The following is a 57671-nucleotide window of genomic DNA, read 5'->3' on the forward strand; positions in this document are numbered from 1 at the left end:
GGACATGACCATGGATTTGCGCTCGGCACCCATCATGATCTTGTCTTTGGCCAGTTCGAACTCTTTCATCTCGACGATGCGCTTGCCGGCACGGGCTGCGAACAACGACGCCTCGTTCACCAGGTTGGCCAGGTCGGCACCGGAAAAACCAGGAGTGCCACGTGCGATCACGGCCGGAGCGACGTCGTCACCCATTGGCACTTTGCGCATGTGGACTTTGAGAATCTGCTCGCGACCACGGATATCCGGCAGACCGACCACGACCTGACGGTCGAAACGGCCCGGACGCAGCAATGCAGGGTCCAATACGTCGGGACGGTTGGTCGCCGCGATGACGATGATGCCGTCATTCATTTCGAAACCGTCCATCTCTACCAGCAACTGGTTGAGAGTCTGTTCGCGCTCGTCGTGGCCACCGCCCATGCCGGCGCCACGGTGGCGACCGACTGCGTCGATTTCATCGATGAAGATGATGCATGGCGCGTGCTTCTTCGCCTGCTCGAACATGTCACGAACACGACTGGCACCGACACCGACGAACATTTCGACGAAATCGGAACCGGAAATGGTAAAGAACGGCACTTTGGCTTCGCCGGCAATCGCCTTGGCGATCAAGGTTTTACCCGTACCAGGAGGACCGACCATCAGCACGCCACGAGGAATGCGACCGCCCAAACGCTGGAACTTGCCCGGATCGCGCAGGAACTCGACCAGTTCGCCAACTTCTTCCTTGGCTTCGTCGCAACCGGCAACGTCAGCCAAAGTGGTTTTCACCTGATCTTCGGAGAGCAGGCGCGCCTTGCTCTTCCCGAAGCTCATCGGCCCGCCCTTGCCACCGGCACCGCCCTGCATCTGCCGCATGAAGAACATGAAGACAGCGATGATCACCAGGATCGGGAAGCTTGCGACCAGGAGTTGAGTCCAGATGCTTTGTTGCTCAGGCTGTTTGCCTTCAACTACCACGTGGTTATCCACGAGGTCGCCGATCAGGCCATTGTCCTGGATTGCCGGACGAATGGTCTTGAAGCTGTCGCCATCGTTGCGCTTGCCGGTAATCACGTAGCCATCAACCGCTACGCGCTCGACCTTGCCATCCTTGACCTGCTGGATGAAGTCGGAATAGTTGAGGGTCTGCGGCTCGTTAGGGCTGGAGAAGTTGTTCATCACCGTCACCAGGACAGCCGCGATGATCAACCACAGGATCAGATTCTTTGCCATATCGTTCAATTAACTACCCTCTGAAGCAAGCTCCGCTAATGGCGCGTGCTTCGCATGATATTCACCGGCCTAACTTACTACATTACCTACGGCTCTGGCAGGCGCCGTCTGTAACCCTTTGTGAAACACTTTCTACACAATATTCGCTAATGCTCACGGGACGAAATACGAAAAACCTATCGACCCGCAAAAAAACCTCGATTTACTCACTACGGCCGCGGTAGCCCCAAGCCAGCATGTATTGCTCGCGGGAACTGCCACGGGAAGAGTCCGGCTTGATCATCTGGACCTTGTCGAATTTCTGACGAGCGTCCTTCACGTAAGCATCAAACCCTTCGCCCTGAAACACCTTGATCACGAAATTACCACCCGGCTTGAGTATCCGAGCCGCCAGATCAAGAGCCAGCTCACATAGAAACATGGCTTTTGGCATGTCCACCTCAGGCGTACCACTCATATTGGGGGCCATATCGGAAATCACAAGGTCCACCTGCGAATTACCCACGGCTTCAAGGATCTGAGCGAGCACTTCGTCCTGGGTGAAGTCACCCTGGATGAAAGTCACGTCCGGAATGCTGTCCATTTCCAGAATGTCCGAGGCGATCAGACGCCCCTGACCACCGATCAGCCGACTAGTGACCTGCGACCAGCCGCCGGGCGCCGCACCCAGGTCGACAACGCTCATACCCGGACGGATCAGCTTGTATTTCTCCTGGACCTCCAGAAGCTTGTAACTCGCACGCGAGCGGTAACCATCCTTCTGCGCCTGCTTCACATATGGATCATTGACATGTCTTTTCAGCCAACCAAGGCTTGTCTTGGAACGCGCCATTGGGCACCTCGATGATAAGGGTCGTGATTAATTGGGCGGATCCACGAACCCTCGGGTAAAATGGCCGCCATTTTACAGAATCCAGACTAAAGGGTCAGATTATGCCGCTCACTCAAGAGCAGAAGAAACAGTACAAATCCATTGGCCACCATCTGAAACCAGTTTTGATTGTGGCTGACAACGGTTTGACTGAAGGTGTGCTAGCCGAACTTGAACGCGCGTTGGCGGATCACGAGCTGATCAAAATCAAGCTCAACATCCTCGATCGCGAATCGCGCCTGGCAGCCATTGCAGAACTCTGCAAGGCCGGCAAAGCCGATCTGGTTCAGGTCATCGGCAAGATGGCACTGATTTACCGCAAGAACTTCAGCGTCAACAAACAGCTGTCGAACGTCCATCGCTTCAAGTGATGGCAAGGGTCAAGGGTGTGCTTCGCGCACCCTCACACTCCATCCCGGCACCGGTTGCATCACCAGCACCAGCCCGGAAAATCCCAGAACAAGATAGCTGAACAGCTGCCAATGCGCCGCCTGTGGCCAGCCGACATAGACTGCGAAATACATCGCGCCCCCATACAGCGCCATCATCAGCAGTTGCCCACGAATATCGCGCCATAGACTGCCAAGGCCCTTGGCCTGAATCAGCACCAAAGCCTGAAAAATCACACACGCTGTGGCAAACCCCACCATCAGCGTATTCAGCATGCCTGCAATTTCGTCGATCAGCAGCTGTGCCAGGCCAATCCGCCCCAGCACCGGCAGCAGACCGATATGCAACAGCCACAGGCCGCCAACCCACAACATTTGGGTCATCTGCCAAAGCATGGCGCCCGCGCGTAGCGGGCGCCTTCTTTCAGAGGTGGCGAACTTCGACAATCTCGTACTCGATAACGCCACCGGGCGTTTTCACAGCGACCACATCACCCTCTTCCTTGGCAATCAAGGCGCGGGCCAGTGGCGAACCCACCGAAATCTTGCCGAGTTTGAAGTCAGCCTCATCCTCACCCACGATGTGGTAAGTGACGCGCTCATCCGTCTCGACGTTGGCGATTTCAACGGTGGTGCCGAAAATCACTTTGCCGGTATGAGGAATGGTCGTGACATCGATGATGACCTGATTCTGAATCCGGCCTTCGATGTCACGAATCCGCGCCTCGACCATACCCTGCTGCTCGCGAGCAGCGTGGTATTCGGCGTTTTCTTTCAAGTCACCCAACTCGCGGGCCGTACCGATGTCCTGGCTGAGCTTCGGGCGGACGACCTTGGTCAGGTGAGCGTGTTCTTCTTCCAGGGCTTTCGCGCCCTGGACGGTCATTGGGTATTTGATCATGCCTTCAATCCTGCGTGTAAATCCTGCAAGCGGCGCACGGTCTTCTCGGGACCGAACTTCAGCGCTTCGCAGATAGCTTCGCCAGCAGCAATGGTAGTAGTGCAGTAGATCTTGTGCTGCAGGGCGTTGCGACGAATGGAGTAGGAATCGGCGATCGACTGGCGACCTTCGGTGGTGTTGATGATCAGAGTGACTTCGTCATTCTTGATCATGTCGACCACGTGCGGACGACCCTCGGTCACCTTGTTCACACGACGTACTTTCAGGCCTGCGGCTTCGATCAGCTTGGCAGTACCGGCAGTGGCGACCACTTCAAAGCCCAAGTTGATCAGATCACGGGCCACGCCTGCAACCAGTGGTTTGTCATCGTCACGCACACTGATGAACGCGGTACCGCCAGTCGGCAGCACTTCGCTGGCACCCATCTGGGCTTTGGCAAAGGCTTCGCCGAAGGTGTCGCCCACGCCCATCACTTCACCGGTGGACTTCATCTCTGGGCCCAGGATCGGGTCCACGCCAGGGAACTTGGCGAATGGGAAAACCGCCTCTTTCACGCTGTAGAAGTTCGGAATGATTTCTTTGGTGAAGCCGATTTCTTTCAGGGTTTTACCGGCCATCACGCGAGCCGCGATCATTGCCAGGGAAACACCGATGCACTTGGACACGAACGGCACGGTACGGGAAGCGCGCGGGTTGACTTCGATGACGTAGATGTCTTCGCCTTGCAGCGCCAACTGAACGTTCATCAGACCAACAACGCCCAACTCCAGGGCCATTTTCTTGACCTGTTCGCGCATCTCGTCCTGGATGTGAGCAGGCAGCGAGTACGGCGGCAGGGAGCACGCGGAGTCACCGGAGTGAACGCCGGCCTGCTCGATGTGCTGCATGATCGCGCCGATCACTACGTCGGTGCCGTCGCAGACTGCATCCACGTCCATTTCGATGGCGCAATTGAGGAAGTGATCGAGCAGCACCGGGCTGTCGTTGGACACTTTCACCGCATCACGCAGGTAGCGCTTGAGTTCTTCTTCTTCGTAGACGATTTCCATCGCGCGACCGCCCAGTACGTAGGACGGACGAACCACCAGCGGGTAACCGATCTTGGCCGCGGCACGAATCGCTTCGTCTTCGCTGCGCACGGTGGCGTTTGGCGGCTGACGCAGGTTCAGACGCTCAACCATTTGCTGGAAGCGCTCACGGTCTTCGGCACGGTCGATGGCGTCAGGGCTGGTGCCGATGATTGGCACGCCGGCTTCTTCCAGGGCACGTGCCAGTTTCAACGGAGTCTGGCCGCCGTACTGAACGATCACGCCTTTAGGCTTCTCGACGCGGACGATTTCCAGTACGTCTTCCAGGGTCACTGGTTCGAAGTACAGACGATCGGAGGTGTCGTAGTCGGTGGAAACGGTTTCCGGGTTGCAGTTGACCATGATGGTCTCGTAACCGTCTTCGCGCAGGGCCAGTGCCGCGTGTACGCAGCAATAGTCGAACTCGATGCCCTGGCCGATACGGTTTGGACCGCCGCCGAGGATCATGATCTTGTCGCGGCCCGACGGCGCGGCTTCGCACTCTTCCTCGTACGTCGAGTAGAGGTAAGCGGTGTCGGTGGCGAACTCGGCGGCGCAAGTGTCAACGCGCTTGTAGACCGGGAAGATTTCCAGCTTGTGACGGTGACGACGCAGAGCCTTCTCGGTCACGCCCAGCAGCTTGGCCAGACGCATGTCGGAGAAGCCTTTGCGCTTGAGGCGGAACATCAAGTCGCGGTCGATGCTGGCCAGACCCAAGGTCTTGACCTTCTCTTCTTCCTTGATCAGATCTTCGATCTGCACCAGGAACCACGGATCGATCATGTTCATGCCGAAAATATCTTCGACCGACAGACCGGCGCGGAACGCTTCAGCGACGTACCAGATACGCTCGGCGCCCGGCACGGTCAGTTCGCGCTTGAGGATGCTCATGCTTTCCGGGTTGCTCAGGTCGAGCTTCTCGTCCAGGCCGCAAACACCCACTTCCAGACCGCGCAGGGCTTTCTGCAGGGATTCCTGGAAGGTCCGGCCGATGGCCATGACTTCACCGACCGACTTCATTTGAGTGGTCAGGCGTGCGTCGGCTTTCGGGAATTTCTCGAAGGCGAAGCGTGGCAGCTTGGTCACGACGTAGTCGATGGACGGCTCGAAGGACGCAGGAGTAGCGCCGCCGGTGATTTCGTTCTGCAGCTCGTCCAGGGTGTAGCCGATCGCCAGTTTGGCAGCGATACGCGCAATCGGGAAACCAGTGGCTTTCGAGGCCAGTGCCGAAGAGCGGGATACCCGCGGGTTCATCTCGATCACGACCATGCGGCCAGTGTCCGGGCAAATGCCAAACTGAACGTTGGAGCCGCCGGTTTCCACGCCGATCTCACGCAGTACCGCCAACGAGGCGTTACGCATGATCTGGTATTCCTTGTCCGTCAGGGTTTGTGCCGGAGCAACGGTGATCGAGTCACCGGTGTGCACGCCCATCGGGTCAAAGTTTTCGATCGAGCAAACGATGATGCAGTTGTCCTTCTTATCGCGGACAACCTCCATCTCGTACTCTTTCCAGCCGATCAGCGATTCGTCGATCAGCAGCTCTTTGGTCGGCGACAGGTCCAGACCACGGGCGCAGATCTCTTCGAACTCTTCACGGTTGTAAGCGATACCGCCACCGGTGCCGCCCATGGTGAAGGACGGACGAATGATGCACGGGAAGCCGAGCTTTTCGAGGACTGCGTTGGCCTCTTCCATGCTGTGGGCGATACCCGAACGCGGGCAGTCCAGACCGATGGATTTCATCGCCTTGTCGAAGCGCGAACGGTCTTCGGCCTTGTCGATGGTGTCAGCGTTGGCGCCGATCATTTCTACGCCGAACTTCTCCAGAACACCTTCGCGCTCCAGGTCCAGGGCGCAGTTCAGTGCAGTCTGGCCACCCATGGTCGGCAGCACCGCGTCCGGACGCTCTTTTTCGATGATCTTGGCAACGGTCTGCCACTTGATCGGCTCGATGTAGGTGGCGTCGGCCATGTCCGGGTCGGTCATGATGGTCGCCGGGTTGGAGTTCACCAGGATGACGCGGTAACCCTCCTCGCGCAGGGCTTTACAGGCCTGGGCGCCGGAGTAGTCGAATTCGCAGGCCTGGCCGATCACGATCGGGCCAGCACCGAGAATCAGGATGCTTTTAATGTCTGTACGTTTTGGCATGGGTTGTCACTCAAATCCGCAGGTCAGTCGGCAAGCCGTCTTGTTCAATCTCTGAAGCCTTGAGGGGGCCACCGGTTTCGGGACCGCCCTCAGGCTTCGCTACATCAGGGCGAGCGATTAGCGTCGCTTGGCCATCTCGTTGATGAAGCGATCAAACAGTGGCGCTACGTCGTTCGGGCCAGGGCTGGCTTCAGGGTGACCCTGGAAGCTGAAGGCGCTCTTGTCGGTACGTTCGATGCCTTGCAGGGTGCCGTCGAACAGCGATTTGTGGATCGCCCGAACGTTGCCTGGCAGGGTCGCTTCGTCTACCGCAAAACCGTGGTTCTGGCTGGTGATCATCACCACGCCGCTGTCCAGATCCTGGACCGGGTGGTTGGCACCGTGGTGGCCGTGACCCATTTTCAGGGTCTTGGCGCCGGAGGCCAGCGCCAGCAGTTGGTGACCGAGGCAGATACCGAACACCGGAATCTCGGTTTCCAGCACGTCCTTGATTGCCTGGATCGCGTAGTCGCATGGCTCAGGGTCGCCCGGGCCGTTGGACAAGAACACGCCGTCCGGCTTCAGTGCCAGCGCTTCAGCGGCTGGAGTCTGCGCCGGTACAACAGTCACACGGCAACCGCGTTCGACCAGCATGCGCAGGATGTTCACTTTGACGCCGTAGTCGTAGGCAACCACGTGGTATGGCAACTCGGAGGCATCCAGAGTCGCGTGGCTGTCGGTTTTCAGATCCCAGACAGTCGAGCGCCACTCGTACTGTTCTTTGGTGCTGACGACTTTTGCCAGGTCCATGCCTTTGAGGCCCGGGAAACCCTGAGCGGCGGCGATGGCGGCTTCTTCGGAAATGTTGTCACCGGCCATGATGCAGCCGTTCTGCGCGCCTTTCTCACGCAGGAGGCGTGTCAGGCGGCGAGTGTCGATACCGGCGATTGCCACTACATTGTTGGCTTTCAGGTAGTCGGACAAGGACATCGTGTTGCGCCAGTTGCTCGCAACCAATGGCAGATCACGGATGACCAGGCCAGCGGACCAGACGCGGTCGGACTCGGCGTCTTCCGGCGTGGTGCCGGTGTTGCCGATGTGCGGGTAAGTCAGGGTAACGATCTGTTGGGCGTAGGAAGGATCGGTAAGGATTTCCTGATAGCCGGTCATGGCGGTGTTGAACACCACCTCACCAACGGTTTGACCGTCGGCTCCAATGGCTTCGCCGCGAAAAATGCTGCCATCAGCAAGGGCGAGTATGGCTGGCTTAGTCAAGAAGACCTCCCGTAAATAAAGCCTGAAAGGGCGATCGCAGGTTGTAAAAAAGCGGAGTGACGTATGGACACGTCACCCCGCTTCTTCACCGAATTATTCTGCGCGCTTTTAGTGGACACACTAAAGCTGTAGCTTACAGAAAAAGGCATTTTTGGTCTACCGCCAATGAGCCCTAAAGGCCGGAGAATGCGACAGGACGTCGCTTGGCAGTTTAAAACCGGGCCCAAACGCTATGTTTGAACCCGATTTCGGGCGCATCTTACCGCAGGTCGAGTACGTCTTGCATGTCGTAAAGGCCTGGCTCACGACCGTCCAGCCACAAAGCTGCACGTACCGCACCCTTGGCGAAGGTCATGCGACTCGATGCCTTGTGCGTGATTTCCAGTCGCTCGCCCTCACAGGCGAACAGCACCGTATGATCACCGACCACATCACCACCGCGAACAGTGGCGAAGCCGATCGTTTCACGCTCGCGCACACCGGTGTGACCCTCACGACCATAGACCGCAACCTTTTGCAGATCACGATCCAGCGCGCCAGCGATCACCTCGCCCATGCGCAGAGCCGTGCCTGAAGGCGCATCGATCTTGTGCCGATGATGGGCCTCGATGATTTCGATATCAGCCTCATCACCCAGCACACGAGCCGCCATATCGAGCAGCTTCAGCGACAGGTTTACACCGACACTGAAATTGGCCGCGAACACAATCGCAATATCCTTGCTCGCCTCGACCAGCAACTGCTTCTGCGCCGCGTCCAATCCCGTGGTGCCGATCACCATGGCCTTGCCCGCCTTACGACAGAACGCCAGGTTGTTCAGCATGACTTCCGGGAGCGTGAAGTCGATCAACACATCGAACTCATCAGCCACCGCATCCAGTTTACCGGACAACGGCACACCGATTCGCCCCAGCGATGCCAGCTCACCGGCATCCACGCCAATCAGCGTGCTGCCAGGACGCACAATGGCGGCCGTCAAGCCAGTCAGCGGCGCGCGCTGCTGCACTGCCTCGACCAGAATCTTACCCATGCGCCCGGCAGCGCCCATCACAGCTATACGTCGCATGCCGACTCCTTACAAATCGCCGAAGAAGCGCTTCACGCCTTCGAACCAACCGGTGGTTTTCGGCGAGTGACTGTTGTCGCCAGCCAGGGAGCTGCGGAACTCCTCCAGCAATTCGCGTTGACGACGACCCAGGTTGACCGGAGTTTCGACCGCCACGCGGCACATCAGGTCACCAGCACCGCCACCACGAACCGGCGCGACGCCTTTACCACGAACACGGAACTGCTTACCGGTTTGAGTCCCTTCAGGGATCTTCAGTTTGACCCGACCATCGAGGGTCGGAATCTCCAGCTCGCCGCCCAGCGCTGCATCGACGAAGCTGATCGGCACTTCGCAGAACAGGTGCTTGCCGTCACGCTGGAAGATCGCGTGCTCACGCACATTGATCACCACGTACAGGTCGCCGGTCGGGCCACCCTGCGCACCCGCCTCGCCTTCGCCAGACAGACGAATACGGTCACCGGTATCGACACCGGCTGGCACTTTCACCGACAGGGTTTTGTACTCTTCGACACGACCTTCGCCATGGCAGGAATCGCACGGATCGGAAATGATCTTGCCTTGGCCATGGCAGCGCGGGCAGGTCTGCTGCACCGAGAAGAAGCCCTGCTGCATGCGCACCTGACCAATACCGCCGCACGTCGGGCATGTGATCGGCGAGGAGCCTTTCTTGGCACCCGAGCCATCGCACGGCTTGCAGTTGACCAGTGTCGGAACGCGGATATTCACGGTCGTGCCGCGCACCGCTTCTTCCAGATTCAGCTCCAGGGTGTAACGCAGGTCGCTGCCGCGCTGAGCGCCGCCACGAGCACCGCCGCGACCGCCACCGAAGAAGTCACTGAAGACATCGCCAAAGATGTCGGAGAAGTTCTGGCCGCCAAACCCGGCACCGCCGCCACCCATGCTCGGGTCGACACCGGCATGACCGTATTGGTCATAGGCCGCGCGTTTGCTGGAATCGGACAGCACTTCGTAGGCCTCGTTGGCCTCCTTGAACATATCTTCCGACGCTTTGTCATCGGGATTACGGTCCGGGTGGTGCTTCATCGCCAGGCGACGGTAGGCCTTTTTCAGGTCCGCTTCGCTTGAACCACGCTCAACACCCAATACTTCGTAATAGTCACGCTTTGCCATAAGTCTTTGCACTCTTAAGGACGTTCGGCAAACCTCTCCTGAGCCTCGCCAAACTCGTTGAGCCCCAATACAGGCCCGGACCCAACTCACGTCAATTCAACGATCCTGGTCTTTGATTCAATGCGGTACTTTCGACTCGAAAAGCAGGAGCATTTTCGGTCATACCGCCAGCATTCGAGCGTTGTCGCATGCTGTAAAAATTCGCTTGCTCCAGACATGCCAACGCGGGAGCAAGCTCCCGCGCGGCGACATCCTACCAGTCACCGCCTGAAGGCAGTCAACCGGGCGACCAACAACTTACTTGTGGTCTTTGACTTCTTCGAACTCGGCATCGACAACGTCGTCAGCCTTTTCAGCCGATTCTTCTTTCGGCGCCGCGCCTTCAGCTGGCTGAGCCTGATCAGCGTACATTTTCTGAGCCACTGGCGCGGAGACCTTGGACAGCTCTTCAACCTTGGCTTCGATAGCGGCCTTGTCGTCGCCTTTGATGGCGGTTTCCAGGGCAACTACAGCTGCTTCGATTGCAGTCTTCTCTTCAGCGCTCACTTTGTCGCCAGCATCAGCGACCATTTTGCGCGTCGAGTGAACCAGGGCATCGCCTTGGTTACGGGCGCTGGCCAGCTCTTCGAACTTGCGGTCTTCTTCAGCATTGACTTCAGCATCGCGAACCATCTGCTGAATTTCTTCCTCGGACAGACCGGAGTTGGCCTTGATCACGATCGACTGAGTCTTGCCGGTAGCCTTGTCTTTCGCGCCGACGTGCAGGATGCCGTTGGCGTCGATGTCGAAGGTCACTTCGATTTGTGGCACGCCACGTGGTGCTGGTGGAATCTCGGCCAGATCGAACTTGCCCAAGGACTTGTTCTGTGCGGCTTGCTTACGCTCACCTTGCAGTACGTGAATGGTCACTGCGCCCTGGTTGTCGTCGGCAGTCGAGAACACTTGCGATTTCTTGGTAGGAATCGTGGTGTTTTTCTCGATCAGCGCGGTCATTACGCCGCCCATGGTTTCGATACCCAGGGTCAGCGGGCTGACGTCGAGCAGCAGAACGTCTTTCACGTCACCGGCCAATACCGCGCCCTGGATAGCAGCACCCATGGCAACAGCTTCGTCAGGGTTGACGTCTTTACGTGCTTCTTTACCGAAGAAATCGGTCACCAGTTTCTGAACCAATGGCATACGGGTCTGACCGCCGACCAGGATCACGTCGTTGATCGAACCCACGTCGATACCGGCGTCTTTCATGGCGATGCGGCAAGGTTCGATGGTGCGCTGAACCAGATCTTCAACCAGCGCTTCGAGCTTGGCGCGGGAGATTTTCACGTTCAAGTGCTTAGGCCCGGTAGCGTCTGCAGTGATGTACGGCAGGTTCACGTCGGTCGACTGGCTCGAGGACAGTTCGATCTTGGCTTTTTCAGCGGCTTCTTTCAGGCGCTGCATGGCCAGCGGGTCACCCTTGAGGTTCATGCCGCTTTCTTTCTTGAACTCGTCAACGAGGTAGTCGATCAGACGAATGTCAAAGTCTTCGCCGCCCAGGAAAGTGTCACCGTTGGTGGCCAACACTTCGAACTGATGCTCGCCATCGACTTCAGCGATTTCGATCACGGAAACGTCGAAAGTACCGCCGCCCAAGTCGTAAACGATCACGGTGTGATCGCCTTTCGCCTTGTCCATACCGTAGGCCAGTGCGGCTGCGGTTGGTTCGTTGATGATACGTTTAACGTCCAGACCCGCGATGCGGCCGGCGTCTTTGGTGGCTTGACGCTGGCTGTCGTTGAAGTAGGCCGGAACGGTGATCACCGCTTCGGTCACTGGCTCGCCGAGGTAGTCTTCGGCGGTCTTCTTCATTTTCTTCAGAATTTCAGCCGAAATTTGGGGCGGCGCCATTTTCTGGCCGTTCACTTCAACCCAGGCGTCGTTGTTGTCAGCCTTGACGATCTTGTAAGGGACCATCTGGATGTCTTTCTGCACAACTTCTTCGTCGAAACGACGACCGATCAGACGCTTCACCGCGTACAGGGTGTTATGCGGATTGGTCACTGCCTGACGCTTGGCTGACTGGCCAACCAGGATTTCACCGTCGTTGGCATAAGCGATGATCGACGGCGTGGTACGCGCGCCTTCAGCGTTTTCAATAACTTTGGCTTTGCCGTTTTCCAGCACGGAGACGCAGGAGTTGGTAGTCCCCAGGTCGATACCGATAATTTTGCCCATGTTCACTCTCCCGAAACTTTTGATTTGGATGCCGCAGTAGTGGTGGCTGACTGCGGTAGCACTTAAACGCTTGACTTCTAAATGGGGGCCTTGCGGCTAATTTCAAGCCTGCTCGTCAATCGAAGGCGAAACCGGTGCAGGTGCCTTGCTGACCACGACCATGGCCGGGCGCAGCAGGCGACCGTGAAGCTGGTAGCCCTTCTGAAACACCTTGAGCACGCTGTTTGGCTCGACGTCGGCGCTTTCCTGCATGGCCATCGCCTGATGGTGCGAGGCATTGAAGGGTTCGCCTTCAGGATCGATCGCTTCCAGGTGATAGCGCTTCAGGGTGTCCTGGAACATTTTCAGGGTCAGCTCGATCCCTTCGCGCATCGGACGAATGTTTTCGTCGTCAGGGTTGGATAGCTCCAGACCGCGCTCCAGGCTGTCGATGATCGGCAGCAGGTCGCCAGCGAACTTTTCCAGGGCGAACTTGTGAGCTTTTTCAACGTCCTGCTCGGCACGGCGGCGGACGTTCTGCAGATCGGCGGCTACACGCAAAGCCTGATCCTGCGCACCAGCCAATTGCTCTTCGAGCCCTTGTACACGAGCCGCCAGGTCTTCACCCGAAGCCTCGGGGCCCTGGTTGGCGTCTAGATTTTGCGTATCCACTGTCTGTTCGTCAGCCATAGATTTCTCCTTCCAATATCGTCCGCGAGCTCAACTCGCGCTTCTGCCCCGGTATATGGGGCCGCAAAATCCAGCTTCAAGGGCTATTTGATGATTAACCCTACAAAAAACAGCTGCATTGTCATTCCTCATTGCGCTAAGGATTCCCTTCAATCAAGCAAATCGACCTAAGAGGAAGCATTGTCAGCCAGAAACAAAACACTGTATAAATAACCAGACCTAAAGCCTGGGAGCGGCCTTTATGCTGGTGCACCTGTCCGTACATAACTACGCCATCGTTGAACATCTCGATCTCGAACTCGATCGCGGGATGAGCGTGATCACAGGGGAAACCGGCGCCGGCAAGTCGATCATGCTCGACGCCCTGGGCCTGACCCTGGGCGATCGCGCCGATAGCGGCGTGGTCCGCCCGGGTGCGGACAAGGCCGATATCCTGGCCACCTTCGATCTGGTCGACATCCCGGAAGCCAGTGCCTGGCTGGCGGAGCGCGACCTCGAGAACGACGGTCCGTGCATTCTGCGTCGAGTGATCACCGCTGAAGGGCGTTCGCGCGGTTATATCAACGGCACCCCCTGCCCCCTCGGCGACCTGAAAGCCTTGGGCGAATTGCTGATCGATATCCACAGCCAGCACGAACACCAATCCCTGCTCAAAACCGATACCCACCGCCGCCTGCTTGACGAATACGCCGGCGCCACGGACCTGGCTCGCCAAGTGCAACTGGCTGCCCAACGCTGGCGCCAGACCCGCCAGGAACTGGAACGCCTCTCCAACTCCGGCGACGAACAGCGCGCCCGTCATCAGTTGCTCAGCTACCAGCTCGAAGAACTGGAAAACCTCGGCCTCGGCGAAAACGAGCTGGTGCAGCTGGAACAGGAACACAAGAACCTGACCAACGCCGAAACCCTGCTGGGCATTTGCCGGCAAGTGGTCGAACAATGCAGCGAAAGTGATTCCGGCAATGTATTGAACGCGCTCACCGCCAGCCTTAATCGCCTATCGAGCGTGAACAATTCGATCGGAGCCCTAGGCGAAGCCAGCAGCCTGCTGACCAGCGCGCAGATTCAGGTTGAAGAAGCCGTGGGCGAGTTGAACCGTTTTCTCGACAATTTCGACGCCGATCCGGCCCGCCTTCAGTACCTGGAAGAGCGCCTCGATGCCATCTACACCCTGGCGCGCAAACACCGCATCCAGCCAACCGAAGTCGCCGAGATGCAGCAGAAGCTACTCGATGAAATCGAAACCCTGAATGCCAATGACGAATCCATCGAACGACTGAGCGATGAGCTGGCCTCCTATGCCCGCCATTATCAGGAGAAGGCTCGGGAGCTGAGCGATCTGCGATATCAAGCTTCGAGCAGCCTGGCCAGTGCCGTGGAACAGGAAATCCAGCGCCTGGGCATGCCCGGCGGCCGCTTCACCATCGAACTTCGCCCCAACAGCAGCGACGAACTGCTGCCCAATGGGCTCGAACAGGTAGAACTGCTGGTGAGCGCCAACCCCGGGCAACCGTTGAAAGCCCTGGCAAAAGTAGCGTCGGGAGGCGAGCTTTCGCGTATCAGCCTGGCGATTCAGGTGATCACTGCACAAACCTCGCGCGTACCGACCCTGGTGTTTGACGAAGTGGACGTGGGTATCGGCGGCCCGACCGCCGAGATTGTCGGCCAATTGCTGCGACGCCTCGGGGAGCGCGGGCAGGTTCTGACCGTGACTCACTTGCCGCAAGTGGCGGCACAGGGGCATCAACACCTATTTGTACACAAGGTCCGCGGTGAAGACGCCACGCATACAGCCGTCTCCAAACTGAGCAAGACCGATCGTGTCGAAGAAGTGGCACGGATGCTGGGCGGCATCGATCTCACCAAGGAGTCCTTGGCGCACGCGAAGAAAATGGTCGTTACCGCGAAAATTTAAAAGCGGCAGAAAGCACGAAGGCGACCCTGGGGTCGCCTTCGTTCGTTTCGCGAACCTGAAGTTCGCGCGACATGCTTACTTTTTCTTGCGCACGTACAGTACAAGATTGTGATCAACCATCTCGAAGCCATACTTGTCGACGATTGCTTTCTGCAGCCGCTCGATTTCTTCGTCGAAGAATTCGATCACTTCACTGGTTTCGACGTTGACCATATGGTCGTGATGCTTGCCGTCGTCCAGCTCGAAGACCGCATGGCCTCCGTCGAAGTTGTGCCGCACCACAAGGCCAGCTGCCTCGAACTGGGTCAGAACACGGTAAACCGTGGCCAGACCGACGTCCTCACCAGCCTCCATCAGCGCCTTGTAGACATCCTCGGCACTCATGTGGCGTTGCTCGGCGGAATCGAGCATTTGCAGAATTTTGACCCGTGGAAGGGTCACTTTGAGGCCGGCTTTGCGTAGTTCGCTATTTTCAACCATGGTCAGCTTTCTCGCGATGCTGCTTCGCAGCTTCTCTTAATGCGGGTATGATCGGCGTTTACGTTGTCCCAGCCAAGATAGTGGAAGTCGCCCACCGATGCAAAACACCAAGCTCTTGCTAACCAGTTTCACCTTTGTGGGACTGCTCGCACTCGCCGGTTGTTCATTCCCCGGGGTTTACAAAATCGACATCCAGCAGGGCAATGTCGTCACGCAGGACATGATAGACCAGTTACGCCCGGGAATGACCCGCCGGCAAGTACGGTTTATCATGGGTAACCCTCTGCTGACCGACACGTTCCATGCCGATCGCTGGGATTATCTGTACAGCCTGCAACCGGGTGGCGGTGAACGCCAACAGGAACGCATTAGCGTTATCTTCAACCCAAATGATCAACTTGTCAGCCTCTCTGGCGATTTCATGCCGGGCGTGAGCCGCGACGAAGCGATTCTCGGCAAGGACAGTGACACTACCGTGACCACGCCCGCCGAAAACGCCGAGAAGCCGAAGCCGGAAAAACCGGTCAAGCCAGGGTCGTTGCTGGACCAGATCCAGAAGGACGTGGACAACGTGGAAACCGTTCCAGTCCCGACGCCAGAACCGCTGGAAACCTCGCCGCAATAATTTGCGACGCAATAAAAAACCCGGCATGTCCGGGTTTTTTATCGTCTGGCGTTTAACCGAATCACTGATTCCGGGCTTTAGCCTCGGCCGCTTTGGCGGCGCGCAACCGGCGAACTTCTTTCGGATCGGCGAGCAACGGTCGGTAAATCTCGAGGCGGTCCCCTGCCTGAACCGGACGAATGGCCGGCTCCGCGATCACTTTGCCGAAGATGCCAACCGGACAACCGGCCAGATCCAACTCAGGAAATTCGCTGTTCAGGCCGGATTTGAGCAACGCATCCCGCACCGTTGCGCCCACCGGCACGGTTACGGTCAGCAGCACTTGACGATCAACGGCGGCATATACAACTTCGACTTTGATCACGACCTCAACCATGCATCTGTTTGGCGCGCTGGCAAAACGCGTCCATCAGCGTATTCGCCGCCTGATTGAACAAAGGCCCCAATGTGGCACGCACCAGCGGTCCCGAGTAGGCGAACGACAAGTCCAGACTGATCTTGCAGGCCTTCTCGCCCAACGGCTTGAACACCCAGACGCCGTGCAACTGACTGAACGGACCTTCCTCGAGGTTCATCTCGATCGAACGCCCGGGCACCAGGGTATTACGTGTCACGAAATGCTGACTCAGGCCACCCTTGGCCACGCCGACACTGGCACGCATAAGCTCAGGAGTGCTTTCCAGGACTTCCGCCGACGAGCACCACGGCAGGAATTCCGGATAGCGGGCCACGTCGTTGACCAAGTCATAAAGCGCTTGTGCCGGATACGGCAGCAGGGCCGAACGTTGAATGTGTGTCGTCATGTCAGCGTTACTTCCACAGCTGGGCGGCAAACACTACAAGAATGCCGATGGGCGCCACATAGCGCATCAAGAACAGGGACAGGGCGAACAGCACCGGACGGCGGATCGACAATTCGTCGCGCACCGCTTCACGCCCCATCACCCAGCCCGCAAACACCACGAAACACAAACCACCGAGTGGCAACATGATCCGCGAGGTGAAGAAATCGATCACACCGAAGAAGTCCAGACCACCGGCGGCTCCCCATTGATAGAGGTGGAACATCCCGCCTTCGTTCACGAAAAACCTGGCTTCCTTCCAGATATTGAAAGAAAACACAGTGCCCAAGCCGACGAACCAGCAGATGAAGGCCAGCCAGAAGGTGACCCAGGCGCGACTTATTTTCGTGCGTTCAACCAGGTAAGCCACCATCGGTTCGAGCAGGGAAATCGCTGAACTCCAGGCCGCAATCGCTACCAGTACGAAGAACACTACGCCCATCAACTGGCCGAACGCTACGTTGCCAAAGGCAAATGGCAGGCTGACGAACATCAGGCCTGGGCCTTCGCTTGGGTTCAGGCCCGCGGCGAACACAATCGGAAACAGTGCCAACCCGGCTACCAGCGAAACGAAGGTATCGAGCAGTGCCACGCCAACCACAGTCCCGGACATCGATGAACTCTTCGGCATATAAGCGCCGTAGATCATGATCGAACCGACGCCCACGCTCAGGGAAAAGAAAGCGTGCCCCATTGCTGGCAGCAAGCCATCGAGCACTTTTTCCGGATGGAAGTCGAACATGAAATGCACGCCTTCCATGAAATGGCCCGTGGTCATGCTGTAGCCCAGCAACACAAGGATCATCACGAACAGCAGTGGCATCATGATTCGCAGGCTGCGTTCCAGCCCGGCGACCACACCTTTGGCGATCACAATGGCGGAGAGGAGCATGAAAATCGTGTGCCAAAGTATCAGGCGCCACGGATCGGCGATCACATTGCCGAAATAGGCGCCGACCTGATCAGGCGTCGCCCCCTGGAAGTCGCCACGGCCCATATCAATGATGTAATCCAGCGACCAGCCACCGACCACACTATAGAAAGACAGAATCAGTAGCGCCGTGATCATCCCGGCAAATGCGCCCCAGGACCACTTCGCCGAATGCCCCGCTTCCAAAGCCAGGACCTTCAAGGCATTCGCCGGGCTCTGCCGCGCGCGTCGGCCGATCAGGGTTTCGGCCAGCATGACGGGTACACCGATCAGCGCGATACAGGCCAGGAACATCAGCACGAAGGCTCCGCCACCGTAGACGCCAACCATGTAAGGGAATTTCCAGATACTACCCAGGCCCACGGCCGAACCGGTCGCGGCGAGTATGAAGACCCAGCGGCTAGCCCAACTGCCGTGGACAGAAACCTTGTCTGTCGACATCGTTATCACGCCCAAGCGTTCAAAAAAGAGGCCGCATTGTCCGGGATTCAATCAACCTGCTCAAGCACGTAGCTTCACCGTAGCCGACAGCGGTGTAACTCCATATAATGCCGCCCCTATGGCTAAACAGAAGAAACACCCAACAGGGACCATCGCGCAGAACAAAAAGGCGCGACACGATTACTTCATCGAGCATAAGTTCGAGGCTGGTCTGGTCCTGGCCGGCTGGGAAGTAAAAAGTTTGCGGGCAAGCAAGCTACAACTGGTTGACAGTTACGTACTGCTCAAGGATGGCGAAGCCTGGTTGCTCGGCAGCCACATTACGCCGCTGATGACTGCCAGCACCCACGTCATCGCTGATCCGACCCGCACCCGGAAATTGCTGCTCAACCGCCGCGAACTAGAAAAGCTGGCCGCTGCCGTACAGCAAAAAGGTTACGCCTGCGTATGCCTGTCCTGGTACTGGAGCAAGCACATGGTCAAGTGCGAGATCGCTCTGGGCAAGGGCAAGAAGGAATACGACAAGCGTGATACCGAACGCGAGCGCGACGCCGGTCGTGAATTGCAGCGTGCGGTGCGAAACAAGGGTAAGGAAGATTAATTTTCCACCCTGATCGTTCCCACGCTCTGCGTGGGAATGCAGCAATGGACGCTCTGCGTCCCCTGTGACGCGGAGCGTCACGGGATGCGTTCCCACGCAGAGCGTGGGAACGATCATTCATCCAAACCTACATCCCCTTGCGCCGCTCCGCCCGAGCCACGCGCTGTACTTCCTGACGCACCTCTTCCAGCACTTCCTGCACATACAAAATGTGCCGACTGGAAACCTCCCGCGCCTCCTCTGCCCGTCCTTCGATAATCGCCAGATACAATTCCCTGTGCTGCGCAATCAACATGTCGCGGGTTTCGGAACGCTGTTTGTACATGCCGCCGATGTTGGTCACCACGTTGCGTTTGAGCAGGTCGAACAGCCCACGAATGGTGTGCAGCAATACTGCGTTATGACTGGCCTCGGCGATCGCCAAATGAAATTTCGCATCCGCCGCGCCTTCCTCTGCCCGACTCACTTCGTCATGGCGCGAATAGCAGTCTTGCAACTCATCGAACGCCGCCGTCAGCCGCTCGCGATCCACGTCTGTGGCGCGCAATGCCGCGTAGTAAGCACAGGATGCTTCCAGCGTATGACGAAACTCCAGTAAATCGCGCTGGGCCTCGGGGTTGCTTTCCAGCAGATGCAACAGTGGATCACTGAACGTCGAGCCCAAGGATTCCACCACATAGTTACCGCCGCCCTGACGACTGACCAGCAACCCTTTGGCCGCCAGTTTCTGAATCGCTTCGCGCAACGAAGGGCGCGACACGCCGAACTGCTCGGCCAACGCACGCTCGGCTGGCAGACGCTCGCCGGCCTTTAACGTGCCCTCGAGAATCATCCCTTCGAGCTGCTCGACAATATCGTCAGACAAACGGCGCTGCCGAATCTGATCAAACCCCATCACTCAATTCTCCACGATCCCGGCGGCTCGCCGGGCTCTCTATTCTGGCCTATCGGCGCTGCGCCAGCACCTACCAGACGACGTTTGATCGAACAGATCAGATGCGATCTGCACCGCTCATTCGACAAAAGTTTTAGGGCGGCAAATTGACACACCACATACAAGGCTTTTACCCTAGCCAACAGCGATTGTAAATTGGTATTACCAATTATCCAAGAACGCTGACCAGTGCCTGACCAACAACAATTAGGGGCCACCCCATATGCAAACCTGGCAACAGCTCTACAGCCCGCTCGGCAGTCTTGGCGTGTCCGCACTCGCGGCCGTCATCCCCATCGTATTTTTCTTCCTGGCTTTGGCCGTATTCCGCCTCAAAGGCCACGTGGCCGGCAGCATTACCCTCGCGCTGTCGATTGCCGTAGCAATCTTCGCGTTCCAGATGCCGGTCGATATGGCCTTCGCGGCAGCCGGATATGGCTTCGCCTACGGCTTGTGGCCGATTGCGTGGATCATCGTGGCAGCGGTGTTCCTCTATAAACTCACGGTCAAAAGCGGCCAGTTCGAAGTGATCCGCAGCTCGGTGCTGTCGATCACTGACGACCAACGCCTGCAAGTGCTGCTGATCGGCTTCTGCTTCGGCGCATTCCTGGAAGGTGCCGCCGGCTTCGGCGCACCGGTAGCGATTACCGCCGCGCTGCTGGTAGGTCTGGGTTTCAACCCGCTGTACGCCGCCGGCCTGTGCCTGATCGCCAATACCGCGCCGGTAGCCTTTGGCGCATTGGGGATTCCGATCATCGTCGCCGGGCAAGTCACCGGCATCGACGCGTTCAAGATCGGCGCCATGACCGGGCGCCAATTGCCATTGCTGTCGCTGTTCGTGCCGTTCTGGCTGGTGTTCATGATGGACGGCTTGCGCGGCGTTCGGGAAACCTGGCCGGCGGCACTGGTGGCCGGTTTGAGTTTCGCCATCACCCAGTACTTCACTTCGAACTTCATCGGCCCGGAACTGCCGGACATCACCTCGGCGCTGGCCAGCCTGATTTCCCTGACACTATTCCTGAAAATCTGGCAGCCAAAACGTGCCGCTGGCGCCCACATCGTCGGCGCCGTCTCGGCCTCCGTGGTGGCCAGCACCGGTGGTTTCGGCCAACCGCGCACTACCGTGGCATCGCCCTACAGCCTGGGGGAAATTATCAAAGCCTGGTCGCCGTTCCTGATTCTCACCGTATTGGTCACTCTCTGGACGCTGAAGCCATTCAAGGCGATGTTTGCCGCCGGCGGTTCGATGTATGGCTGGGTATTCAACTTCGCGATTCCGCATCTGGATCAAATGGTGATCAAGGTCGCCCCGATCGTGACCGCCCCGACAGCGATTCCGGCGGTGTTCAAACTCGATCCGATTTCCGCGACCGGCACGGCGATTTTCTTATCCGCGCTGATCTCGATGCTGGTACTGAAGATCAATATCAAAACTGGTCTTACCACTTTTAAAGAGACCTTCTACGAACTGCGTTGGCCGATTTTGTCCATCGGCATGGTGCTGGCCTTCGCCTTCGTCACCAATTACTCGGGCATGTCGTCGACCATGGCTCTGGTACTGGCAGGCACCGGCGCGGCATTCCCGTTCTTCTCGCCATTCCTCGGCTGGCTCGGCGTGTTCCTGACCGGTTCCGATACTTCGTCCAACGCACTGTTCAGTTCGCTACAAGCGACCACCGCGCACCAGATCGGCGTCAACGACACCTTGCTGGTGGCGGCGAATACCAGCGGCGGCGTGACCGGCAAGATGATTTCGCCGCAATCGATCGCCGTGGCCTGCGCCGCGACCGGACTGGTGGGCAAGGAATCGGATCTGTTCCGCTTCACCCTCAAGCACAGCCTATTCTTTGCAACGATCGTCGGCCTGATCACATTGGCTCAGGCTTACTGGTTCACCGGCATGCTGGTGCACTAAGAACTACACGCGACACGGAAAAAACCGACGCCGGATTACGCCCCCGGCGTCAGCTATTCACAACCGGGTCTGCAAGGCTGCTGAAAGCTTCTCTCTCTATATTCAGCAGCCTCAGCGGACGGATAACCGGGACCACCCGGAGACACGCCTGATGAGCGAGCTTTTTTACAACGCAGTGTCGAACGCGACCCGCGTCGCCCCGCCACTGCCCGAGCCTCGGCAATACCCCAGCGAAAAACCGTCACGGGTCTACCTGTTCGGGACTTGCGTGGTGGATCTGTTCTACCCGGAAGCCGGAATGGACGCGATTCACCTGCTGGAACGCGAAGGCATTCGTGTCGAATACCCGCAAGGGCAAAGTTGCTGCGGGCAACCGGCCTACACCTCGGGGTATACCGAACAGGCCCGGACCGTGGCGCGCTCGCAACTGGCGCTGTTTGCCGGGGATTATCCGGTGGTGGTGCCGTCGGGATCCTGCGCGGGCATGTTGCGCGAACACTATGCCGACTTGTTCAAGGACGAGCCGCAAACGCTGAAACAGGTTCAGGCCCTGGCTGCCCGGACTTATGAGCTGGCCGAGTTCCTGCTGTTTGTCTGCAAGGTGCAGCTCAAGGACAGCGGCGAACCGGTCAAAGTGGCGCTGCACACGTCGTGCTCGGCACGCCGTGAAATGAACACCCATCTGCACGGTCGTGAGTTGTTGGCGCAGCTAAGCAATGTGGAGCGAGTCGACCATAGCCACGAAAGTGAATGCTGTGGCTTTGGTGGGACTTTCAGCGTCCGTATGCCAGATATTTCCGGCGCGATGGTGGCTGACAAGACCCGGGCATTGAAGGAATCCGGCGCGCACAAGGTACTCAGTGCCGACTGCGGCTGCCTGATGAACATCAATGGCTCGTTGGAGAAACAGCAGGAAGCGTTGCGCGGTCAGCATCTGGCCAGTTTCCTGTGGCAGCGTACCGGAGGTGCCCGATGAGCACTTCCACGATTATTCCTACGGTTGCCGTAGAAGAAGATTTTCGCACCCGGGCTCACAAGGCTTTGGCTGACACGCAACTGCGAAACAACTTTCGTAGTGCGATGGATTCACTGATGAGCAAACGGGCAGCGTCCTTCAGCGATGCCTTTGAGCGAGAACATTTGCGAGCGCTGGGCAATGCTGTCCGCGCCCGTGCTTTATCCAAGTTGCCCGATTTGCTCGAGCAGCTTGAACAGAACCTGACCCGCAACGGTGTGACAGTGCACTGGGCGGAAACGGTGGACGAAGCCAATGGCATCGTCTTGTCGATCATCCGCGCTCACGAGGCGCGGCAAGTGATCAAGGGCAAATCGATGGTCAGCGAAGAGATGGAGATGAATCATGTCCTCGCGGCTCAAGGCATTGAATGCCTGGAGTCGGACATGGGCGAATTCATCGTCCAGCTCGACCACGAGAAGCCTTCACACATCATTATGCCGGCGATCCACAAGAATGCCGGTCAGGTCGCGTCCTTGTTCCACGACAAACTTGGCGTGGAGTACACCAAGGACGTAGACCAACTCATTCAGATCGGTCGCAAAGTCTTGCGACAGAAATTCTTCGAAGCAGACATCGGCGTCTCCGGCGTCAACTTCGCCGTGGCCGAAACCGGTACCCTGCTACTGGTGGAAAACGAAGGCAACGGGCGCATGTCGACCACCGTGCCGCCCGTACACATTGCCGTCACGGGCATCGAGAAAGTCGTCGAAAACCTGCGGGACGTTGTACCGCTGTTGTCGCTGCTGACCCGCTCGGCCCTCGGCCAGCCGATCACCACCTACGTCAATATGATCTCCGGGCCACGCAAGGAACATGAACTCGACGGCCCGCAGGAAGTGCACCTGGTATTGCTCGACAACGGTCGCAGCCAGGCGTTTGCCGACAGCGAATTGCGCCAGACCCTGAACTGCATCCGCTGCGGCGCCTGTATGAATCATTGCCCGGTCTACACTCGAATCGGAGGCCATGCCTATGGGGAGGTTTACCCTGGGCCTATCGGAAAAATCATCACCCCGCACATGGTCGGCCTGGCGAAAGTCCCCGATCACCCGAGTGCGTCTTCGTTATGTGGTGCTTGCGGTGAAGTCTGCCCGGTAAAAATTCCGATCCCTGCATTGCTGCGTCGCCTACGGGAAGAGAACGTCAAAGCCCCGGACAGCCCGCATCAAGTGATGCGCGGTCAGGGCAGCAAATACTCGCGCAAAGAACGGTTTATCTGGAACGCCTGGGCGAAGCTCAACAGCTCGCCAACGCTCTATCGCCTGTTCGGCTTCTTCGCCACCCGCCTGCGTGCACTGACGCCGAGCAATGTTGGCCCGTGGACCCAGAACCACAGCGCACCGAAACCCGCCGCGCGCTCACTGCATGACATGGCCCGCGAGCATTTGGCCAAACAGGGAGACCGCTGATGAGCGCCAAGCAAAATATCCTCGCCAAATTGCGCACCAGTCTGACAGGCACCACGCCGGTGCCTGACAACTTCGATGTCGAATTGGTGACCGAGCCCTACACCTACACGCCAGAGCAACGCATCCCGCAACTGCGCAAACTGATGGAAGCGGTGCACACCGAAATTCATCTGACGTCCGGAGAAGGCTGGCCCGAATTGCTGGCGCAACTGCTGCAGGATCGCCAGTTGCCAAGCCTGTTGATCGCGCCGGCAACACCCCACGGTCAACGTGTCACTCAGCATTGGGCGAAAAATCCTGGCTTGCCAGCACTCAAAGCCTACGACCGCCCGGTGGAGGAATGGAAAGCCGAGTTGTTCAACGACACCCCGGCCAGCCTGACCACCACCCTCGGAGCGATCGCCGCGACAGGTAGTCTGATTCTCTGGCCGACGCGGGAAGAACCGCGCCTGATGAGCCTGGTGCCGCCGGTGCATTTCGCGCTGCTCAAGGCCAGTGAAATCCGCGACAACTTCTATCAGGTGCAGCAGGAATTCGAATGGGCCCAAGGCATGCCGACCAATGCCTTACTGGTGTCTGGGCCATCGAAGACAGCCGACATCGAACAAATTCTGGCCTACGGCGCCCACGGGCCGAAAGACCTGGTCGTTCTGATCCTGGAGGACCAATGAGTCTACCGGCGGCGTTCCTGCGAGATGCGCAGCAACTGATTCCTGAAACACGACGTTTCGACGATCCGCTGTCGACCTTGGCCTTTGGCACCGACGCCAGTTTCTACCGGCTGATTCCGAAACTGGTGATTCGCGTCGAGTCCGAAGACGAAGTGGTGGCGCTGCTCAAACTGGCGCAACGGGACAAAGTCCCGGTGACCTTCCGCGCCGCCGGCACCAGCCTGTCTGGCCAGGCCATCAGCGATTCGGTGCTGATCGTGCTGGGCGATAACTGGAACGGTCGCGAAATCCGTGGCCAGGGTATGCAAATCCGTCTGCAACCAGGTGTGATCGGCGCCCAGGCCAACGCCTGGCTGGCACCGTTCGGACGCAAGATCGGTCCGGATCCGGCGTCGATCAACGCCTGCAAAATCGGCGGCATTGTCGCCAACAATGCGAGTGGCATGTGCTGTGGCACGGCGCAAAACACCTATCACACACTGGCCGGGATTCGTCTGGTGCTGGCCGATGGCAGCCGTCTCGATACCGAAGACGCCGCCAGTGTCGCAACCTTCCGTGAGAGCCAAGCCGAGCTGCTGGAACGTCTGGCGACGTTGGGCCGCGAGACCCGCGCCAATGCCGAACTGGCTGCGAGAATTCGCCACAAATACCGTCTGAAAAATACCACCGGACTGTCACTCAATGCGCTGGTGGATTTCGACGAGCCAGTGGATATCTTGAGCCACTTGCTGGTGGGCTCAGAAGGCACGCTCGGGTTCATCAGCGCGGTGACCTACGACACGGTGATTGACCACCCGAACAAGGCATCGGCGCTGATCGTGTTTCCGGATGTAGAAACCTGCTGCAACGCCGTCACCGTGCTGAAAAGCCAACCTGTATCGGCGGTGGAACTGCTGGACCGTCGCAGTCTTCGCTCGGTGCAGGACAGACCCGGCATGCCGGCTTTCGTACAACAACTGTCGACCAATGCCTGCGCCCTGCTGATCGAATCCCGCGCCGCCTCTTCTACTTTGCTGCAGGAACAACTGGCGCAAATCATGGCTTCGCTGACTGGGTTCCCGGTAGAGAAGCAAGTCGACTTCACCGAAGACCCGGTGGAAAACGCCCGGCTCTGGGCGATTCGCAAGGACACCTTCCCTGCCGTCGGCGCGGTACGCAAAACCGGCACCACGGTGATCATCGAAGACGTGACCTTCCCGGTGGAACAACTGGCCAGCGGCGTCAACCGCTTGATCGAGCTGTTCGACAAACATCACTACGACGAAGCAATACTTTTCGGACACGCCCTGGAAGGTAATCTGCACTTTGTCTTCACCCAAGGCTTCAACAGCGCGGAAGAAGTCGCACGCTACCAGGCATTCATGGACGACGTGGCGCAATTGGTGGCCGTTGAATTCGGCGGCTCGCTGAAGGCCGAACACGGCACCGGTCGCAACATGGCGCCCTTCGTCGAACTGGAATGGGGCAGCGATGCTTATCAGTTGATGTGGCAACTCAAACGCCTCCTCGACCCTAACGGCATTCTCAACCCGGACGTGGTGCTCAGCGACGACCCACAGATCCACCTCAAGCACCTGAAACCGCTGCCCGCCGCCGATGAGATTGTGGATAAGTGCATCGAATGCGGCTTCTGCGAACCAGTGTGTCCATCGAAAGACCTGACGCTGAGTCCACGCCAGCGCATCGTGATCTGGCGTGACATTCAAGCGAAGAAACGCGCCGGCACAGACACCGCCGAACTGGAACAGGCTTACGAATACCAGGGCATCGATACCTGCGCCGCCACCGGCCTGTGTGCACAACGTTGCCCTGTAGGAATCAACACCGGCGAGCTGGTGAAAAAGCTCCGCGGCCGTAAAGCGACGCATACGAAAACCGCTAACTGGATTGAAGGAAATTTCGCCACCGCGTTGCAAGGCGCGCGCTTCACCCTGCACGTCGCCAACGGTGCGCGGATGCTGCTGGGGGCGCCGCGCCTGGCGAAACTGTCGGCATCACTGACGCGGCTGTCCAAGGGGCAGGTTCCGCAATGGACCAACGCCATGCCGCAGCCGGAAAGGGCCATTCGCTTCAGCCCGACCGTGTCGGACGAGCGGCCTCGGGTGGTGTACCTGGCGGCCTGCGTGTCGCGGGTCATGGGCCCGGCAGCGGGTGATAAAGAGCAAATGTCGCTGTACGAAAAAACCCGTGGCCTGTTGGAAAAGGCCGGTTATCAGGTAGTTTTTCCAGACAATCAAGACAACCTCTGCTGCGGTCAGCCATTCGCCTCCAAAGGCTACGCCGAACAGGCCGAACACAAACGCCAGGAACTGATCGGCGCACTGCTACACGCCAGCCGCGGCGGGCTCGACCCGATCTATTGCGACACCAGCCCTTGTACCTTGCGGCTGGCTCAGGACTTGGGCGATGTGCGGCTGGACCTGTACGACCCGGTGCGTTTCATCCGCACTCACTTGATGGATCGTCTCGATTTCACCCCCCAGGAAGCGCCGATCGCGGTGCACGTCACGTGCAGCACTCAGCATCTCGGCGAAAGCCAGGCGTTGATCGATCTGGCGCGCAAATGCAGTAAAAACGTGGTCATTCCGGAAGGCATTCACTGCTGTGGCTTTGCTGGCGACAAGGGCTTTACTACCCCGCAATTGAATGCCCATTCGTTACGCACGCTCAAGGACGCGGTTCAGCAATGCAGTGAGGGGATTTCCACCAGCCGCACCTGTGAGATCGGTCTGACACAACATGGCGGCATTGACTACCACGGACTGGTCTATCTGGTGGATCGAGTGACGCAGGCCAGGGCAACCTGAAGAAAAATAGAACCCTGACGCACCGTCGCAGTCCACTGATCAAGTCCCGCGAACGTGGGACCTTTCCCAAAATTGGCAGCCCGTCCTGATGGCCAGCGATGCCTGGACCCTCAGTTCAAGGAGATATATATGAAACGCTCTGTACTGTTAGGTCTGTTCGTTACTGCCTCAATGCTGGCGTCCTCCTCGTTTGCCGCCGGCGGTTCGGACGATCTCTGTGCGACCAACCTGCAAGCCATTGCCAATGCCAAGACCCAGACTCTGACGCCGGAAATCAGAACTCGCGTCGAGGCCAGCGTCCAGCAGGCCAAGGCCTACCAGGCGCAAAACACCGAGGAAGGCACCAAAAAATGCATCTCCGAAACCACTCAAACCCTGCAGGAAATACAGAACCAGGACAAAGGCGATAAAACCTGATAACCACTGAGGGCCAACCTACGGGTTGGCCTTCTGAGCCGCGTTGGCGTACACTGTGCACGCTTGTTGCTCACTCAGATGTACAGAGCAATGAGTTCGGGGCCGTTTAGGATTCGACGCCGGTTGCGAAACTTTAGGTGCATGCCGAGTTGGTAACAGAACTCGTAAATCCACTGTTGCAACTTTCTATAGTTGCCAATGACGAAACCTACGGGGAATACGCTCTCGCTGCGTAAGCAGCCTTAGCCCTTCCCTCCTGGCACCTTCGGGTCCAGCAATCATCAGGGGATGTCTGTAAACCCAAAGTGATTGTCATATAGAACAGAATCGCCGTGCAGTACGTTGTGGACGAAGCGGCTAAAACTTACACAACTCGCCCAAAGCACCCTGCCCGTCGGGTCGCTGAGGGTTAACTTAATAGACACGGCTACGCATGTAGTACCGACAGCGGAGTACTGGCGGACGGGGGTTCAAATCCCCCCGGCTCCACCACTTCATCATCTAAAGACGTCCACGGACGTCTTTTTTGTGCCTGAAATCCAGTGAAATCAAGGGTTTGAGCGCTACTGGGCTCCATAGATCGTTTTTGAGTTCCAGCCGACTTGGTATTCCCAGTGGTATTCCCGGCTACCCAGCGCTAATCTTGGGAATACCAAAAGGTGACATGGAGTACTTCTCATGTGCGCTCAAACCGCCCTCTCGGACCGTCAGCTCAAGGCTGTCAAACCCAGAGACAAGGACTACGTCCTCACCGATGGTGATGGGCTTCAGCTCCGCGTCCGGGTCAATCGCTCGATGCAGTGGAACTTCAACTACCGGCATCCCGTTACCAAGAATCGAATCAACATGGCGCTCGGCTCCTATCCCGAGGTTTCTCTGGCGCAAGCCCGGAAGAAAGCGGTTGAGGCCAGAGAGCTGTTGGCGCAAGGCATCGACCCCAAAGCTCAACGCAACGAGCTGGTGCAAGCCAAACGAGCGGAGACAGAACACACGTTCGAGAATGTGGCCACCGCCTGGTTCGAGCTGAAGAAGGACTCGGTCACGCCGGCGTATGCTGAAGACATCTGGCGCTCACTCACACTGCACGTTTTTCCGAGCATGAAATCGACACCGATCTCGGAAGTCAACGCACCGATGGTGATCAAGCTCCTTCGCCCAATCGAAGCCAAAGGCAGCCTGGAAACAGTGAAGCGACTGAGCCAACGGCTCAACGAGATCATGACCTACGGGGTCAACTCAGGAATGATCTTCGCGAACCCCCTCAGCGGTATCCGGGCGGTATTCAAGAAGCCGAAGAAAGAGAACATGGCTGCGCTTGCACCTGATGAACTTCCGGAGCTCATGCTGGAAATCGCGAATGCCAGCATCAAGCGGATCACCCGCTGCCTGATCGAATGGCAACTGCACACCATGACCCGCCCTGCCGAAGCGGCCACCACCCGATGGGTAGACATCGACTTCGACAAACGTATCTGGACCATCCCGCCGGAGCGCATGAAAAAGCGTCGTTCGCACACCATCCCGCTGACCGAACAGGCACTCGCGTTACTGGAGGCGCTCAAGCCCCACAGTGGTCACAGGGAATACGTGTTCCCGGCAGATAGAAACCCGCGCACCCACGCCAATAGCCAGACCGCCAACATGGCGTTGAAACGCATGGGCTTCCAGGACCGCTTGGTCAGCCACGGCATGCGCTCCATGGCCAGCACCATCCTGAATGAGCATGGCTGGGATCCGGAGCTGATCGAAGTCGCGCTGGCGCATGTCGACAAGGACGAAGTCCGAAGTGCCTACAACCGAGCGGACTACATCGAACGCCGGAGACCGATGATGGCTTGGTGGAGTGAGCACATCCAGAAAGCGGCCACTGGCAACCTGTCGGCATCTGCGATCAATCAAACCAGGGACCACAACGTCGTGCCGATACGGTGAGCGCTCACCGGACGCTGCTGGTAACCGAGGATGACTCCCCAGATGGAGTGATGGTTGATTTGGCGACAGCGGCGACACCGGCGACAACCCACGTAATACCTGGCCTGCAGCATGGCGACAAAAGTGGCGACTGTCGCCGTTGCAAGCCTTGCTCTTGGGGCCTTTTGACTAAGTCCATGCGGGCGGGAAGGCTCCGCATTCCCACTCGCATGGGCTCTGCGTTATGGCATCTCACTTGACCACCTAGTTGCATTGCCACTGACCAGTTGTTTGCATCCGACTTGACCAGTCATTTGCATTCGCGCTGACCAGCCGTTTGCAGTTGATGGGTGTCAGCGGGTGCCACTCCGCGGGAGTGCGTCAGCCAAGCACTGAAGGACTGCAACCGGCCGATTCTGTTGAAAAAGTCGGTCGTGTTTTCTAAAGCAGAAAAGTCCGCGTCGGAGATTGAAATCCTGAATGTCCGCAGAGCCTTTCAGGCTGAAATTTCACGTAGAAGCGTGCTGAAGAGCGCTTTCACCGATCCATCCTACGGCATTCTGAAAAAACCTACTTTTTCAACAAAATCGGCCAAAAGCGACCATACAAGGCGGCCGGTTAAACAGTCACTTCGGAACAGACTCCGAACAGGGATACCCTGTGAGTGGCGCACTCATGGGCCCAGCCTTCTTCCCTCGTCTGTATAGATCACGTCAGGCTGACGCGGCGAGGCACACGCCGCGGAAGGACTCGCTCTGTTGTAAAGCCGCGCTGCGACGGTCGCCAAGATCGACCAGCGCATCAAGCACCTGCAGCAGTTTGCGGGCCAGAGGAGCCGGTAGCGGATGCAATCGGTCAGCGTGCGCCTGCACCAGAGCCGCAATAGCGGATGGTACCGAGGAGCCTTTCCAGCTTGCAGGCAGGCGTCCATCGACGATTTGGGCCAGCACCTGATCGGCGAACGTTTCGACAGGGTAGGCAGCGCCGGAACGCTCGCACAGTGAGATAAACTGGCGTGCGACATAAGGGTTCCAACCAGCGACGCGCACCATGCGATCTACAAGCGGCATCACTTGGCCGAGATCGTCCCAGCGGTTGTTGGCAAAGCGCGCGGCGCCAGGGGCGTGTTCGACATCCACGAAGAGCAGTGACTTCACTAGCCCTGGTAGATCGAAGCCGCCAATGCGTCCGTCGTTGTATTTTGAGCGGCGCAGGTCGCGGTTCTCCAGAGTCCGTTCAAGCACGGTGTGCAGCAGTTGTAAGGTGTCATTCCGAAGCTCAGGCGCATCGAGGACATCGCGGCAGACTACCGAACAAGTAAATGGCGCGAGCAGCCGCATTGCAATCTCGTCGGACTGCGCGAGGATTGGCATCAGCAACCGATCTTGGATCTCGTCAGCAGGAAAATAAGGCGCAACGCTTGCCATCATCAGGCTCAGCTGATTCTGCCACTCGTACAAGTTACTATTGCTGCGCTCGCGCGACCGTCGCTGCGGAGTTCGCCACACTGGGTCAATAGTGTCGAGTGTCCAACCAACAAACGCCTCGATGGCATCGACATACTGCGCGCGAGCCGTGCTTGCCATAACCGCCGCTACAGGTACTTTCTGCAAGACGTTCGCGGCATACTGGCTGTCCCACAGATCATCGGTGCTCTGCCAACCGTCTTCCTCATCTTCATCAATAACTTGCTGACTTGCAGCATCCTGAGGGACCTGTACCCACGAAGGCCGTGGGCACACCCAAGAGGGCAACAGGCCTGGCTCGCGGTACTCTTCGAGAGCTACTTCCAAAATCGCGGCACGTCTGTCTGACTTTATCTGCCGCCGAGCCTCAACATCGAGCTTGTACATGTCTCGATTACTAGCGAGCTGTGCCAACCGCAGCCCAAGATTGAAGCCACACCAGGCGAACCGCGCATCGCGTTCCCAGCAGCCAGCGACGCCGGCTAGGGCAACGAGCGAGACCGCATCAAGCGGGTGCGCGATCAAACGATAGAGTGCTTCGCGGTCGGAAACTAGTTCACGGCCAGACTTGATACGCGCCGCCAACGCATGCGCCACGAAGATCTTTGGGTGCCAAGGGATCGCTGATCCGGCAAACGTGTCGTCAAACATCTCGTCTTCCGTAACGAGAAAGCGTTCGATAATGGCATCGGCCCAAGCCTCATGCATGATCGCGTCGGCAAAGCAAATCACCACTGCCGCTGTTCCTGCAACCGTGCCTTCCAAGTGCCCATTGCCTGGCATCAGTGACGTTGACCGGCTCTCAGTGCTCGCTTCATCAATTTCCCTCGCGCGCTCGACGGCCTCGTCGACAGAGAAGCCCGCAGCCCAGTGGCGCGAGGTGAAACATTGGTCGACCCATAGCCACAACTCCGTCTCCCGTGCCACCTGCGCATGGCGCTGGATGGTCGCTAGCACCTCGGGAGCTTCGTGCCGAGGACTGCTCACCGAGATTTGGACCGCATCGCTGCGACCGGGGATCGGTTTGGTGGTGTAGTTTTCGACATGCCCCAGCTCGGACCAAAGTTCAGCCGTGCCACGCAATTCCGCCACATACTCGAGGTCCCCCGCCTCTTCTTGGTAGGTGAATTCAAGCCTGTTCGGAAAATCGTCAAGAGCCAGACGGCAGGAGTTCCGGAGGGTCGCGTCGTCGCTGAGGACGAAAAGAGGTACAAGGTCGCGTAATTCCAGAAAGCGCGACTTCATCTTGAGGTTGTCGGCAACTGCTTGTCGGTGATGCTCATCAGCGCTCCCCTTTTCGAACCCAATCAACCCGGCACTTTGAAGTTGGTACTCCTCGAGCTTTCGGCTCATATCGACCCGCCATAGTCGAAGGCTACTCAGCAGCGCCAAAGTCGTTGGCGATACTTGTTTCTCTCGCAAGACAAGGTGTACCGCAATACCCAGGATTCCAATACTAATGTGCCCTTCGAGCAGCTGTTGCAGCACGTCGTCCAATGGGCGACTGGCATCGAGTTGCCCAATGGCCCAACGTTCTAGCGCCATTAGCGCGCATTCCACGACCTGCGGCCCACCATGGCCGCGGAACCAGATGTAATGCCGGTTGCTTCCCCAATACTCTTGCGGCCCCCATGGAAACTCGATCACGAGCGGCAGAGGTGTCGAGCTGCCATGACAGTGTCGATGCAACTGACGCCATGCAGTGGTCGCATGGTTAGTGACGTCGCGAATGAGTGCGAGTGCTATAGCCGGATTACGAGTTAACAATGAATGGAACGGCTCGCGCAGCGGCGAGGCGGGAAAGTAGCCATGATGGTCGCCACCGATCGATAACCGCTCCCAATCGTGATGGGAGAACGAATGGTGCATGATTGACGAGCTTGAGAGCGCCAGCTTATCGAACCGAGATCGGTTCTCCGCAGAGATGGCCTCGACTTCCTGGCGACGGCGATAATGCTCATCAGCTTCGCGGCGCCATCGTATCGACGTGTCGTCAGGCAGTTCCTCTGAGAACCAGTGCCGTGCTACCCGCGCCAACTGCTCCGGATGGGTCTCTGCCAGCACTGGCGCATAGGTCATGAGTTCGCGGAACGCGCTATCTGACCAACGCTCAATTGTCTCGACCTTGCAAAGATAAGCCTCCACGACAGTCGGGTAGGCTCGTGCGGCCCTTAAAACCAACGCTCGCAATTCCGCCACCAAATGCGTAGGGGCTCTCGGGCGAGGCGAGGCATCGTTCGCCGGCCAACTGAAACGGCGGTCCGCCTGCTCGTCCTCGATCGCGTGCAACCAGGTTGAACACTGCGCCACAATTCGCTGCGATACTGCGTTGGGGTAATCCGCGACAGCGACCTGCCAGGTTCCGAACAGTGTGATGAGGTCCCCGAGGAGTGTGTCTGGTATCGACTCAGTGTGTTCGATTGCCCATGTGATTAAGCGGCCCCATGCTGCGAAGTCCGACGGCCAGCCCAACAAGTCCGCAAGACGGATGCGTGCGGCAGCTTCTAGGTTGCCACCGAATCCTCCAGACAGCACCATTGGATTGGGCGTTGTCTTCTCGGCCTGCATCCATACCAGGAGCTTTCCGAACAGTCGGTGGCCGTTTGCCGCTAATGTGGTAGCGAATATTTCGACATGCTCGAGGAAGTTTGGATTGAATACGGGCGCCACGAGCCAAGCGCGTAACCACTGCGGCCTCACCTGAGCACGCTCTAGCGCTTGGAGCTCGCGCGACCACTCGTTAGGGACGAGATAAGTCGCCTGAGCGAGCAACTCCACCACCCGCGCCAAGGCAGGCGGTTCACCGGCTGCGGTCAATGTTGCGATCCACTCGTCCCCTTGATCCAGCAGCAGGTGAAAGAAGGACCACTCGAAGAAGATGTCGTGGCTGAACTGCACTGTATGGCCCGTACGTACTTGATGCACTAGACCATCCTCCTCCAAGGCGGAGAGCACACTCTGGGTCGCGGTCGAAAGGTCGCGGATGCGAACATTTCGGCCCAGGTTGGGCGCACTACACTGCGCCAACTCAACCAATGCCCGCTGTCGCGCCAAGGCCTGAGGCGCGTGGGCGTCATAGCCGCCTCTCGTCCACCAGGCCTCTACAAGGTCCACCTCCGACTGAGGTTCGAACCCGGAGGGGTAAGCCAACCGCGAAAAACCCCGTGCTAGTACGGCAGCAAAGAATGGACGGCGCGCCAGCGTGAGTACGCGCTCATTTCCGCCAGTCAGGAGCGGCCGCAGCGCTGGCAGCGAGTCTGCGAGCAAGCTGGTCTCTTCGTCCGACAAGTTCTGCACATCGACATAGCCGACGCCACTGTTGTTTAGCAGCGCTGGAGGTACCCAATTGCGCAGGGGCTCAATGCCGGTGTCGCGCGCAGTAGCGACTACGCGCCAATCGGAAAGCGTCGGATTCGTTAGAAGCTGACCAAGCAAGTCAGTCAAAATCGCGCGTTGCTCCGGCGCAATGCGGTCTAGGCCATCAATGAGCAAAGTGGCATGCCCAGTAGCGGCAACTTCTACAAGCAGCGACTCGATTGATGTGGTCGCCAAACCAATCGACCGGGCATGCTCCGACCAACTGCGGCCCGAGAGCCGGTTGGCGGCGAGGAACAAGGTAGTACCATCGACATCCAGCTCTTGCAACAGGTCGCGCAATAGCACCGTCTTTCCGGTGCCTGGCAGGCCCTTGATCAGGGTCAAGCGGTGAGCAGTTATCTGATCACCGAGCTTGTCGCGCAGCACTCTGCGCTTGAGGTGAGTTCCCCCGATATCGTCTGCCTGCTGGGCAAGCCAGTTGCGCGTGTTGTCACGAAGGATTTGCATGTCACCGATAAACGCGGGGGCCCCGATGAAACGCCAGCCCGCCAGAAAGCGTATCAGCGATGCACGGGTATGTACGGCGCAGCTACCAGCGCCATCGCGAGCGGATTGGCGCAGCAACCCCCACAAGTCATAGGCACGTGCAACTTGCGTCGGCACCAGCGCGCGTTGCAGGCTAACAATAGCCTCCGCTTCATGCGTCGATCCGGAGTGAAGGAAGTCAAATCGGATCAGCACCAAGTGCAAAAGCAGGCGATACAATTGATCGTCGGTCAGTGATACGCCTGTAACCTGTGCAATCATTCGAACAGCTTCGACCACAGAGCGGTGGGCGGCTGAGGAGTTCCCACCCTCGGCAAATCGATGCATGAAGACTGCCGTTGTATCGGAGGCCCGCGCCCATTCGCATACAGTGGTGAAAGCCCGGGACGGCTCTTCCGCTACCACTCCCGTAATCACTCCGACACGGTCCACGCTCTCGCGAAAGTTGGGGTTCTGCAAAGTTTGCCAACTGCGCTGGATCACTTCGCGAAAGTCAGTGTTGGTCTCCGCCCCCGAGATTGTGAGCGAACGCTTAACTTGTAGCGATAACCGCATGACCGATCCGTCGGCCAAAGAAACCGCATCCACGATCACGTCGTCTAGTGGTTCGCCAAAGTCGGCCTGCTGCTGGGCCACCCGCTGCACGATCCTCGCATCAAGGCCCGCCGCCGTCGTGCCGCCGATCATGGCTGCGAGGTAATGAGCTGCGACCGCATCTTCATAGGTAAATCCGGCACCGCCGGTGAGTTCAGGCGAAGTCATGCTTTGTCCGTGTGTCTCGTCTGATTATAAAAATGATGCTTTCGGCTCACACCAGCTAAGCGACGATTCTTGTGAAGGAGGCTATATCCTACATAGCAGCCAGAGGCCGCCTTCAAAAAAGCCGAATGTATCACGGGACACTCTTAAGAAAAGTAGATATGGGCTGCAACCCTTCGGCCATGAGTAGCGCCTGTCCTAGAGCTTGGTCGTGCTGATATTGGCCTCGTGCTCCAAGGTATTGGTCGTGCCAATGGTGTACACGCAGTGGACGCCGAACTCGGCCACCTGAACACCCGACGCCTTGACGCACTCGCATACAAGGTCATAGCACCTTTCACCGCAGCAATGCCTTTCGACCACCCGGTTACGACAGGTAAAAACGACTCTTCGGGACAAGCAGAAATCGGCCAGGAGCAGTCACCTGGCTCGCATTGTTGCTTACCCAACCTCGATTTTGGAAAGCGCGAGTTGAGTACCCAATCTCTTTTTTGAGCGGATCACTGCGATTGACGAAAATGTCTAGACGTGTCGCTTCCTCTAAATGGTGATAACAGTGCAAGACCGACTTTGACGCCGATTCATCATGCCAGAGTGATATTATGCGACAAAACCTGCACACGAGGCGCAGTGCCGCCTGCGCTTATCACAGCGAGAAGAATTGCGATGATTGAAGGTTACTCAGAGGAAGAGTTTGGCACCACCGTCCACGCACACGTACGTCCAGCAGAGCCAATCAGCTCCATTGAGCTGCTCAAGGGTCGGCAAAAGGAGCTTGAAGAAATCCGTCGTGCTCTTTTCGCCAAAGGCCGTCACATGTTCATCTACGGTGATCGCGGAATTGGTAAATCGTCCCTCGCACAGACTGCTGCTTTGCAATACCAGTCCTCTGACTCCGATATTATTCAGATCGGATGTACGCGAACGAGCACTTTCTACGAGATTATGCAAAGCATCGCTGCGAGCTTGGTCGAAAACTTGGACAGCAGAGAGATTCAGGCCAAAACCGGGATTAACCTCAAGTTTTTCAGCTTTGAGCTGCTGGTCAAATCCTCGTTCAAACCTGAAGTGCCACCAGTAGGCAACATGGAACAGGCTCTGAACGTCATATCCGACATCAGGGAGATACATTCGGAAAAACCAATCATCGTCATCGACGAATTTGACGCGATTCAAGAAGCTGAGGAAAGGTACAAATTCGCCGAATTCTTGAAAAAAATGGGCGACTCAGGCATCTACGTTCCCATCATTTTCAGCGGTATCGCAGCGTCCCTAGACGACGTCCTCGGAGGACATCAATCCAGCATTCGCCAACTATTCCCCATACAGCTGTCACCTATTTCCTGGGACTCGCGTTGGGACATCCTGGTGGAAGCACTCGAAGCCTTCAATATCGAGTTCGACGATGAGATCAAATACCGGGTCGCCGGCATCAGCGATGGCTTTCCCTACTACGTTCACCTGATCACTGAGCATTTACTATGGGCGATCTACGATGACCCTGACACGTTGCAGATCGCCAATTTCAATCATTACAACGAGGCTCTAAAAAAAGCAGTAGAAACGGTTCAGGAGCATATCCGCAAGCCATACGACTTAGCGACGACTCGTCATAGCCAAGACTTCCACCATGCGTTATGGGCGTCTGCTGACACGTCAATTCTGCACCGCAATATCGATAGTATCTACGCGTCCTACGGGCGAATCATCCGCGACCTAAACCACGCGAATCCACAGGAAAAGCTGACCCCGATCGATCGCAAAAAATTCAGCCAACGGCTCAATACGCTGACCAAGCCCAGCCACGGCTCAGTACTTAAGAAGATGAGCGACAATCGAACAGGCTGGTATCAATTCAGTGAAAACATGCTCCGGGGCTATGTGCGGCTGCTAGCAGAGACAAACGGTGTTCAACTCTGGATGGATGAGGCGAAGGTACCTAAACAACTGATTAATCCGCGTCCCAGCCCCATGGGCAGCAGCCGTAGATTTCAATCAAGCGTCCCTACTGGTATTGGCCTCAAGGATGATTAGAGGCCATAGAAAGCCCCTCTCCAGAAGCATCATCTCTACCGAGAGACGAATGTGCCGCGTCGATCACAATGGCCAGTATTACTAGCTAGCCAATCTGTTGCATCGACCGGTTGGATCCAAAGCCAATAGCAGCCGCTCGTTTTGGGGTGCTAAAAGAACGCTAACCCGACTCCGCGACACCATCTTACCCCACCGTATCTTCGGTCAGTTAAGTCTGCCGGAAGCTGAAACAATGCTGGAGAAAGCCCCGTGAGCGATATGCAAGGAAAACTATTTAAAGAATGGTTGGTCAGTGAGGGGAAGACGCTTAATACCGCCAGTAATTATCTGTCTGGCGTTAATACGGTCACCAAGCATTTGGGCAGCAATGTTCTGCTGACCAACGACCTCGAAGAACTGGAAGAGCTGAACCGTCAATACGGTCCGGGTGGTGAGCACGCCAGAATTGGCTCCAGCAACAGTAACAACGTGCAAAGTGGATTGCGGCAGTGGCTGGAATACCAGCGATGCCTCCAACAAAGCGCAATTGACGGCTATGCCGATAAACGGGTGCTCCAGTTATTGGGTAAGGGTACACCTGAAGAGCAGGTATGGTTTTGGGCGTTAGTTAAGTGTTTCCGCGAGCGATACCCACATGCCGACCACTGGACGGTGAACATCAACCCTGCGGATATCCGTATTGGTGTTCGTGCGCAGGACAGCCTGAAAGGTAAACCTGTGTTCACGCTGTACTGGTACGGCGGGAAAATTTGTTGCTCGTTGCGTGGGATAGCGGACCATCGCGCACTGATGGAAGCCAAAGAGCAGGACTGGGAAATTGACTCGACTCACTACCCCACGTTAGCGGATATGGTCACATGGTTTGACTTGGTAGACCACGCACTGAAGGATAAGCAACTGACCTTGAACGGAACAGGATTAGTACCCCGCAACTATAGCCAAGCCGAACAGGAAGAGCCTGACGTAATGACAACTTATCCCGCGACAGAGCCCGCCCTTAATCAAATTCTTTTTGGTCCACCCGGCACCGGAAAAACCTACGCTACCATCAACCAGGCGCTGGCGATTCTAGCCCCGGAATTTTTAGCGCAAAACAGCGGCAGTGACTCCGATACGCGCGAACGCTTGAAGAAGGAATTCGATCGATTCGTGACTGCCGATCGTGTGCGCTTCGTAACCTTTCACCAGAGCTTCAGTTATGAAGATTTCGTAGAGGGGATTCGAGCGGACTCTGACGCGGAAACTGGACAGTTGAGATACCCGATTGACGCCGGCGTATTCAAACGCATTTGTGATGACGCCCGGACGCGACCGGCTACTGACCTAGGGGTGCGGGCCAACCCGGCGATATGGAAAATTTCCATTGACGGTACTGGGAACTCACCCAGCAAGAGCTATTGCCTGGCTAATGGAGAAGCACGCATTGGTTGGGGTAAGACCGGCGATCTGCGTGAGGACTGCGAGCAAAACCCGTATTACCAAAGCTTGGGCGCAGGGGATAAAGGCACGCTCAATTACTTTGCCGAGCAGATGGCGGTAGGGGACATTTTGTTGTGCATCCATTCGGCTGAGCAAATCGGTTCGATTGGCGTGGTGACGAGTGAGTATCGCTATGAAAAGCAGGTACCCGCCGGGGTGATCGCTAATTATCAGCATGTGCGTTCGGTGCGCTGGCTGTATCGCGATATTAATTTGCCCATCCTACCGCTCAACGATAGCCGGCAGTTCACGCTGAAAACTGTCTATGCCATGAACCGTTTCACCTGGGCAGATTTGCTTTCCTATCTGCAGCAGCAGGGTGTGCAGCCGGCTGAACCGGCAGTGGTTACCGCCAGTACGGACGTGCCTTATGTGCTTATCATTGATGAGATCAACCGGGGTAACGTCTCGCGCATTTTCGGTGAGCTGATCACCCTGATCGAGCCTTCTAAACGCGAGGGAGCAGAAGAGGCGCTTAGCCTGAAACTGCCCTATTCGAAAAAGCCTTTCAGCGTGCCGAAGAATGTCTACCTGATCGGCACGATGAACACCGCCGACCGATCACTGGCTGGCCTGGACATCGCTCTGCGACGTCGATTTACATTCAAGGAGATGTTGCCCCAGCCGCAGCTTCTGGACGGTGTGTCTGTGGCAGGCGTGGATATTGGCCAACTGTTACGGGTGATGAACCAGCGCATCGAGGTGCTGTTGGATCGCGAGCATTGTCTGGGACACGCCTACTTTATGCCGTTACTGAAAACCTCCAGCCTGGCGCAGTTGGAGCTCATCTTCCGCAATCAGGTGCTCCCGTTACTGCAGGAGTATTTCTTTGAAGATTGGCAGCGCATCCAGTGGGTATTCAATGATCATCGTAAGCCTTTAGCCGACTGCTTTGTGCTTCGCCAGAGCCTGGATCTCAACTCGTTGTTCGGCGGAAGAGTACCCGCACAGGATCAGGTCTGGCGTATTAACGAGTTGGCGTTTAACCGTGTCTCTGCTTATGCCGGCGTGATTGCATGTAAAACCGACGCCGAGGCTTCTGTCGAGTCGCACGAGGGGTTGGAGGTTTGAATGCTCACGTCACAGTTCGTGAGTACGCCAGGCTCACGACAACTGCGGTTGCGCCTGGTGATCTCGACTGTGCGCAGATATCTGAAACTGCCTTCGACTGGCTATGCGAGCTGAGCGCAAGCTTTAGTAAGGGTGGCGCAACCTTGCTGCAGGTCGAAGGTCGACGCTCGCTCAAATGGGATAGCTATGTAGGTGTAATTGAAACGCCTTGTGGCACAATTTTGGAGATATTACCCAAACATTTTGAAAAGCATGGCTGCAAGGCCAAGAGTCGTAGCCTGCTGCGCAAGTTAATTCAAGCGGCCTTATCGCTGAAACCGCGTCAGGTTTCGGTGGCAGGGCTGGAGCTATTCGATGCCCCACTGACGGAATGGGTGATGGGACAGTTCTTGGGTGAGCTGGATCTTCTGGTAAAGCGTGGCATTCGCTTCGACTATCAACGCGTCGAAGAAGATCAGCGCTTTTTGCGTGGGCAGCTCAATGTAGTGGCCCAGATTCGCCAGCCGCCGGGACGGCAGCATCACTTCCAGGTTCGTCACGATGTGTTTCTGCCGAACCGGGCGGAAAACCGCTTGCTTAAACTCGCGTTGGAGCATGTGGCAAAGAGCACTAAGGACGCCGCCAATTGGCGATTAGCGAGTGAACTGCGCACCATAATGACAGAAGTGCCTGCAAGCCGGCACGAGACACAAGACTTACGTGCCTGGAGTCGTGATCGCTTGATGGCTCATTACCAGGCAATCAAACCTTGGTGCGAGCTGATCCTTAATCAGCAGATGCCGATTGCCGTGAGCGGCGGATGGCGGGGGATGAGCCTGTTATTCCCTATGGAAAAATTGTTTGAACGTTACATCGAGAATTGGCTGCGAAACCAGTTACAGCCAGTTGCCAAGTTAAAGGCTCAGTCGGCCAGCCAGTATCTGTGCGGCCACGACAACGCTCGGATGTTCTGCTTGAAGCCGGACTTGCTCATCGATACGCCCGGGCAACGCTGGATTCTGGACACAAAGTGGAAACGAATTGATATGCGCAGGCGTGAGAAGAACTACGACCTCAGGCAGAGTGATTTCTATCAGCTGTTCGCCTATGGCCATAAATATCGCAAAGGCACAGGCGTGCCGAAGCTGGTGCTGATTTATCCGTATTGGTCAGGGTTGCAGGAGGCGCTACCGGTTTTCCATTACGGTGATGGGATGAGTTTGTGGGTATTACCTTTTGATTTGGATAATGACTGCTTGCTGGACGCAGGCACTGCCGGTATTCCTCTGAAACATGAAACCTCCAAAGCCGCGTTGGAGGTGAGAGAATAAGCCATTACCAACCGCCTTTGACCTTGCCCCGCGCATGACCCCACCGGCTCGCAGGCCGGCTCAATTGATGGATGAACTGTTGCAATCGTTGGTTAGCGGCAATGTGCATTCACTAATCGCTAGCTCAGCGCTCCATTATGAGTGTGAGTTCATTCATCCCTTTGTCGATGGGAGAGATCGGATTTACGCTTCTTTTGGCCGATTCGCGAAGGTCTGTAGTCGGCCGATTCTGTTGAAAAAGTCGGTTCTTCCAGACTGCCCGCCCGCTGACGGCTGAAAACACCTTTTTTGCGTGTCGCTACGCGAAATCTGAGCCCGGAGTCTTCTGCTCAAAGCAAAGATTTCAAACTCAAGCGCGTACTTTTCTATCGTGGAAGCTATGGTCGACTTTTTCAACAGAATCGGCCAGAAGCGGGTACTCAAATGCATCCGCAAAACGCAGCTATTCAGCTAGCGGTAAAGACGACAACACTTTTTCCCATTTCGAGGCTACCTAAGCGCTCAGTTGAAATTTGCCCGGCACGTCGTTGGCGTACGCGTGAGCGTGAGCTTTTTACAAATAATGCCTCTATTTTAATAAAGATTTTTTTGTTGTTGCCGATACATTCATGACTTTTGTTAAAGTCAATTGGATTTAGCTGCGTATAAGGGGGAAGTTTTGGGGAATAAAAGAAAACAGTCCTATTGTGAATACTCAAGTCCCAGCTCGAACTGAGATGGCGGAGCTATCGAAGACTGGCAAAATTTTGGCGTATATAAAAGCGCATCCGATTGCCGCCGTTGTGGTGTTGGCAATGCCCGCCACTCCATTTATCTACCAAGTGGCAGGTGATTTGTCAGATGGAAAATGGTCTGGTGAGGCGACGCTTTATCTGCACAGTGAGCCGCTTGAAAGTGATTCGCCAGTTTATATGTTTTACGCAAGCCCTACGGTTTCAGAATCAGAGCGCATTATAGTTCCTGTGGAAGTGTCGGTATTAAATAACTCAAGGAAGGCGGCGAAAAGCGTCAACCTGTCTCTGAAATACGTCAAGGCAACCGATCGCGATAAATTGCCTGAAAGCGCGCAGACACACTCTGGCTCGCTTGGCGCGGCAGATATAATGCATGATACAAACTCAAACGATAGTTACGTATATTCCAACTATCGAATCGCACTGATGCCACCTGCAGATAAGATCTCTTTTACAGATGGTGCGTTTGCCGTGCCCAATTATTTGGGAAAGGATACGCCTGTCTATATGTCGCCTGGTTCGGGTCTGGATGTCAATGCATCTCTATCTAGTGAAACGCAATCAAAGCATGAGTGGGATATTAGGTATAGAGGGGTTGTTGCCAAAGACAACAAAGGGGTAGGAGACTGGATCAAGCGGGACTATGGAGAGTATATCGCTATCGAACTTAGGGAAAAAGAAGGATTTTGGCGTTATTTGTGGGGATGGGCCACGGCAACAAAGGTTACCGTATTTAGCTTCTCTCCTAAATTTCGAACTGACGAAAGCCATAAGATTTATGTGCCTCTTAAAAATCCTGAAGAATATAAAGGATATCGCTTTAGTCCTTACGCAAAAGAATTAATTTTCGGCGTTAACTGAGTGCCGCGTTTTCAGATTAGTTCTCGTCAGTTTTTTTGTTCGAGAGCAGAACACTAGCCTGGGGCTTCGAGCAGAGTTTGAAATAAAAACTGAATAGCCCCTTATTTTGTAGGTGTCATGCCCCATTGGGATGGGCCGATTTCTGCCTGTCGCCATCGTCAGCTTTGGGGAGTGATAGCCGCCCGTTACGAGAGGCAGTAATCGGCCGTTCTCCGCCGGTCGTCACTACGGCGTGTGCTGGTCAAGTCGAATGCAAACGGTTGATCAACACGAATGTAATTGACTGGTCAGTGACAATGCAAATGGTCAAGTCCATGCAATTACGCAGGCTTACATTAATAACCGACGAACGACCACCCGGCCATGGAAAGCCACCGGTCTCCAAGGTCTTCCAGCGCTACCGATTGGCGCAAAAGTCGCCCCCAAAATACTGTTGACCGCTAGCAGAACGAGCGCTAAACCAAACTATACAAGCGCTGTCCTCGACAGCACCCAGGTAGCCAGAACCTTTGAGGCTACGCCACATTGTGGTGGTTCCCCCCCAAAGTGCGATTAGCGTCCGGCGGCTCGCACGGTCACAGCGATGTGATGGATGCCACTTCGTCCAGAATGCCCACTGCGGCAACTAATGCCCCTCCTGACTGCTCTGCAGCAACTTATCCGCTTGGCCATTTCTTGCGCCAACCTGTTGCCCGTCTCTTTGCCCCCTAAAGAGACGGGCGAATCTCACACTGCTGCAGCCCTGCTCGCATGGGGCTTTGCGGCTTCCCCCCTCGTGACAATCGGCGTGACAAACGCCGAATGCTCACTCGCCACAGCGATGCCGATGATGGTGCCGCAGCCCATGAAATGGACTGCACCTGACTGACAGTCAGGCATGCCCCGGTCATCGCATCACTGCCTTCACCCGACTCAATATCTCGCGGCGCTGGTCTCGTCAGCCAGTGCAGCCTCCACCCGCCCACTTCTACGGAAGTGTTCAGGAGGCCAGATCATGAGATGCCCAAGCTCCCGGCCGTAAGGAGCCGTCAGTCCCGCGTTAGTGGACAAACCTCACAGGTCGCAGGGGCCTTGATCCCTGATAACACTCAACAACCGTGGCGGGATGAGTGAGGACGAAGTCGATAATCTCAGGAGAATTTCGATGCAACTGTGCGAAGCGTTCGAACCCCCACAACCATTGCTGGAGTGCCAGCAGGCGCCACTGCCCTACCCGGTCGAAGCACTCGGGGATCTGTTGGGCCCTGCGGTCGAGCGACTGGCCGAGGTGATTGGCGTGCCCTGCGCCATGGCTGCACAGTCGGTGCTGGCTACCGCTGCCTTGGTGAGCCAGGGCCACGCCAATGCCCAACTCGACGGTCGAACCTATCCGCTGTCCCTCTACCTACTGACGGTGGCGTCCTCGGGGGATCGCAAAAGCGCGGTGGATCACCTGGCATTAAGGGCAGCGCGCGACTGGGAGCGGCAACAGTGGACCCTGTATGCGGAAAAGCTCAAAGCCTATCGCGCCGCTACCAGCATCATGGCCAAACCCAAAACCTCAAAGAAGCACGCGGAGGCGGAAGGCGGAGAACTATCCGAGCCGGTACCGCCGAGACTGATCATTGCCGAGCCCACCATTGAGGCTCTAGTCAAAAGTCTGTGCCATGGCTTGCCCAGCATGGGCTTGTTCAATGATGAAGGTGGACAGTTCTTGGGCAGCAGCACCATGAGCAAAGAGAATCTGCTCAAGGCGATCACCACCTTGTCGACACTGTGGGATGGCAGCCCGATCGACCGGGCCCGCTCTATGGCCGGAGAAAGCCTGCGCGCTTATGACCGCCGCCTCAGCCTGCACCTGATGCTGCAGCCCTACCTGGCCAACCAGCTGTTCAAAGACCCGGTGATCAATGGCCAAGGCATCCTCGGCCGTTGCCTGATCAGTTGGCCCGAGCGCCTGGCCGGCCAGCGACTTTACAAGGCGATCGACCTGACCCGAGATGCCAAAGTCCAGCACTACCAACAGCGGATCACCGCCCTGCTGCAAAAGCCCTGGTCGCTTCACCAGGATGGCTCACTCAATCCTGCCACGCTGGAGCTGACTCCCCGCGCCCGCCGGGCCTGGATTGATATTCATGACACCATCGAGTGCCAGTCTGGCGAGTTCGGCGAGCTGGCCGGTATCCAACCTGTCGCAGGCAAGGCGGCGGCGAATGTACTGCGTATCGCAGGCGTGCTGGCCATGGTTGAAGAGGCCAGTGCGTTGGACGAAGCACACATCCAGCGCGCCTCCACGCTGATGGATTACTACCTGGCTGAGATTCAGCGCTTGACCGAACAGGAGCCGGTCAATAGCCGACGTGAGGAAGCGGATCGGCTGCTGCGCTGGCTGGTGCAGAAAGGCTGGACCCACTTCACCGTCCGCGACGTCAATCGCAACGGCCCTCGTTTTGCGCGCAAGAGCGCTGACCATACCGCTTCTTTATTGGTCGTGCTGATCACTCATCGCTGGCTGAGCAGCCGCGACGGAAAAACTTTCGAGGTCCGCCATGTTTCGCCTTAATGACGCGGTGCGCCGCTACCAGGCGCAACATCAACCACAACCTGAATCACGGCGTGTCGCCGCCTCTGTCGCCACCCTGTCGCCACGCGCCAGGCCAGTAACGACGCGGGTTGTCGCCACTGTCGCCGCTGTCGCCACACCACCAATTGACCCTGCCCACCTCGCCCTGCTGGTCGAGCAACTGCGCAAGGAAGGGGCACTGTTGCAACACCACGAGAACGCCCTCCTGATCCGCCCGACACACTGGCAGCAGATGGTCAGGCTCAGTCCTCACTGGAAAGCCGTGCTGCTCTTTCTGCAAACAAACGAAAACGGTGATGACGATGGCACTAGTCGGTCGGCGTGAGGGTCGCAACTTTGGCTATGGCCGCCAGCTGAGCTACGCCGGCCCACAAGCGCTAAAGGATCTATTTGCCGGCGGCCACTTCGCCACGGTGAAAGCGCATAGCGATCGCTGGCAAGCGTTCGTGCGTTGGTGTCGTTCAGAGGACGGCCCTGGTTACAACGATGCGCGCCAGATCGATCGACTAACGCTGCAGGACTACGCCGCTTACCTGCGCCAGCAGATCCAACAAGGCGAGCTCAGCATCGCCACCGCGCAGAACCGCCTGAGCAGCGTCAACCGCACCATCGCCGCGCTGCGCGGTGATCAGGACGTCAGGATCGCCAGTCCGAGCCAGGCGTTAGGACTGCGGCGCTCGAGCGTACGCACCCGCGCGCCAGATGGCCAAGACCGCCAACAGCTGCGGCGAGTGCTTGAGGTGCTTGGCAAGCAGCAACACGAGCGGGTGGCGGCGATTGTCCTGTTGGCCCGAGAAACCGGCATGCGCCTGCGCGAAGCGATCCTGGCTGACCTGCCACGCTTACACCGCGAAGCCGAACACTTAGGCCGCATCAACATCCAGGACGGTACCAAAGGCGGGCGTTCAGGCGCTTCAGCGCCGCGATGGGTTGTGGCCAATGAAGAGGTGAAAGCGGCACTGCAGTTGGCTCATCATGCGTCGCCGCCCGGCAGCCGCTACTTGCTGGCCCGCGACGAAAGCTACGCCGCGTTCCTGCAACAGACCGTGCTCCCCGCCCGCGAAATACTGCACGAACAAGGGCTGAAGGGCTTTCATGAACTGCGAGCAGCCTACGCATGCGAGCGTTACGAACAGCTCACGGGGCACGTCGCACCGGTCAATGGTGGTCACGGCTATCGCATTGACCGCGGCCTCGATCAACGGGCGCGCCAACAGATCAGCCTTGAGCTCGGGCATTACCGAGTCGATGTAGTTTCGGCCTACATTGGAGGTCGAGAGTGACCAAACCATTCGATATAGCGCTGTTCCTGAGCGGCGTACTGACCGGCTCGCAGGTCACGCAGCAACGACACCTACGGCAAGCCCGAATCATGCAAGCGGCCATTCAACAGCGATGGCAGCGAGACAATCCCTGGACCTGGCAGCTCAAGCATGTGCGCTGGTTTCTCACTCAGCACCTGAAAGACCATTCCGGCACCACCCGGTATTACTATCGACTCACCGCTCTGCTGATCTGGAAGCGATTAGGGAACGGCCGGCAATTGCTGATGGATCGCTCGAATCGTGAGTAGGCAGCCTTCCAGGCACACTTGTCCGCCGTCATCTATCTCAGCGCGGATATCCTCTTGCTGATGAACCTGCTCGAAGCACACGCGGCAACGGCAAAAAGCGGCCATGAACGGACATTCACAATAGGACACATACAATAAAATCGCGGGCACGTACAAGGATGAGGTAAGAGAGACTCAGTCTGGAGAAAAAACCGTCTAAAACAAGAAAATAGTGAAAAGGCTTTTGCTAACATAATGTGAGTGATGCGCTTCTCTGCCGGTGCAGAGACCAAGCCTAAAAATACAACTTCTAGGATGGACAAGAATGAGCTTCAATAAATCGGAAGAGCGGCTTGGTGAATTGACACGAAGAACTTTTTTGTCGATGTGGACTTATCAAAGTCCGCATTATGCCAAGGGGAAAGAGCTATGCGATGCTTTAGTGGTTTTTGGTAACGATGTGATTATCATGTCTGATAAATTAATCAACTTCGATGATCAAGCTAACAAAAGTGTTGCTTGGGAACGCTGGTACAGAAAAGCTGTAGCCGGGAGCATTCGGCAGCTTCGTGGCGCTTTCAATCAACTGGTAAAATTCCCTGAGCGTATATTCTGCGATGTACATGCGTCCTCACCATTCCCTTTAGTTATTCCTAAACCTGAAAATATGCGTGTTCACCTCATAGCAGTAGCCAATGGTTGTGATGATGCTCATCTTCGGTCTCTGGGGTATCCGGGGTTATGTATAGATACGCACTGTGATAATGATAGTCCGTTCATGAGTGTGGGAGTTAAGTACCCAGAATTCGTGCATGTTTTTAGCACTGCCGCGCTGGAAGCAATTTTTAATTGTTTCGATACAACTCGTGACCTTATTGACTATCTTGCACGAAAGCAGGAGGCACTAAATGGCGAAGAAAGATTTTTGATTCACGGAGAAGAGAATCTCGTTGCTGCTTATGTAATGAGTCAGTCTGGCAACTCTGACTTCTATATACCAAGTGACGACTTTCCGATCGAAAACGGGGTTAAAACTGTACCTGCTGGGCTTTGGGATTTATATGCAAAAAGCCCATTACGAGAAAAGCGCGACAAAATCAGAATATCATCATACGTAGTTGATGATCTTATCGATCATATGGCAGAAGAATATAATTCTGGATCACTTATAATTGGACAAGATCAACCATTTTCATACCATGAGAAATTCCTTAGAATAATGGCTTCTGAGTCACGTTTGAGTCGACAGATTATGAGTAAAACCTTGCAAGGCATTATATACGAGGACTCATCGACTTTTTGGTGTAATATTTCTGAATCAAAAGATGTTCCTGGGTTAATGTACCTATGGTTAGTATATCCAGTCGTACCTGAGCATATTACAGATGAAGACCTTGAGATCATGCTCACCGTACATTTAAGTCAATATATTACGGTTGCACTATACAAGTTCCCCCATGCAACATCCATCTTTGGAATTTGCCTTCCAAATCATGCTTCAAATAGAAGATCTCGTGGATTTCAATTTTTTTCTGGGGAGTCACGTTGTGATGAGATGAAAAAAGACGCAGATAAGCTTGAGCAAGAGCAAGGGATTTTAAATAATATCGAAACTTACAACTTCATAAGTCAGCGTCTGTAGAATAGGCAATAGTCGAAGCCGCCTGCGCAGCCAGCGGCAGAAATATGAGAACGGATAAAACTAATGTGGAGCGAATGCTTTTCACGATGTTTACCCACGATTGAGCTTCATCGCCCTGTGCCGGTTTCTTGGTGTAGCTGCCGAAGCCCCGAAGGACGGGGCAGTACTACAGCGGCCTTTCGGTGGTCTCAGCGGTTACGCGCTAACGGGCAATCGGTTACGTCCATCTGCGTGACGAAACCGTAGGGATATGACGGTACGGTCCAGTCCTGCAATTCGGCCTTATTTACGATAGCCGTCCACTTGGCGTGCAAGAGCATAGGCTTGCCAGTGACCGGTGTTTTATCGAAACGCTCTATCCGAATATCGGTCCTGACCCCGTCATCAACAGGTTCACCGGTGTATACGTAGCGCCAGCCAGTGTGGGTGGGGGTGATTTTGGGTTTACCGTCTGCCCCCGTAATAAGTACTGGCTCGTCATTGTGCAGTTTTTCGCTCATGACAGGTTCGCCATTAGCAGTGAGAGGGATGTCATCGATTTTCACAACCTCGTACAGGCCTTTGCCAAAGGTAGCGTCGAGGATGCTCTCAGGCGAACTATCTCGCATGCTTTTCGCGTTTTCGGAGAGCTTGTCGTAAATGGGATCGCCTACTGGCTTCGGATACACGAATACGACGGTGTTGTAACGCGCGTTGCAGCTCGCATCCCCTGCCTGAGCCATCTGCACAGACATGGCAGTAAAGGCAAGCAAGGATGCGCAAAGCATGTTTTTCATCAGTCCGGTTTCCCTTCAAATCCTAGGTTGCGAATCACCGCGATTAAAGACCCGGCGCGTTGGTGGTGCCGCGTTCGATCAATCGCAGCCAGTCATTGCCTGCGCCATATACGCCATTTCGACCTGAGTATCGAACTCCGATTGGATTTTGGCCTTTACGATTTCAAATGCCGGGCCAAGGGTTTTACACTCCACGGCAACCGCATGTTGAAGTTGCAACATGTGCAGAAGCTTCCCACGCAGCTCCGTTGCGCTTTCGGTGGAGAGAATGCGTCTGCCTTGACGAAAATTTTCGAATGAGCCTTTCAACTCTTTCATCTTCTCGGCGTTCACTACACGTGCGTCACGCACTTTCTTAAACTTGAATCGGACGCAAAAGCTTCCCAAAGTTCACGATCAGCGGTGTTTGCTGCTGCCATTGAAAATTCTCTTTCCGTATGCCCTTTATGCCCTAATCGGCAGAGCCAATGGACTCTTGATTGTCTACCTGTCTGGATAATTGAACAGACTTACCCCCCATTTGCATTCGACCTGACCAATCATTTCCATCGGATTCGACCATCACACTGCGTAGCCATGACTGGGGGGGAGAACGGCCAAATGTAGCCGTCCAGCGTCTACAGATTCAAGGACGAGTCAGAGACAGAAAACACCTTCATTAGCTTGGCTTTGAGATTTTGGTCGCAGATCTGATAGGTGTCTACTGCCCTTATCAAAGCATCCATCTGCTGCTCACTTTGCTTGGGATAAGAGAGGACTGACTCAATTTGAGAGTTTGAAAGAAATTTTGCCAAGTATTGATAAGGGTTTGTATCACTTTTTGCATGCGAAAGGAGCATGTTCCACTTTTGATACTGGCGCAAACCTTCATGAATTCTTGTATACTCAAAATATTGTTGTAGTGCTTCAGCGTTTTGTTCAATTACAGCACCTTTGTGCCAAGCGTAATATGCTTGCGCCTGCTTCTTGTATGTTGCAAGTATTTTATAAACATCAACGCTGCCTTCTAATTCTTGGATGTATTTTTTTGCATTAGCAGTCCAGTTGCTCCATGCGAGAAAATCTTTCTTGTCTATCTGAAAGTGAGCCGTCCGCGTACCACTTTCCATGTCGTACTTTATCGACCAGTTGGCTTCGGCAATACGCCAATGTGTGTTGAAGTTGCGCAGGTCTTGTAAAAAATTGTGCAGTCCAAACGTAGTGAAAATCTCAGATCTTTTTATGCTAGATCCATCTACCTTGTGTCTTTTGTCAAAATTTCTGGAGATATCTACTAAGGTCATAAGTGAGGAGGTGCAATAGTATAGTTTTCGCTTTACCTCTCTAGTGTAGTGATCTGCCGTTTTTTCATTGCTCTTATTCCAGAATTCTGCATCCTTGCTCCGCTCCCCAAAAATACAAATTTCATCAATTAGTTCGGAAATGCTTGTATAGAAAATCCATGCCGTATCATCCAACCCTTTCAAGTCATTCCAAATTTTTCCGCCAGGAGTTCTATCAATTGAAGGCTGAACTTCCATAAATTTGTGTGTCATTGCCGCCATTATTTGCTTCCGATTCCACGGGTGCGAAATAGTGTCTAAGTAGCCAGTCATGTATACCTTCCATTATGAGCTAGTGTTTACAATCTATCCGCCTTTGCAGTTCCAGAAAACGGCGTAAGAAGCCTTTAGCGTAGCGCCTCCGCAGTCGTAGGCAAGATCAGCCGAGTGTACTTGAATCCCCTGATCTACTGGGCGCATCCAACTGGCTCCTTTTGGCCGATTTCTGCCTGTCGCAACCGGCAGCTATGGGTAGTTCACTGCCAATCATGGTTACGAAACGTGCTGGTCAGATCGAATGCAAACGGGTGGTCAACTGGAGTGCAGTATTCCAATTGGTATTCCAACCAAAAATCAAATTAGATATCAATGTTATAAATCAACAACTTACCAAACGGATTCAAATTACCCCGGCCCACCAATCCGAAAACGACAAAGCCCGCCAAGTGCGGGCTTTGTTGCATCTGGGGTTTGGTAAATTGTCGGCCACTCCACATCCCCTGTAGGAGCGAGGCTTGCCCGCGAAGAGGCCAACCAGCCCCGCACAAATCGCCCGTGGCCAAAGATGCAACCGTCGCCGCGACCGCCCTCGGAAATTCCCTGCGCCAAGCCCTCCTGATCATCGACGTGCAGCCCAGCTTCTTCCTCCCCAATGGCTCATCGACGGTGTCCAGAACTCCCTTGCAGGAACAACTCGGCTGACACCCTGCGCCGGACGACGACAGCCTGATCCAGGCCGACCGTATCTTCATCAAACACGGTTATGCGCCTTCGCCTGAGACCATCGAATATTTGAAAAGCCTGAAGGTGGATCGGGTGTTGGTCTGCGGCCTTCAGACGGAGACCTGCTGCCTGGCGGCCGGGTTTGCGCTGTTTGATGCGGGATTACAGCCGAAGCCGATTACCGATTTGAAGGTGGGTTCGTCACTGGATCGGAGGGGTGGGTTGGAAATAGGCTTTGGCAGCATCACTTCAAGCATACGGTGGAGGTCAGTGAGGTTGTGATGGGAACTGCCGTAGAGTGATCAGGAGCAGAAAACGATTGGATGATCATGCCGGTACTGAATTAATCGTGGTCTGGCCCCGTTTCTTTTTTTCAGCGCCCCCACCTCAGGGCCGCTTTTATTTCAGCCGAAAGTAAGTAGACACTTACTCCTCAGACTCAGATTTTTACCTGCTGCCTAGCAGCTTTTGCGGCCACCAGATCTCTGTACTCTATTACTTCACGCACGACTGAATGGATGTGATGATTGGTGTCTATTGCGATCCAATCTGAAGAGCTACCCGAGAATTCTCCTTCACTGCACCGAAGAATCTCCCTATCTCCCCAGCTAAATTTTTCATCAACCCAGTGACCCGATTTTATCACCAAACGGGCAAGCTCCTGATGCTGCGCACCTTTCAACCCCTCAGTTAAAGGGTATCCTCGAGCAATGAAAATCTCCCTATCAATTGTATAGCGAATTTTTCCATTCGCGTTCGAAGCACCGCCTGTTTCTTTTGCATTAGGCCCTCGGATACCGTAATCACTAAACCCGAGCGAATCTAGCCCCGGCTGCACGATCAAGATCCTCCATGCCTCCATCTCTTTTCTAACAACTAACCCGGTACTATTTTGCGTCTTAATCGACTGAGATATGAAAGCAGGGAGGGAGCACCCGGCCAATCTGAATATTTTAAATCCAGCTCTTGACAAAAGATCAATCGCCCTTTCTGATTTAGAAACCAAATCAGGCACCGTATGTTTCTCGTTAGATATATCTCCAAAATCAATCATAACCATCACAAGAGCAGGATCAAAATCCAAAGTATCCGCTATATCGGTCAATCTCTCCAAAACCAACTCTTCCTCGGACAGTTCCTCAACTGTATCGGAGTCCATCACGAGACGTAGAGCAAAATCACACCCACCCGTGACTCCCGCCCCACGAAGCGCATTAGCGTAGACTGGATCATCCCATCTAACATAATCAACTACCAGATCGGCACTAACACGAAATGAAGCCAATTCATTTCGTAAAAATGGAAGTACGTGCTCGCCACCCTCGGCTTGAGCGTTAGTTGCCCACTTTGGCATATCTAGCAATATCTTTCGATTTTTCCACACCGTGGAAATTTCCGCTGCTACGCCACTCAAATAGGCTTCAATCGGTGGAAATAGCTGACTACTGAGTTTCTCGAGCTTGTCATCATTAATAGGTGATATGTCAAACCAAGGTAGTACATGCTCGATAGCGGCGCCCTTTAAATGCATAAGCGCGGAAAGCTCACCAGCTTTAGCCTTTAAAATCGGAACATAAACAGTTTTCATAGCTCACCTTAGGAATGACAACCGATTAGACTTCTAACTTCTCCGCGCCCGAGCAAATCAGAAAATATCTGGTAGTTTTCTCTTTCTCGCTGAATCCTTCCCGCTATTATGGCGGGATGTATTTTCAGCTCTCTAGATAGTTTATCTATATTCTCTTTACTTGGATCGAGGTGAGCACCTGAACGTTTCCAGGCGACACGCGGTATACATGCCTCTCTAGCAAGACGATTAGCTTCAGCCTCCCTCTTATCTTCAGAAGATGCATCCAAATCGTCAAGGAAAGCCTCTTCACTACCAATATGTTTCCATATATGAGCCACTTCATGTAGCAATGTAAACCAAAAATTATCTAACCGATCATACCTAAGCGTCAATCCGATAATCGGCGCTCCATCCACATCCTTTAAAGCTGCACCATCTAGCATAGTGCCTTTCAAATGTGGCTCGATGATTACTGATATACCGTGCTTATTAAGGAACTCAACAGCAAGCAGCGGGCCATTTTCAAACCAACTGAGTTGTGCAAGCTCTCTCAAAAATGAACTTGACAGCTTGCTCTGATCAAACTCACCTAATACTCCACGATTTTCTCTAGCGCGCTGAATCACCCTTAAAAGCCATGCATACAAGGAATACTTAGTCGTCGGCGAATACGCATCACCCAATGGAGTCCGCCTGAATGCAGCCTCACCAAACTGCCATCCTATTAACGACACAAACTCCCGGAGAGTCTCTTCAGTAGTTTTAGCGGCCTTACCTACAGCTTTATTAATCCAGCCACGCGCAACCATTTCCTTAATTGGAAACCTAGACCAGTCCACTTCTTCTTTTGATTGTTTCTCATCTGTATGGGTTATCCCAAGCAATGTCTCAGCAGAGATCCCCAACCCAACCGAAAGAGCTTTGATCATAGGAACTGTAAGCGGACGCTTACGACCCAAAACCTCCGACACTCTGCTTCTTGTCCCAAAGTAGGGTATTAAGTCAGCCTGCTTGAGATTTCTCTCATGCATCCTGAACAAAATTGCATCGATCGGATCTGGTGCATCGATAGGGTGTTTTTTTGACTCATAGTCCTCAATCAGGAGAATCAGGACTTCAAGGCGATTACTTTCTGACGAACCTGGGTTCGGCATCATTGACATCAGCCTGTCGACTTCGGCCAGATAGGACTGGTGCTGTTCCTCTGTTTTTATGACCTTAGTGTCCATCAATTTCTTCTGCACCTAATATCGCGACTATACGAGCGATTTTTTGAGGAAACACTATTCGCACTTCTAACCAACACTTAGCTAAACCCACTTCAAAAATGAAAATCCCGGCTGATTTTTCTCTCACCGAAGGAAACTGATCTATCAGATCTGCTTGGTGAGCCCAAATCGCGTGCTCGAGCTCGGCAGTCCATGCGCTGACCCATATATCGACCTCTGGGTTACGCCCTTTTAGCCCACCGAGGATGTCCTTACCGACCAAATGCATAAAAATGTTCCCAATTTGGGATCAATATAAATCCCTTCCGAGGAGGCGTCAACAGCAAAAATTCCCAAAATGGGAACATCACGAGAACATTCATAGTAGCGTTTTGTTATCACCCCTCACAAGCAGTGACGTCTGCGGCTTGGAATAGCCTTTGTCAACGGGAATATGGAGATACAAGCCCTCCTGATCATCGGCATGCAGCCAGCGTCGCCACCATCGAACGCCACGACGAATCCCCCCTTTCCAGAAACAACTCGGCTGGGCAACCGGTCGAGACGACAGCCTGATCCGGGCCAACCGCGTCTTTATCAAACACGGTTATGCGCCTTCGCCGGAAACCACTGCCTGACAGACTCATACTCACCGTCCTAGGAAATTTCCCTCAAAATGTATCGACTCCCATGAACTAGCGGACGCAGCTCATGGAGGATAGCCTTCAGGTGTCGCTGCAAATCAGCGATTGGGCTTTGACAGGCCGAAAAGTGTAACCTTTCACTCCTCCTGATCAGGCAGCATGCTCACGCGCATGCAGTCTTGTTTATGGCTGCTGTGCGTGGGGCATCTTCGGATGCACCGGGTTCCTACACTACCGGTCTGTCAACCCGCGCACAGTTGCCACCCAATTCTGTTTGACAGCAGAGGGGTGGTCGCCTCCATAACTAGTGTAGGAGCATCAACATGAAGAAGATCACCCCCAACCCTCCAGAAACCGACACCCCTTCAGAACCCGAAACCCTCGACCTGACCCAACTCTCCAAAGCCACCCAACGCGCCGTCAGCGCCCGCTTGCGCGACCCGAAACAGCCCGATCCCGTCAGCCATATTTTCACCATCCTCCCCGGCGTCGACACCCCCACCCTGCTCGGTCACGCCAGTGAAACCCTGGCCTCCATGAACGTCATGACCACCGACCTGGCCGACCAGCTCGAAGGCTCGCATCGCAACGTGGCATTGGCGATTCAGCAACTGGCCGTGCTGGCCGAGATGTTGATCAATCGAGCGCTGGATAACCTCGATTCGCCCCTGCCTTCGGTCACGCCCGTCTGCCACTGAGTGATCACGCTCGCTGATCGAAAGGAGGTTTTGTCATGGATCGATACATGCCGGTCACCGGCATCGACTGCACCATCGCGTCGCTGCTGATCGACACCGAAGCGCCGCTGGACGTGCTGCATGAAACGGCTGCCTACCGCATCCGCACCGCGACTCAATTGCTGGAGAGCTTCGCCGCGAACGAAGGCGTTTACAGTGAACTGGCGCGGGTGTTGGTGACTTCGTTGCGCGATGGCTGCGATTTGCTGGATGTGGTTGGGCGAAGGTTACAGATGCAGGTTTCGGCATCGTAACGAACCTTACATAGGAAATCGTTGCCGCTACCCCAACACAAAAAGGCACCTGACGAGAGTATCGCAGGTGCTTTTTTTGGATTTGAGTGGGTAGAGATGTTCTGAACGCTCGAGCGCCGAAGGTCAGGGAAATGAAACCGCCCAAGAATCGCTGAAACCCCGCCAACCAGCGAGATATCTCACTTAATTTTTTGCCCGTTTTCACTTAGCGCACAGCCGAATTTAAGATAATGTTTAGCGTATGCTAAGCGTAGACCTTTAATTACGGGCGTTTCCCGGGATTCCTTCAAGATAATTTTTCGGCCGTTTTGAGATATTTCTCCATATGCCTACGTTTATCCATCACGACCTTGAGCTTCTCAATCCATCCTTCGACTCTGATCTAGTTGATGCATCTCCGGCCCGTGAGATGAGCGTAAAAAGCAAGAAAGGATAGCGCTTGTCGGGGTAAATTCTGGATGCTGATCAATGTTTCAGGGCGCTTATTCAGGCATGATCATCCCCCTCGAAACACCCGCAAGAGTGCATCCTCTGTACTCACGGGGCTGTAGACAAGGACGTGATTACAATGGACAGGGAAATCATCTTAATGCGTCATGGCCAGCCGAATCTGGCTGTGATCGACAAGATTTCATCACTCGATATGAAACACTGGATCGAACAATACGACCTCTCCGAAATCATCAACCAACTCGCCCCTGAGGCTAGTGTGGAGGTGGCCGCTACCGCCAGAGTGATCGTGTCGAGTACAGCACCTCGGGCGTTGACCTCCGTTCGGGCGCTGGGCCTTCAGCCCAGCCTTGTAGATGAGATTTTCTGCGAGGCGCAGTTGCCCTACGGGCGATGGAAACGGCCGCGCCTTTCACCTTTTACGTGGGCATTTATCCTTCGAATCCTGTGGTTGTGCGGTTTCTCGGGGACGGTCGAGTCTGCCCGCAACGCTAGAGTGCGGGCCAATGCGGCAGCTCAACAACTTCAATCTCTTGCCAACGAAGGGCCAGTTCTGCTGCTCGGTCATGGATTCATGAATCG

General features: G+C 55.6%; 47 protein-coding genes, 1 other RNA gene and 2 pseudogenes (2 of these 50 cut by a window edge). 28 read left to right on the forward strand and 22 right to left on the reverse strand.

The features are described 5' to 3' along the window. Positions 1-1218: the 5' portion of an ATP-dependent zinc metalloprotease FtsH gene (gene ftsH / locus NHU87_RS17495; protein ID WP_052965666.1), read on the reverse strand. Its footprint begins 693 nt before the window's first position; only the first 1218 of its 1911 coding nucleotides appear in the window; its start codon is at positions 1216-1218; its stop codon lies beyond the left edge, outside the window. 202 nt (positions 1219-1420) lie between these two features. Then, on the reverse strand, positions 1421-2050 hold the full coding sequence (gene rlmE / locus NHU87_RS17500; RefSeq protein WP_007900501.1) for a 23S rRNA (uridine(2552)-2'-O)-methyltransferase RlmE: 630 nt from the start codon (positions 2048-2050) through the stop codon (positions 1421-1423). Between the two features lie 101 nt (positions 2051-2151). Between rlmE and NHU87_RS17505 the strand changes: the two genes are divergently transcribed. Continuing rightward, a complete protein-coding gene (locus NHU87_RS17505; RefSeq protein ID WP_007900503.1) occupies positions 2152-2460 on the forward strand; it encodes a YhbY family RNA-binding protein in 309 nt (102 codons plus the stop codon). A gap of 9 nt (positions 2461-2469) precedes the next feature. On the opposite strand, the gene NHU87_RS17510 is transcribed toward NHU87_RS17505, so the two are convergent. The 8 genes from NHU87_RS17510 to grpE form a co-directional block, all read right to left on the reverse strand. Then, positions 2470-2874, reverse strand: a complete 405-nt coding sequence (locus NHU87_RS17510; RefSeq protein ID WP_253551127.1) for an MFS transporter — start codon at positions 2872-2874, stop codon at positions 2470-2472. Positions 2875-2902: 28 nt separating this feature from the next. Further along, positions 2903-3379: a transcription elongation factor GreA gene (gene greA / locus NHU87_RS17515; protein ID WP_007942892.1), complete on the reverse strand. Its 477-nt coding sequence runs from the start codon at positions 3377-3379 to the stop codon at positions 2903-2905. After that, positions 3376-6597: a carbamoyl-phosphate synthase large subunit gene (gene carB, locus NHU87_RS17520; protein WP_253551136.1), complete on the reverse strand. Its 3222-nt coding sequence runs from the start codon at positions 6595-6597 to the stop codon at positions 3376-3378. Before carB ends, greA begins: the two co-directional genes overlap by 4 nt. 117 nt (positions 6598-6714) lie before the next feature. After that, positions 6715-7851 (reverse strand): glutamine-hydrolyzing carbamoyl-phosphate synthase small subunit, encoded by a 1137-nt coding sequence (gene carA, locus NHU87_RS17525; protein WP_253551138.1) that lies wholly within the window; start codon positions 7849-7851, stop codon positions 6715-6717. A 259-nt stretch (positions 7852-8110) separates the two neighbouring features. After that, on the reverse strand, positions 8111-8917 hold the full coding sequence (dapB, locus tag NHU87_RS17530; RefSeq protein ID WP_253551141.1) for a 4-hydroxy-tetrahydrodipicolinate reductase: 807 nt from the start codon (positions 8915-8917) through the stop codon (positions 8111-8113). A 9-nt stretch (positions 8918-8926) separates the two neighbouring features. Then, entirely contained in the window at positions 8927-10051 is a 1125-nt protein-coding gene (dnaJ, locus tag NHU87_RS17535) for a molecular chaperone DnaJ (RefSeq protein ID WP_253551143.1), read from the reverse strand. Positions 10052-10348: 297 nt separating this feature from the next. Continuing rightward, positions 10349-12265, reverse strand: a complete 1917-nt coding sequence (gene dnaK / locus NHU87_RS17540) for a molecular chaperone DnaK (RefSeq protein WP_253551145.1) — start codon at positions 12263-12265, stop codon at positions 10349-10351. A gap of 102 nt (positions 12266-12367) precedes the next feature. Continuing rightward, positions 12368-12934, reverse strand: a complete 567-nt coding sequence (gene grpE, locus NHU87_RS17545) for a nucleotide exchange factor GrpE (RefSeq protein WP_253551147.1) — start codon at positions 12932-12934, stop codon at positions 12368-12370. A gap of 241 nt (positions 12935-13175) precedes the next feature. Between grpE and recN the strand changes: the two genes are divergently transcribed. Beyond that, positions 13176-14849 (forward strand): DNA repair protein RecN, encoded by a 1674-nt coding sequence (gene recN, locus NHU87_RS17550; protein WP_253551149.1) that lies wholly within the window; start codon positions 13176-13178, stop codon positions 14847-14849. 75 nt (positions 14850-14924) lie between these two features. Here the strand turns inward: recN and fur are convergent, their stop codons facing one another. Continuing rightward, positions 14925-15329, reverse strand: a complete 405-nt coding sequence (gene fur / locus NHU87_RS17555; RefSeq protein WP_003197684.1) for a ferric iron uptake transcriptional regulator — start codon at positions 15327-15329, stop codon at positions 14925-14927. 97 nt (positions 15330-15426) lie between these two features. On the opposite strand from fur, the gene NHU87_RS17560 reads away from it, so the two are divergent. Continuing rightward, a complete protein-coding gene (locus NHU87_RS17560) occupies positions 15427-15954 on the forward strand; it encodes an outer membrane protein assembly factor BamE (RefSeq protein ID WP_038978896.1) in 528 nt (175 codons plus the stop codon). A gap of 61 nt (positions 15955-16015) precedes the next feature. On the opposite strand, the gene NHU87_RS17565 is transcribed toward NHU87_RS17560, so the two are convergent. Genes NHU87_RS17565 through NHU87_RS17575 form a run of 3 tightly spaced genes read right to left on the reverse strand, consistent with a single transcriptional unit; the run spans position 16016 to position 18168 of the window. Beyond that, positions 16016-16330, reverse strand: coding sequence for an RnfH family protein (locus tag NHU87_RS17565; protein WP_253551151.1), 315 nt, complete (start codon positions 16328-16330; stop codon positions 16016-16018). Further along, positions 16323-16757 (reverse strand): type II toxin-antitoxin system RatA family toxin, encoded by a 435-nt coding sequence (locus NHU87_RS17570; protein ID WP_253551153.1) that lies wholly within the window; start codon positions 16755-16757, stop codon positions 16323-16325. The genes NHU87_RS17565 and NHU87_RS17570 overlap by 8 nt, the downstream gene beginning before the upstream one ends. Positions 16758-16764: 7 nt before the next feature. Then, a complete protein-coding gene (locus NHU87_RS17575) occupies positions 16765-18168 on the reverse strand; it encodes a sodium-dependent transporter (protein WP_253551155.1) in 1404 nt (467 codons plus the stop codon). A 118-nt stretch (positions 18169-18286) separates the two neighbouring features. Between NHU87_RS17575 and smpB the strand changes: the two genes are divergently transcribed. After that, positions 18287-18769, forward strand: coding sequence for an SsrA-binding protein SmpB (gene smpB / locus NHU87_RS17580; protein WP_007900551.1), 483 nt, complete (start codon positions 18287-18289; stop codon positions 18767-18769). A 127-nt stretch (positions 18770-18896) separates the two neighbouring features. Here the strand turns inward: smpB and NHU87_RS17585 are convergent, their stop codons facing one another. Then, positions 18897-19664 (reverse strand): GntR family transcriptional regulator, encoded by a 768-nt coding sequence (locus tag NHU87_RS17585; RefSeq protein ID WP_253551157.1) that lies wholly within the window; start codon positions 19662-19664, stop codon positions 18897-18899. 262 nt (positions 19665-19926) lie between these two features. Here NHU87_RS17585 and NHU87_RS17590 point away from each other — a divergent pair, with 262 nt between their 5' ends. The 8 genes from NHU87_RS17590 (at position 19927) to NHU87_RS17625 (ending at position 29872) form a co-directional block, all read left to right on the forward strand. After that, positions 19927-21618, forward strand: a complete 1692-nt coding sequence (locus NHU87_RS17590) for a lactate permease LctP family transporter (RefSeq protein WP_253551159.1) — start codon at positions 19927-19929, stop codon at positions 21616-21618. A 151-nt stretch (positions 21619-21769) separates the two neighbouring features. Continuing rightward, positions 21770-22594 carry a (Fe-S)-binding protein gene (locus tag NHU87_RS17595; protein ID WP_253551161.1) on the forward strand — a complete coding sequence of 275 codons (825 nt, stop codon included), beginning with the start codon at positions 21770-21772 and terminating at the stop codon, positions 22592-22594. Continuing rightward, a complete protein-coding gene (locus tag NHU87_RS17600) occupies positions 22591-24045 on the forward strand; it encodes a LutB/LldF family L-lactate oxidation iron-sulfur protein (RefSeq protein WP_253551163.1) in 1455 nt (484 codons plus the stop codon). Before NHU87_RS17595 ends, NHU87_RS17600 begins: the two co-directional genes overlap by 4 nt. Continuing rightward, positions 24045-24716, forward strand: a complete 672-nt coding sequence (locus tag NHU87_RS17605) for a LutC/YkgG family protein (protein ID WP_253551165.1) — start codon at positions 24045-24047, stop codon at positions 24714-24716. The genes NHU87_RS17600 and NHU87_RS17605 overlap by 1 nt, the downstream gene beginning before the upstream one ends. Further along, the gene (locus NHU87_RS17610; RefSeq protein ID WP_253551167.1) at positions 24713-27523 is read left to right on the forward strand and encodes an FAD-binding and (Fe-S)-binding domain-containing protein; all 2811 of its coding nucleotides are present in this window, start codon (positions 24713-24715) and stop codon (positions 27521-27523) included. Before NHU87_RS17605 ends, NHU87_RS17610 begins: the two co-directional genes overlap by 4 nt. Before the next feature lie 129 nt (positions 27524-27652). Continuing rightward, positions 27653-27940, forward strand: a complete 288-nt coding sequence (locus tag NHU87_RS17615) for a hypothetical protein (RefSeq protein WP_253551168.1) — start codon at positions 27653-27655, stop codon at positions 27938-27940. Positions 27941-28038: 98 nt separating this feature from the next. Next, positions 28039-28432, forward strand: a transfer-messenger RNA (tmRNA) gene (gene ssrA, locus NHU87_RS17620). 186 nt (positions 28433-28618) lie between these two features. Beyond that, positions 28619-29872, forward strand: coding sequence for an integrase domain-containing protein (locus NHU87_RS17625; RefSeq protein WP_253551170.1), 1254 nt, complete (start codon positions 28619-28621; stop codon positions 29870-29872). A 692-nt stretch (positions 29873-30564) separates the two neighbouring features. On the opposite strand, the gene NHU87_RS17630 is transcribed toward NHU87_RS17625, so the two are convergent. Further along, positions 30565-35943 (reverse strand): AAA family ATPase, encoded by a 5379-nt coding sequence (locus NHU87_RS17630; RefSeq protein ID WP_253551172.1) that lies wholly within the window; start codon positions 35941-35943, stop codon positions 30565-30567. 264 nt (positions 35944-36207) lie between these two features. Between NHU87_RS17630 and NHU87_RS17635 the strand changes: the two genes are divergently transcribed. The 11 genes from NHU87_RS17635 to NHU87_RS17685 all read left to right on the forward strand — a co-directional run bounded on the left by NHU87_RS17635 (position 36208) and on the right by NHU87_RS17685 (position 49186). After that, positions 36208-36435 carry a hypothetical protein gene (locus NHU87_RS17635; RefSeq protein WP_253551174.1) on the forward strand — a complete coding sequence of 76 codons (228 nt, stop codon included), beginning with the start codon at positions 36208-36210 and terminating at the stop codon, positions 36433-36435. Positions 36436-36606: 171 nt separating this feature from the next. Further along, the gene (locus NHU87_RS17640) at positions 36607-37974 is read left to right on the forward strand and encodes an AAA family ATPase (protein ID WP_253551176.1); all 1368 of its coding nucleotides are present in this window, start codon (positions 36607-36609) and stop codon (positions 37972-37974) included. Between the two features lie 966 nt (positions 37975-38940). Next, a complete protein-coding gene (locus NHU87_RS17645; protein WP_253551297.1) occupies positions 38941-40524 on the forward strand; it encodes an AAA family ATPase in 1584 nt (527 codons plus the stop codon). After that, complete coding sequence (locus NHU87_RS17650) at positions 40521-41834, forward strand: McrC family protein (protein ID WP_253551178.1); 1314 nt, start codon at positions 40521-40523, stop codon at positions 41832-41834. Before NHU87_RS17645 ends, NHU87_RS17650 begins: the two co-directional genes overlap by 4 nt. A gap of 34 nt (positions 41835-41868) precedes the next feature. Further along, positions 41869-42111, forward strand: a complete 243-nt coding sequence (locus tag NHU87_RS17655) for a Fic family protein (protein WP_301271488.1) — start codon at positions 41869-41871, stop codon at positions 42109-42111. 409 nt (positions 42112-42520) lie between these two features. Next, positions 42521-43429 carry a hypothetical protein gene (locus NHU87_RS17660; RefSeq protein ID WP_253551182.1) on the forward strand — a complete coding sequence of 303 codons (909 nt, stop codon included), beginning with the start codon at positions 42521-42523 and terminating at the stop codon, positions 43427-43429. A gap of 1144 nt (positions 43430-44573) precedes the next feature. Beyond that, complete coding sequence (locus NHU87_RS17665; RefSeq protein ID WP_253551189.1) at positions 44574-45971, forward strand: YfjI family protein; 1398 nt, start codon at positions 44574-44576, stop codon at positions 45969-45971. Further along, positions 45958-46317 (forward strand): hypothetical protein, encoded by a 360-nt coding sequence (locus tag NHU87_RS17670; protein WP_253551191.1) that lies wholly within the window; start codon positions 45958-45960, stop codon positions 46315-46317. The genes NHU87_RS17665 and NHU87_RS17670 overlap by 14 nt, the downstream gene beginning before the upstream one ends. Further along, entirely contained in the window at positions 46295-47275 is a 981-nt protein-coding gene (locus NHU87_RS17675; protein WP_253551299.1) for an integrase domain-containing protein, read from the forward strand. Before NHU87_RS17670 ends, NHU87_RS17675 begins: the two co-directional genes overlap by 23 nt. Then, positions 47272-47565 carry a hypothetical protein gene (locus NHU87_RS17680; RefSeq protein WP_150754323.1) on the forward strand — a complete coding sequence of 98 codons (294 nt, stop codon included), beginning with the start codon at positions 47272-47274 and terminating at the stop codon, positions 47563-47565. The genes NHU87_RS17675 and NHU87_RS17680 overlap by 4 nt, the downstream gene beginning before the upstream one ends. Positions 47566-47869: 304 nt before the next feature. Then, positions 47870-49186: a hypothetical protein gene (locus NHU87_RS17685; protein WP_253551193.1), complete on the forward strand. Its 1317-nt coding sequence runs from the start codon at positions 47870-47872 to the stop codon at positions 49184-49186. Between the two features lie 188 nt (positions 49187-49374). Here NHU87_RS17685 and NHU87_RS17690 read toward each other — a convergent pair whose 3' ends face one another. The 3 genes from NHU87_RS17690 to NHU87_RS17700 all read right to left on the reverse strand — a co-directional run bounded on the left by NHU87_RS17690 (position 49375) and on the right by NHU87_RS17700 (position 51557). Further along, complete coding sequence (locus NHU87_RS17690) at positions 49375-49962, reverse strand: hypothetical protein (protein ID WP_253551195.1); 588 nt, start codon at positions 49960-49962, stop codon at positions 49375-49377. A 78-nt stretch (positions 49963-50040) separates the two neighbouring features. Then, the gene (locus NHU87_RS17695) at positions 50041-50280 is read right to left on the reverse strand and encodes a hypothetical protein (protein WP_253551197.1); all 240 of its coding nucleotides are present in this window, start codon (positions 50278-50280) and stop codon (positions 50041-50043) included. 299 nt (positions 50281-50579) lie between these two features. Then, positions 50580-51557, reverse strand: a complete 978-nt coding sequence (locus tag NHU87_RS17700) for a hypothetical protein (RefSeq protein ID WP_253551219.1) — start codon at positions 51555-51557, stop codon at positions 50580-50582. Between the two features lie 546 nt (positions 51558-52103). Between NHU87_RS17700 and NHU87_RS17705 the strand changes: the two are divergent. Beyond that, a pseudogene (locus NHU87_RS17705) lies at positions 52104-52528 on the forward strand (isochorismatase family protein). A 137-nt stretch (positions 52529-52665) separates the two neighbouring features. On the opposite strand, the gene NHU87_RS17710 reads toward NHU87_RS17705, so the two are convergent. From NHU87_RS17710 to NHU87_RS17720, 3 genes are read right to left on the reverse strand one after another with little or no spacing between them, the layout of a single operon-like run. After that, positions 52666-53814 carry a beta family protein gene (locus NHU87_RS17710; RefSeq protein WP_253551221.1) on the reverse strand — a complete coding sequence of 383 codons (1149 nt, stop codon included), beginning with the start codon at positions 53812-53814 and terminating at the stop codon, positions 52666-52668. Between the two features lie 8 nt (positions 53815-53822). Then, complete coding sequence (locus tag NHU87_RS17715; RefSeq protein ID WP_253551223.1) at positions 53823-55025, reverse strand: ImmA/IrrE family metallo-endopeptidase; 1203 nt, start codon at positions 55023-55025, stop codon at positions 53823-53825. Next, positions 55015-55293, reverse strand: coding sequence for a type II toxin-antitoxin system HigB family toxin (locus NHU87_RS17720; protein ID WP_253551225.1), 279 nt, complete (start codon positions 55291-55293; stop codon positions 55015-55017). Before NHU87_RS17720 ends, NHU87_RS17715 begins: the two co-directional genes overlap by 11 nt. A gap of 203 nt (positions 55294-55496) precedes the next feature. On the opposite strand from NHU87_RS17720, the pseudogene NHU87_RS17725 reads away from it, so the two are divergent. From NHU87_RS17725 to NHU87_RS17740, 4 genes and pseudogenes are all read left to right on the forward strand, one after another. Continuing rightward, positions 55497-55633: pseudogene (locus NHU87_RS17725) on the forward strand (hydrolase); the annotation flags it as partial. Positions 55634-55971: 338 nt separating this feature from the next. After that, the gene (locus NHU87_RS17730) at positions 55972-56346 is read left to right on the forward strand and encodes a DUF6124 family protein (protein WP_253551227.1); all 375 of its coding nucleotides are present in this window, start codon (positions 55972-55974) and stop codon (positions 56344-56346) included. Between the two features lie 35 nt (positions 56347-56381). Continuing rightward, positions 56382-56639: a hypothetical protein gene (locus tag NHU87_RS17735; protein WP_038978867.1), complete on the forward strand. Its 258-nt coding sequence runs from the start codon at positions 56382-56384 to the stop codon at positions 56637-56639. Between the two features lie 568 nt (positions 56640-57207). After that, positions 57208-57671: the 5' portion of a histidine phosphatase family protein gene (locus tag NHU87_RS17740; protein WP_253551229.1), read on the forward strand. It continues 100 nt past the right edge of the window; 464 of the gene's 564 nt are visible here — the first part of the coding sequence; it begins with the start codon at positions 57208-57210; its stop codon lies off the right edge, out of view.

The sequence above is a fragment of the Pseudomonas mandelii genome, from assembly GCF_024138395.1.
GTDB classification, from domain to species: Bacteria; Pseudomonadota; Gammaproteobacteria; order Pseudomonadales; family Pseudomonadaceae; genus Aquipseudomonas; species Aquipseudomonas mandelii_E.

Coding starts and splice junctions, on each gene's coding strand:
- rlmE (WP_007900501.1), bottom strand. CDS start 2,050: ATGGCGCGTTCCAAGACAAGCCTTGGTTGGCTGAAAAGACATGTCAAT.
- NHU87_RS17505 (WP_007900503.1), top strand. CDS start 2,152: ATGCCGCTCACTCAAGAGCAGAAGAAACAGTACAAATCCATTGGCCAC.
- NHU87_RS17510 (WP_253551127.1), bottom strand. CDS start 2,874: ATGCTTTGGCAGATGACCCAAATGTTGTGGGTTGGCGGCCTGTGGCTG.
- greA (WP_007942892.1), bottom strand. CDS start 3,379: ATGATCAAATACCCAATGACCGTCCAGGGCGCGAAAGCCCTGGAAGAA.
- carB (WP_253551136.1), bottom strand. CDS start 6,597: ATGCCAAAACGTACAGACATTAAAAGCATCCTGATTCTCGGTGCTGGC.
- dapB (WP_253551141.1), bottom strand. CDS start 8,917: ATGCGACGTATAGCTGTGATGGGCGCTGCCGGGCGCATGGGTAAGATT.
- dnaJ (WP_253551143.1), bottom strand. CDS start 10,051: ATGGCAAAGCGTGACTATTACGAAGTATTGGGTGTTGAGCGTGGTTCA.
- dnaK (WP_253551145.1), bottom strand. CDS start 12,265: ATGGGCAAAATTATCGGTATCGACCTGGGGACTACCAACTCCTGCGTC.
- grpE (WP_253551147.1), bottom strand. CDS start 12,934: ATGGCTGACGAACAGACAGTGGATACGCAAAATCTAGACGCCAACCAG.
- recN (WP_253551149.1), top strand. CDS start 13,176: ATGCTGGTGCACCTGTCCGTACATAACTACGCCATCGTTGAACATCTC.
- fur (WP_003197684.1), bottom strand. CDS start 15,329: ATGGTTGAAAATAGCGAACTACGCAAAGCCGGCCTCAAAGTGACCCTT.
- NHU87_RS17560 (WP_038978896.1), top strand. CDS start 15,427: ATGCAAAACACCAAGCTCTTGCTAACCAGTTTCACCTTTGTGGGACTG.
- NHU87_RS17565 (WP_253551151.1), bottom strand. CDS start 16,330: ATGGTTGAGGTCGTGATCAAAGTCGAAGTTGTATATGCCGCCGTTGAT.
- NHU87_RS17570 (WP_253551153.1), bottom strand. CDS start 16,757: ATGACGACACACATTCAACGTTCGGCCCTGCTGCCGTATCCGGCACAA.
- NHU87_RS17575 (WP_253551155.1), bottom strand. CDS start 18,168: ATGTCGACAGACAAGGTTTCTGTCCACGGCAGTTGGGCTAGCCGCTGG.
- smpB (WP_007900551.1), top strand. CDS start 18,287: ATGGCTAAACAGAAGAAACACCCAACAGGGACCATCGCGCAGAACAAA.
- NHU87_RS17585 (WP_253551157.1), bottom strand. CDS start 19,664: ATGGGGTTTGATCAGATTCGGCAGCGCCGTTTGTCTGACGATATTGTC.
- NHU87_RS17590 (WP_253551159.1), top strand. CDS start 19,927: ATGCAAACCTGGCAACAGCTCTACAGCCCGCTCGGCAGTCTTGGCGTG.
- NHU87_RS17595 (WP_253551161.1), top strand. CDS start 21,770: ATGAGCGAGCTTTTTTACAACGCAGTGTCGAACGCGACCCGCGTCGCC.
- NHU87_RS17600 (WP_253551163.1), top strand. CDS start 22,591: ATGAGCACTTCCACGATTATTCCTACGGTTGCCGTAGAAGAAGATTTT.
- NHU87_RS17605 (WP_253551165.1), top strand. CDS start 24,045: ATGAGCGCCAAGCAAAATATCCTCGCCAAATTGCGCACCAGTCTGACA.
- NHU87_RS17610 (WP_253551167.1), top strand. CDS start 24,713: ATGAGTCTACCGGCGGCGTTCCTGCGAGATGCGCAGCAACTGATTCCT.
- NHU87_RS17615 (WP_253551168.1), top strand. CDS start 27,653: ATGAAACGCTCTGTACTGTTAGGTCTGTTCGTTACTGCCTCAATGCTG.
- NHU87_RS17625 (WP_253551170.1), top strand. CDS start 28,619: ATGTGCGCTCAAACCGCCCTCTCGGACCGTCAGCTCAAGGCTGTCAAA.
- NHU87_RS17630 (WP_253551172.1), bottom strand. CDS start 35,943: ATGACTTCGCCTGAACTCACCGGCGGTGCCGGATTTACCTATGAAGAT.
- NHU87_RS17640 (WP_253551176.1), top strand. CDS start 36,607: ATGATTGAAGGTTACTCAGAGGAAGAGTTTGGCACCACCGTCCACGCA.
- NHU87_RS17645 (WP_253551297.1), top strand. CDS start 38,941: ATGACAACTTATCCCGCGACAGAGCCCGCCCTTAATCAAATTCTTTTT.
- NHU87_RS17655 (WP_301271488.1), top strand. CDS start 41,869: ATGACCCCACCGGCTCGCAGGCCGGCTCAATTGATGGATGAACTGTTG.
- NHU87_RS17665 (WP_253551189.1), top strand. CDS start 44,574: ATGCAACTGTGCGAAGCGTTCGAACCCCCACAACCATTGCTGGAGTGC.
- NHU87_RS17670 (WP_253551191.1), top strand. CDS start 45,958: ATGTTTCGCCTTAATGACGCGGTGCGCCGCTACCAGGCGCAACATCAA.
- NHU87_RS17675 (WP_253551299.1), top strand. CDS start 46,295: ATGGCACTAGTCGGTCGGCGTGAGGGTCGCAACTTTGGCTATGGCCGC.
- NHU87_RS17685 (WP_253551193.1), top strand. CDS start 47,870: ATGAGCTTCAATAAATCGGAAGAGCGGCTTGGTGAATTGACACGAAGA.
- NHU87_RS17690 (WP_253551195.1), bottom strand. CDS start 49,962: ATGAAAAACATGCTTTGCGCATCCTTGCTTGCCTTTACTGCCATGTCT.
- NHU87_RS17695 (WP_253551197.1), bottom strand. CDS start 50,280: ATGAAAGAGTTGAAAGGCTCATTCGAAAATTTTCGTCAAGGCAGACGC.
- NHU87_RS17700 (WP_253551219.1), bottom strand. CDS start 51,557: ATGACTGGCTACTTAGACACTATTTCGCACCCGTGGAATCGGAAGCAA.
- NHU87_RS17710 (WP_253551221.1), bottom strand. CDS start 53,814: ATGAAAACTGTTTATGTTCCGATTTTAAAGGCTAAAGCTGGTGAGCTT.
- NHU87_RS17715 (WP_253551223.1), bottom strand. CDS start 55,025: ATGGACACTAAGGTCATAAAAACAGAGGAACAGCACCAGTCCTATCTG.
- NHU87_RS17720 (WP_253551225.1), bottom strand. CDS start 55,293: ATGCATTTGGTCGGTAAGGACATCCTCGGTGGGCTAAAAGGGCGTAAC.
- NHU87_RS17730 (WP_253551227.1), top strand. CDS start 55,972: ATGAAGAAGATCACCCCCAACCCTCCAGAAACCGACACCCCTTCAGAA.
- NHU87_RS17735 (WP_038978867.1), top strand. CDS start 56,382: ATGGATCGATACATGCCGGTCACCGGCATCGACTGCACCATCGCGTCG.